The 57,671-nt window shown below is 42.4% G+C and carries 37 protein-coding genes, 4 tRNA genes and 3 rRNA genes (2 of these 44 only partly in view); 15 read left to right on the top strand and 29 right to left on the bottom strand.

The window, feature by feature from the left end:
* Positions 1 to 2,342, top strand: the 3' portion of a protein-coding gene (gene glnE, locus FEE42_RS12255; protein WP_164028750.1) for a bifunctional [glutamate--ammonia ligase]-adenylyl-L-tyrosine phosphorylase/[glutamate--ammonia-ligase] adenylyltransferase. It extends 601 nt beyond the left edge of the window; 2,342 of the gene's 2,943 nt are visible here — the last part of the coding sequence; its start codon lies off the left edge, out of view; it ends in the stop codon at positions 2,340 to 2,342.
* A 259-nt stretch (positions 2,343 to 2,601) separates the two neighbouring features.
* On the opposite strand, the gene rrf is transcribed toward glnE, so the two are convergent.
* The 8 genes from rrf to wecA all read right to left on the bottom strand — a co-directional run bounded on the left by rrf (position 2,602) and on the right by wecA (position 9,457).
* Positions 2,602 to 2,717: ribosomal RNA gene (gene rrf, locus FEE42_RS12250) — 5S ribosomal RNA — on the bottom strand.
* Positions 2,718 to 2,926: 209 nt separating this feature from the next.
* A 23S ribosomal RNA gene (locus FEE42_RS12245) occupies positions 2,927 to 5,824 on the bottom strand.
* Between the two features lie 215 nt (positions 5,825 to 6,039).
* Positions 6,040 to 6,115, bottom strand: a tRNA-Glu gene (locus FEE42_RS12240).
* Between the two features lie 141 nt (positions 6,116 to 6,256).
* Positions 6,257 to 7,792 (bottom strand): 16S ribosomal RNA (locus tag FEE42_RS12235).
* The 16S, 23S and 5S rRNA genes sit together here with 4 tRNA genes alongside, the layout of an rRNA operon.
* A 170-nt stretch (positions 7,793 to 7,962) precedes the next feature.
* Positions 7,963 to 8,039, bottom strand: a tRNA-Pro gene (locus tag FEE42_RS12230).
* Between the two features lie 19 nt (positions 8,040 to 8,058).
* Positions 8,059 to 8,134 (bottom strand) — tRNA-His (locus FEE42_RS12225).
* 21 nt (positions 8,135 to 8,155) lie between these two features.
* Positions 8,156 to 8,232 (bottom strand) — tRNA-Arg (locus tag FEE42_RS12220).
* Between the two features lie 160 nt (positions 8,233 to 8,392).
* Positions 8,393 to 9,457 carry a UDP-N-acetylglucosamine--undecaprenyl-phosphate N-acetylglucosaminephosphotransferase gene (gene wecA, locus FEE42_RS12215; protein WP_059366743.1) on the bottom strand — a complete coding sequence of 355 codons (1,065 nt, stop codon included), beginning with the start codon at positions 9,455 to 9,457 and terminating at the stop codon, positions 8,393 to 8,395.
* A 122-nt stretch (positions 9,458 to 9,579) separates the two neighbouring features.
* On the opposite strand from wecA, the gene hemL reads away from it, so the two are divergent.
* Entirely contained in the window at positions 9,580 to 10,863 is a 1,284-nt protein-coding gene (hemL, locus tag FEE42_RS12210) for a glutamate-1-semialdehyde 2,1-aminomutase (protein WP_059366745.1), read from the top strand.
* A gap of 40 nt (positions 10,864 to 10,903) precedes the next feature.
* On the opposite strand, the gene glnD is transcribed toward hemL, so the two are convergent.
* Both glnD and map read right to left on the bottom strand, forming a co-directional pair.
* A complete protein-coding gene (gene glnD, locus FEE42_RS12205; RefSeq protein WP_164028749.1) occupies positions 10,904 to 13,495 on the bottom strand; it encodes a bifunctional uridylyltransferase/uridylyl-removing protein GlnD in 2,592 nt (863 codons plus the stop codon).
* Between the two features lie 73 nt (positions 13,496 to 13,568).
* Entirely contained in the window at positions 13,569 to 14,375 is an 807-nt protein-coding gene (gene map, locus FEE42_RS12200) for a type I methionyl aminopeptidase (protein WP_059366751.1), read from the bottom strand.
* Between the two features lie 122 nt (positions 14,376 to 14,497).
* On the opposite strand from map, the gene erpA reads away from it, so the two are divergent.
* Genes erpA through mrcB form a run of 3 tightly spaced genes read left to right on the top strand, consistent with a single transcriptional unit; the run spans position 14,498 to position 17,555 of the window.
* Positions 14,498 to 14,842, top strand: a complete 345-nt coding sequence (gene erpA, locus FEE42_RS12195; protein ID WP_059366753.1) for an iron-sulfur cluster insertion protein ErpA — start codon at positions 14,498 to 14,500, stop codon at positions 14,840 to 14,842.
* A 1-nt stretch (position 14,843) separates the two neighbouring features.
* On the top strand, positions 14,844 to 15,197 hold the full coding sequence (locus FEE42_RS12190; RefSeq protein WP_164028748.1) for a YacL family protein: 354 nt from the start codon (positions 14,844 to 14,846) through the stop codon (positions 15,195 to 15,197).
* 6 nt (positions 15,198 to 15,203) lie between these two features.
* Positions 15,204 to 17,555, top strand: a complete 2,352-nt coding sequence (gene mrcB / locus FEE42_RS12185; RefSeq protein ID WP_164028747.1) for a penicillin-binding protein 1B — start codon at positions 15,204 to 15,206, stop codon at positions 17,553 to 17,555.
* Positions 17,556 to 17,849: 294 nt separating this feature from the next.
* On the opposite strand, the gene rpsO is transcribed toward mrcB, so the two are convergent.
* Positions 17,850 to 18,119 carry a 30S ribosomal protein S15 gene (rpsO, locus tag FEE42_RS12180; RefSeq protein ID WP_005628925.1) on the bottom strand — a complete coding sequence of 90 codons (270 nt, stop codon included), beginning with the start codon at positions 18,117 to 18,119 and terminating at the stop codon, positions 17,850 to 17,852.
* A 189-nt stretch (positions 18,120 to 18,308) separates the two neighbouring features.
* Between rpsO and FEE42_RS12175 the strand changes: the two genes are divergently transcribed.
* From FEE42_RS12175 to FEE42_RS12165, 3 genes are all read left to right on the top strand, one after another.
* Complete coding sequence (locus tag FEE42_RS12175) at positions 18,309 to 18,620, top strand: MarR family winged helix-turn-helix transcriptional regulator (protein ID WP_237184435.1); 312 nt, start codon at positions 18,309 to 18,311, stop codon at positions 18,618 to 18,620.
* 127 nt (positions 18,621 to 18,747) lie between these two features.
* Positions 18,748 to 19,206, top strand: coding sequence for a GNAT family N-acetyltransferase (locus FEE42_RS12170; protein ID WP_059366761.1), 459 nt, complete (start codon positions 18,748 to 18,750; stop codon positions 19,204 to 19,206).
* Positions 19,191 to 19,715 (top strand): GNAT family N-acetyltransferase, encoded by a 525-nt coding sequence (locus FEE42_RS12165; protein WP_059366763.1) that lies wholly within the window; start codon positions 19,191 to 19,193, stop codon positions 19,713 to 19,715. The genes FEE42_RS12170 and FEE42_RS12165 overlap by 16 nt, the downstream gene beginning before the upstream one ends.
* A 30-nt stretch (positions 19,716 to 19,745) precedes the next feature.
* On the opposite strand, the gene hldE is transcribed toward FEE42_RS12165, so the two are convergent.
* Positions 19,746 to 21,176, bottom strand: a complete 1,431-nt coding sequence (gene hldE / locus FEE42_RS12160) for a bifunctional D-glycero-beta-D-manno-heptose-7-phosphate kinase/D-glycero-beta-D-manno-heptose 1-phosphate adenylyltransferase HldE (RefSeq protein ID WP_164028746.1) — start codon at positions 21,174 to 21,176, stop codon at positions 19,746 to 19,748.
* A gap of 86 nt (positions 21,177 to 21,262) precedes the next feature.
* Between hldE and FEE42_RS12155 the strand changes: the two genes are divergently transcribed.
* The 5 genes from FEE42_RS12155 (at position 21,263) to gltS (ending at position 28,991) form a co-directional block, all read left to right on the top strand.
* Positions 21,263 to 22,198, top strand: coding sequence for a Kdo(2)-lipid IV(A) acyltransferase (locus FEE42_RS12155; protein WP_059366767.1), 936 nt, complete (start codon positions 21,263 to 21,265; stop codon positions 22,196 to 22,198).
* A gap of 76 nt (positions 22,199 to 22,274) precedes the next feature.
* Entirely contained in the window at positions 22,275 to 24,173 is a 1,899-nt protein-coding gene (gene parE, locus FEE42_RS12150) for a DNA topoisomerase IV subunit B (protein WP_164028745.1), read from the top strand.
* A gap of 23 nt (positions 24,174 to 24,196) precedes the next feature.
* Positions 24,197 to 25,378, top strand: a complete 1,182-nt coding sequence (nirK, locus tag FEE42_RS12145) for a copper-containing nitrite reductase (RefSeq protein WP_164028744.1) — start codon at positions 24,197 to 24,199, stop codon at positions 25,376 to 25,378.
* Positions 25,379 to 25,485: 107 nt separating this feature from the next.
* Entirely contained in the window at positions 25,486 to 27,741 is a 2,256-nt protein-coding gene (gene parC, locus FEE42_RS12140) for a DNA topoisomerase IV subunit A (RefSeq protein ID WP_164028743.1), read from the top strand.
* Between the two features lie 32 nt (positions 27,742 to 27,773).
* Positions 27,774 to 28,991, top strand: coding sequence for a sodium/glutamate symporter (gene gltS, locus FEE42_RS12135; protein WP_059366775.1), 1,218 nt, complete (start codon positions 27,774 to 27,776; stop codon positions 28,989 to 28,991).
* A 40-nt stretch (positions 28,992 to 29,031) separates the two neighbouring features.
* Here gltS and FEE42_RS12130 read toward each other — a convergent pair whose 3' ends face one another.
* The 3 genes from FEE42_RS12130 to metC all read right to left on the bottom strand — a co-directional run bounded on the left by FEE42_RS12130 (position 29,032) and on the right by metC (position 32,274).
* Positions 29,032 to 29,538, bottom strand: coding sequence for a DUF2301 domain-containing membrane protein (locus FEE42_RS12130; RefSeq protein ID WP_059366777.1), 507 nt, complete (start codon positions 29,536 to 29,538; stop codon positions 29,032 to 29,034).
* 83 nt (positions 29,539 to 29,621) lie between these two features.
* A complete protein-coding gene (mpl, locus tag FEE42_RS12125) occupies positions 29,622 to 30,977 on the bottom strand; it encodes a UDP-N-acetylmuramate:L-alanyl-gamma-D-glutamyl-meso-diaminopimelate ligase (RefSeq protein ID WP_164028742.1) in 1,356 nt (451 codons plus the stop codon).
* 106 nt (positions 30,978 to 31,083) lie between these two features.
* Positions 31,084 to 32,274, bottom strand: a complete 1,191-nt coding sequence (gene metC, locus FEE42_RS12120; protein ID WP_059366780.1) for a cystathionine beta-lyase — start codon at positions 32,272 to 32,274, stop codon at positions 31,084 to 31,086.
* A 136-nt stretch (positions 32,275 to 32,410) separates the two neighbouring features.
* Between metC and FEE42_RS12115 the strand changes: the two genes are divergently transcribed.
* Together FEE42_RS12115 and pgsA are read left to right on the top strand one after the other, a co-directional pair.
* Positions 32,411 to 33,013, top strand: a complete 603-nt coding sequence (locus FEE42_RS12115) for a peroxiredoxin C (RefSeq protein WP_059366782.1) — start codon at positions 32,411 to 32,413, stop codon at positions 33,011 to 33,013.
* Positions 33,014 to 33,116: 103 nt separating this feature from the next.
* Positions 33,117 to 33,677: a CDP-diacylglycerol--glycerol-3-phosphate 3-phosphatidyltransferase gene (gene pgsA / locus FEE42_RS12110; protein ID WP_059366784.1), complete on the top strand. Its 561-nt coding sequence runs from the start codon at positions 33,117 to 33,119 to the stop codon at positions 33,675 to 33,677.
* A 201-nt stretch (positions 33,678 to 33,878) separates the two neighbouring features.
* On the opposite strand, the gene FEE42_RS12105 is transcribed toward pgsA, so the two are convergent.
* From FEE42_RS12105 to FEE42_RS12040, 14 genes are all read right to left on the bottom strand, one after another.
* Entirely contained in the window at positions 33,879 to 34,289 is a 411-nt protein-coding gene (locus tag FEE42_RS12105; protein WP_164028741.1) for a hypothetical protein, read from the bottom strand.
* Between the two features lie 367 nt (positions 34,290 to 34,656).
* On the bottom strand, positions 34,657 to 38,100 hold the full coding sequence (locus FEE42_RS12100) for a hemagglutinin repeat-containing protein (RefSeq protein ID WP_237184434.1): 3,444 nt from the start codon (positions 38,098 to 38,100) through the stop codon (positions 34,657 to 34,659).
* 33 nt (positions 38,101 to 38,133) lie between these two features.
* Entirely contained in the window at positions 38,134 to 38,622 is a 489-nt protein-coding gene (locus FEE42_RS12095; RefSeq protein WP_237184500.1) for a polymorphic toxin-type HINT domain-containing protein, read from the bottom strand.
* Positions 38,623 to 38,735: 113 nt separating this feature from the next.
* The gene (locus tag FEE42_RS13050) at positions 38,736 to 38,972 is read right to left on the bottom strand and encodes a CPCC family cysteine-rich protein (protein WP_262239326.1); all 237 of its coding nucleotides are present in this window, start codon (positions 38,970 to 38,972) and stop codon (positions 38,736 to 38,738) included.
* Between the two features lie 44 nt (positions 38,973 to 39,016).
* Positions 39,017 to 39,208 (bottom strand): hypothetical protein, encoded by a 192-nt coding sequence (locus FEE42_RS12085; RefSeq protein ID WP_077583448.1) that lies wholly within the window; start codon positions 39,206 to 39,208, stop codon positions 39,017 to 39,019.
* 8 nt (positions 39,209 to 39,216) lie between these two features.
* The gene (locus FEE42_RS12080; RefSeq protein ID WP_164028740.1) at positions 39,217 to 39,642 is read right to left on the bottom strand and encodes an mAFB alternative; all 426 of its coding nucleotides are present in this window, start codon (positions 39,640 to 39,642) and stop codon (positions 39,217 to 39,219) included.
* 142 nt (positions 39,643 to 39,784) lie between these two features.
* Complete coding sequence (locus FEE42_RS12075; protein ID WP_135969611.1) at positions 39,785 to 40,090, bottom strand: MafI2 family immunity protein; 306 nt, start codon at positions 40,088 to 40,090, stop codon at positions 39,785 to 39,787.
* Complete coding sequence (locus tag FEE42_RS12070; RefSeq protein WP_164028739.1) at positions 40,087 to 40,686, bottom strand: polymorphic toxin type 50 domain-containing protein; 600 nt, start codon at positions 40,684 to 40,686, stop codon at positions 40,087 to 40,089. The genes FEE42_RS12075 and FEE42_RS12070 overlap by 4 nt, the downstream gene beginning before the upstream one ends.
* A 271-nt stretch (positions 40,687 to 40,957) precedes the next feature.
* Positions 40,958 to 43,435: a hemagglutinin repeat-containing protein gene (locus tag FEE42_RS12065; protein ID WP_164028738.1), complete on the bottom strand. Its 2,478-nt coding sequence runs from the start codon at positions 43,433 to 43,435 to the stop codon at positions 40,958 to 40,960.
* 436 nt (positions 43,436 to 43,871) lie between these two features.
* On the bottom strand, positions 43,872 to 44,009 hold the full coding sequence (locus FEE42_RS12920; RefSeq protein WP_237184433.1) for a hypothetical protein: 138 nt from the start codon (positions 44,007 to 44,009) through the stop codon (positions 43,872 to 43,874).
* Between the two features lie 438 nt (positions 44,010 to 44,447).
* Positions 44,448 to 44,597, bottom strand: a complete 150-nt coding sequence (locus FEE42_RS12055; protein ID WP_164028737.1) for a hypothetical protein — start codon at positions 44,595 to 44,597, stop codon at positions 44,448 to 44,450.
* Positions 44,598 to 44,770: 173 nt separating this feature from the next.
* The gene (locus tag FEE42_RS12050; RefSeq protein ID WP_164028736.1) at positions 44,771 to 44,977 is read right to left on the bottom strand and encodes a hypothetical protein; all 207 of its coding nucleotides are present in this window, start codon (positions 44,975 to 44,977) and stop codon (positions 44,771 to 44,773) included.
* Positions 44,977 to 56,016 carry a two-partner secretion domain-containing protein gene (locus tag FEE42_RS12045; RefSeq protein WP_164028735.1) on the bottom strand — a complete coding sequence of 3,680 codons (11,040 nt, stop codon included), beginning with the start codon at positions 56,014 to 56,016 and terminating at the stop codon, positions 44,977 to 44,979. Before FEE42_RS12045 ends, FEE42_RS12050 begins: the two co-directional genes overlap by 1 nt.
* 35 nt (positions 56,017 to 56,051) lie before the next feature.
* Positions 56,052 to 57,671, bottom strand: partial view of a ShlB/FhaC/HecB family hemolysin secretion/activation protein gene (locus FEE42_RS12040; RefSeq protein WP_164028734.1) — the 3' portion only. 135 nt of this gene lie beyond the right edge of the window; 1,620 of the gene's 1,755 nt are visible here — the last part of the coding sequence; its start codon lies off the right edge, out of view — the gene reads right to left on this strand; the stop codon is at positions 56,052 to 56,054.

The following is a 57,671-nucleotide window of genomic DNA, read 5'->3' as shown; positions in this document are numbered from 1 at the left end:
GAGAAACCCGTATTGAGGGAAGCAATGCAAGAAAATCAGTAGATAATGCAAAATTTTTTACCCGCCTCGGACAACGTTTAATCAGTGCATTGGATGATTTTACCGCTGATGGATTTGTTTACCGCACGGATATGCGTCTGCGCCCCTTTGGTGAAAGCGGTGCGCTGGCATTAAGTTTTGCCGCGATGGAGCAATATTATCAGGATCAGGGACGGGATTGGGAACGCTATGCGATGATTAAAGGGCGTATTCTCGGCGAAAAATCGGATGACCCGAATAGCCTGTATTTACAAAAAATGCTGCGTCCCTTTGTTTATCGCCGTTATATTGATTTCAGCGTCATTCAGTCACTGCGTGAAATGAAAGGAAAAATTGAACGGGAAGTACGCCGCCGCGGGTTAAAAGATAATATCAAACTCGGTGCCGGCGGTATTCGCGAAGTGGAATTTATCGCACAGGTCTTCCAACTGATTCGTGGTGGAAGGGAAATTGCTTTACAGCAACATAGCTTGCTTAAGATCTTACCTGAAATAACAAAACTTGGTCTTATTAGTCAAACACAACATCACGCTTTACATGAAAGCTATCTTTTTTTGCGAAGAGTAGAAAATATTTTACAAGCAATTAATGATCAACAAACCCAAACCCTACCGACTAATGAAATCGATCAACAACGTTTAATCACAGCCTGTCGAAACTTTACAAGTTTCAACGAGCAAAATATTGCGATTCAGCGCACCTATCCAATGGAAAACTGGCAAGATTTCTACTGCACTTTACAGCAAATGCAAGAAAAAGTGCGGTCGGTTTTCGATCATCTTATTGGTGAGGAAAACGATGAAAATAACGATAAAGAAAATCAATGGCAGGATTTTCTTGAAGCGGACTTTGATGAAATCACACAAATGTTGGAAGAAAGTAGCATTCAATCCGATTACATTAGTGAAATTTTAGATAAACTAGGACAATTTAAAGAAAGCCTAAAGCGACGTATTATTGGAAACCGTGGACAGGATGTACTGGCACAATTAATGCCCAAGATATTTTCTCTCATTTTTAAACAAGAAAGTGACCGCACTTTACTATCTCGGATGCTGCACATTATTGAGAAAATTTCCAGTCGAACGACTTATTTAGAATTACTTCTCGAGAATCCGCAAGCTTTGCAGCAAGTGGTAAATCTTTGTGCAAAATCTCAGTTAATTGCCGACCAATTAGCGCGCCACCCAATTTTGTTAGATGAACTACTTAACACTGAAAGTTTACGTAACCCAATACCTTTCACACAATATCCTAATGAACTTCAACAATATTTGCTCCGACTTCCGGAAGAGGATGAGGAACAATTTATTGATGCACTGCGTCAATTTAAACAGGCTATATTATTACGTGTGGCAGCGGCTGATATTTTGGGCGTGTTACCTGTAATGAAAGTCAGCGATCACCTTACTTATCTAGCAGAAGCAATCATCGCCTCCGTAATCAACTTAGCTTGGAAACAGGTTTCAACCCGCTTTGGTGTGCCTCAACATTTGCAAGATGGTGAAAAAGGGTTTTTAGTTATTGGTTATGGCAAACTTGGAGGGATTGAACTAGGTTATAAATCCGATCTCGATCTTGTTTTTCTTTATAAAGCTGTTGAAAGCCAAACCATAGGCGGAAAAAAAATTATTGATAGCAATCAGTTTTACTTACGCTTAGCGCAAAAAATTGTGAGTATTTTTAGTCTTAATACCAGTGCCGGAGTATTGTATGACGTCGATATGCGCTTACGCCCATCCGGAGATGCCGGTTTACTGGGCTGTTCTTTAGAAGCCTTTGAAAATTATCAATTAAATGAAGCTTGGACTTGGGAAAAGCAAGCCTTAGTCAGAAGTCGGGCGGTATTTGGTGATGAACCGTTACGCCAAAAATTTGAGCAAATTAGACAAAAAGTTCTCGCTACACCAAGAGATGTAATCCAACTCAAAATGGATATTCAAGAAATGCGAGAAAAAATGTATCAAACCCTTTCTAAACCTAAAGAAGGTGAATTTAATATAAAAACGGATCGTGGTGGGATTACCGATATTGAGTTTATTGCACAATATTTAATGCTGGCTCATGCACCCCAAAACCCACGTCTAACAAAATGGTCGGATAATGTGAGAATTTTTGACGATATGGCAAGTGTTCAAGTGATTTCCGTCTCTGATTGTGAAAAATTAAAGCAATGCTATGTAGATTTACGTAATAAAATCCATCATCTTAATTTAATCGGACAACCACCGATTGTGTCAGATTCGGAGTTTTGTAAGGAAAGGGAATTTATACAAAGCTTCTGGCAAAACTTATTTGGGTGACATCTTAAGCAAAATTATATTCCAGAAAAATATCTAATTATTGAACATATCTTTTATTAATAAAAGATGAGTAGGAGAGTTGCATAAAAACAGTAAAAATAATCTTCTATCTCGAATCCGTACGTTTTACGTATGGATTTTTTTGTTAATTTTAACGTTATTTGTGAAAATGAAAATTTAATATTTTTCTTCAATATCTTGAATACGATAAAACGCAACCCCCCCTGAACCTCTCGATTCAGGGGATGATATAATTAAAACCCGGCAGTGCCCTACTCTCACATGGGGATACCCCACACTACCATCGGCATTACAGCATTTCACTTCTGAGTTCGGGATGGATTCAGGTGGAACCACTGCACTCTCGCCGCCGGGATAATTCTTCGATAACTTCTTCTCTTCAAGTTTTATCTTGTTCTATCTTTTTATCTCGTTCTATCTTTTTATCTCGTTCTATCTTTTTATCTCGTTTTATCTCTTTTATCTTTTTCATCTGTTCTATCGGATACAAGCTGATGACTGATGACTGTATACTTTAATTCGTTGTATTTCACATTAACCGCCCAAAAACACTTGAGCGTTGTATAGTTAAGCCCCTCGGGCAATTAGTATGGGTTAGCTCAATGTATCACTACACTTACACACCCCACCTATCTACGTCGTCGTCTCCAACAACCCTTACAGACTCTAAGTCTGGGAGAACTCATCTTGAGGCAAGTTTCGTGCTTAGATGCTTTCAGCACTTATCTCTTCCGCACTTAGCTACTCGGCAATGCGTCTGGCGACACAACCGAAACACCAGTGGTGCGTCCACTCCGGTCCTCTCGTACTAGGAGCAGCCCCCCTCAATTCTCCTACGCCCACGGCAGATAGGGACCGAACTGTCTCACGACGTTCTAAACCCAGCTCGCGTACCACTTTAAATGGCGAACAGCCATACCCTTGGGACCTACTTCAGCCCCAGGATGTGATGAGCCGACATCGAGGTGCCAAACACCGCCGTCGATATGAACTCTTGGGCGGTATCAGCCTGTTATCCCCGGAGTACCTTTTATCCGTTGAGCGATGGCCCTTCCATTCAGAACCACCGGATCACTATGACCTACTTTCGTACCTGCTCGACTTGTCCGTCTCGCAGTTAAGCTTGCTTATACCATTGCACTAACCTGACGATGTCCGACCGTCATTAGCAAACCTTCGTGCTCCTCCGTTACTCTTTGGGAGGAGACCGCCCCAGTCAAACTACCCACCAGACACTGTCCGAGACCGCGTTCCGCAATCTTCGTTAGAACACCAAACGTTAAAGGGTGGTATTTCAAGGACGCCTCCACAATCACTGGCGTGACCGCTTCAAAGGCTCCCACCTATCCTACACATCAAAATTCAATGTTCAGTGTCAAGCTATAGTAAAGGTTCACGGGGTCTTTCCGTCTAGCCGCGGGTACACCGCATCTTCACGGCGATTTCAATTTCACTGAGTCTCGGGTGGAGACAGCCTGGCCATCATTATGCCATTCGTGCAGGTCGGAACTTACCCGACAAGGAATTTCGCTACCTTAGGACCGTTATAGTTACGGCCGCCGTTTACTGGGGCTTCGATCAGGAGCTTCTCTTTCGATTACACCATCAATTAACCTTCCAGCACCGGGCAGGCATCACACCCTATACGTCCACTTTCGTGTTTGCAGAGTGCTGTGTTTTTAATAAACAGTTGCAGCCAGCTGGTATCTTCGACCGGTTCACCCTTCACCCGCTAGGGGCTACAAGCTACGCCGGCGCACCTTCTCCCGAAGTTACGGTGCTATTTTGCCTAGTTCCTTCACCCGAGTTCTCTCAAGCGCCTGAGTATTCTCTACCTGACCACCTGTGTCGGTTTTCAGTACGGTTTAATAAAGCCTGAAGCTTAGTGGCTTTTCCTGGAAGTGTGGTATCAGTTACTTCAGCCCCTTGAGGCCTCGTCATCATTTCTCGGTGTTAATAAGCGCCCGGATTTGCCTAAGCACCCCACCTACCAACTTAAACGTGCATATCCAACAGCACGCTAACCTAACCTGCTCCGTCCCCACATCGCAGCTTTACCAAGTACGGGAATATTAACCCGTTTCCCATCGACTACGCTTTTCAGCCTCGCCTTAGGGGCCGACTCACCCTGCCCCGATTAACGTTGGACAGGAAACCTTGGTCTTCCGGCGAACGGGTTTTTCACCCGTTTTATCGTTACTTATGTCAGCATTCGCACTTGTGATACGTCCAGCATACCTCCCGATACACCTTCATCCGCTTACACAACGCTCCCCTACCCAACAGGATTAATCCTGATGCCGCAGCTTCGGTGCTATGTTTGAGCCCCGTTACATCTTCCGCGCAGGCCGACTCGACTAGTGAGCTATTACGCTTTCTTTAAATGGTGGCTGCTTCTAAGCCAACATCCTAGCTGTCTAAGCCTTCCCACTTCGTTTCCCACTTAACATACACTTTGGGACCTTAGCTGGCGGTCTGGGTTGTTTCCCTCTCCACGACGGACGTTAGCACCCGCCGTGTGTCTCCTGAGTATCACTCTTCGGTATTCGCAGTTTGCATCGGGTTGGTAAGCCGGGATGGCCCCCTAGCCGAAACAGTGCTCTACCCCCGAAGGTGTCCGCTCAAGGCTCTACCTAAATAGATTTCGGGGAGAACCAGCTATCTCCCGGTTTGATTGGCCTTTCACCCCCAGCCACAAGTCATCCGCTAATTTTTCAACATTAGTCGGTTCGGTCCTCCAGTTAGTGTTACCCAACCTTCAACCTGCCCATGGCTAGATCACCGGGTTTCGGGTCTATACCTTGCAACTAATCGCCCAGTTAAGACTCGGTTTCCCTTCGGCTTCCCTATTCGGTTAACCTTGCTACAAAATATAAGTCGCTGACCCATTATACAAAAGGTACGCAGTCACCCTTTCAGGCTCCCACTGCTTGTACGTACAAGGTTTCAGGTTCTATTTCACTCCCCTCGCCGGGGTTCTTTTCGCCTTTCCTTCACAGTACTGGTTCACTATCGGTCAATCAGGAGTATTTAGCCTTGGAGGATGGTCCCCCCCTCTTCAGACAGGATATCACGTGTCCCGCCCTACTTATCGTAAGCTTAGTACCATCAACGTGTTTTAAGATACGGGACTATCACCCCCTACGGTTGAGCTTCCCAACTCATTCTCCTAACACGCTCACTATCACTTACCGGCTCTTCCGCCTTCGCTCGCCGCTACTCACGGAATCTCGGTTGATTTCTTTTCCTCGGGGTACTTAGATGTTTCAGTTCTCCCGGTTTGCTTTTCATTACTATGAATTCATAATGAAATGATGGATTCTTCATCCATCGGGTTTCCCCATTCGGATATCTTGGATTAAACGCTTCTTATCAACTCATCCAAGCTTTTCGCAGATTAGCACGTCCTTCATCGCCTCTGATTGCCAAGGCATCCACCTTGTACGCTTAGTCACTTAACTATACAACCTCAAATGTTTTCAGCCTGCCTACTCAGTCAGGCCTACATCTTGAAGCGAATCTTTAATTCAACTAAACACTTGACTGCCTTTCTCCAGTCAAGATTTTTCTACTCAGACTTCCTCTATTCCTTTTGGAACTTAAAAGTCTCTTCAGTTTTCAGCTTGTTTCCAATTTTTTAAAGAACAGAAGATAATTCGTTAAAGTTATCTTTCATTGGCGTCCCCACGGGGATTCGAACCCCGGTTACCGCCGTGAAAGGGCGATGTCCTAGGCCTCTAGACGATGGGGACAACAATAAAAGATACCCTTTTAATTATCTTTACGCAGACTATTTGAGTCAATTAGATGTTGCTCTTAAGTCACGGACTCTTCACTACGTTGTTTACAACATATCAGCCAATCTGTGTGGACACTTACTATAGCTCGTTCGGTAAGGAGGTGATCCAACCGCAGGTTCCCCTACGGTTACCTTGTTACGACTTCACCCCAGTCATGAATCATACCGTGGTAAACGCCCCCCTTACGGTTAAGCTATCTACTTCTGGTACAACCCACTCCCATGGTGTGACGGGCGGTGTGTACAAGGCCCGGGAACGTATTCACCGCGACATTCTGATTCGCGATTACTAGCGATTCCGACTTCATGGAGTCGAGTTGCAGACTCCAATCCGGACTTAGACGTACTTTGTGAGATTCGCTCCACATCGCTGCTTCGCTTCCCTCTGTATACGCCATTGTAGCACGTGTGTAGCCCTACTCGTAAGGGCCATGATGACTTGACGTCATCCCCACCTTCCTCCGGTTTATCACCGGCAGTCTCCTTTGAGTTCCCGACCGTATCGCTGGCAACAAAGGATAAGGGTTGCGCTCGTTGCGGGACTTAACCCAACATTTCACAACACGAGCTGACGACAGCCATGCAGCACCTGTCTCAAAGCTCCCTAAGGCACTCCCGTATCTCTACAGGATTCTCTGGATGTCAAGAGTAGGTAAGGTTCTTCGCGTTGCATCGAATTAAACCACATGCTCCACCGCTTGTGCGGGCCCCCGTCAATTCATTTGAGTTTTAACCTTGCGGCCGTACTCCCCAGGCGGTCGATTTATCACGTTAGCTACGGGCGCCAGAGTTAAACCCCAACCCCCAAATCGACAGCGTTTACAGCGTGGACTACCAGGGTATCTAATCCTGTTTGCTCCCCACGCTTTCGCACATGAGCGTCAGTACATTCCCAAGGGGCTGCCTTCGCCTTCGGTATTCCTCCACATCTCTACGCATTTCACCGCTACACGTGGAATTCTACCCCTCCCTAAAGTACTCTAGATTCCCAGTCTGAAATGCAATTCCCAGGTTAAGCCCGGGGCTTTCACACCTCACTTAAAAATCCGCCTGCGTGCCCTTTACGCCCAGTTATTCCGATTAACGCTCGCACCCTCCGTATTACCGCGGCTGCTGGCACGGAGTTAGCCGGTGCTTCTTCTGTGACTAACGTCAATCAGCTTGGCTATTAACCAAACTGCCTTCCTCATCACCGAAAGAACTTTACAACCCGAAGGCCTTCTTCATTCACGCGGCATGGCTGCGTCAGGGTTCCCCCCATTGCGCAATATTCCCCACTGCTGCCTCCCGTAGGAGTCCGGGCCGTGTCTCAGTCCCGGTGTGGCTGGTCATCCTCTCAGACCAGCTAGAGATCGACGGCTTGGTGAGCCATTACCCCACCAACTACCTAATCCCACTTGGGCTCATCTTATGGCAAGAGCAAACGCCCCCTTTAGTCCAAAGACTTTACGCGGTATTAGCTGCAGTTTCCCGCAGTTATCCCCCTCCATAAGCCAGATTCCCAAGCATTACTCACCCGTCCGCCACTCGTCAGCAAAGAAAGCAAGCTTCCTTCCTGCTACCGTTCGACTTGCATGTGTTAAGCCTGCCGCCAGCGTTCAATCTGAGCCATGATCAAACTCTTCAATTCAAAGTTCAATCGCTCAATAAACTGCTTAGCTATTAATATACACTACTATAAAAAGTAATAATGAATTTCTAGTTTAAGCACCTATTAAGACTTCAAAATTAAAAATATTTTAACAAGTCTATTAACAAGTGCCCACACAGATTGTCTGATTCGTTGTTAAAGAGCAAAAATGGTCGGCGAGATAGGATTTGAACCTACGACCCACTGGTCCCAAACCAGTTGCGCTACCAAGCTGCGCTACTCGCCGATAAAATCTTATAAAAAGATGGGGTGGCTAATGGGATTCGAACCCACGACAACTGGAATCACAATCCAGGGCTCTACCAACTGAGCTATAGCCACCATTGAAGATTGCATTGACTCTGGCGCGCTCGACAAGATTCGAACTTGCGACCTTTGGCTCCGGAGGCCAACGCTCTATCCAACTGAGCTACGAACGCGTTGCTGCGTCGTTGCGGGGCGTATATTAATGATTTCAGAATACCTTGTCTAGCACTTTTTTGTAATTTTTTTTTGAAAGATAATTTTTTGTGCAATTTGCATAGATTTTATAAATTTTCTGTTTATATTTTAGTTTTAAATAAACGAAAAAGAATAAATTTATCCTTTATTTCTTCTCGCTCTACGCTTTGTTCTTCTTATCCAGCGGGTTATTTTCCATGCTTTTGTAATCGAATAAGCATAAAGAAAAAATAAAATAATAAAGCCAATAAACATTATCCATTCATTTACGTAATACACTTCTCCTAAAATTCCAATTGCAGCACAAACCGCAGCAAAAAATGTAATCAACAAAAATGCCTGACGGGAATTCAAACCTGCTCGTACCATCAGATGATGAACATGTAATCGGTCGGGACGAAAAGGGCTTTTCCCTTTGCGTAAACGGCGATAGATGATGGATACCATATCAATGAGTGGAATCGCAATAATCCAAAGTGCGGTCACCGGATTCATCGGATGACCTTTACCTTGCGTACTTAGAAGCAAAATCCAAATAATCGTAAAGCCAATTAATGTACTCCCCGCATCCCCCATAAACACCTTATATTTTGTCCCCAACGGAATCCCTAGGTTTAACATGAGGTAAGGTAGCATTGCAGCAATTAAAGCAAAACTCCAATGCGCCATATCCATTTGCCCATCACGAAACATTAAAATACCAATTGCGGCAAAAGAGACACAGGACAAACCACCAAGCAAACCATCAATACCGTCAATCATATTAAAAGCATTAATAATTGCAATGGTTGCAAACACAGTAATAACCAACCCGATAGAGCCAAGCGTTAATTGGAAAGGTCCTAAAATTTGTCCAAAATGATCAAGATAGACATTCCCTAAATCAATCATCAAAATAGCCAATAAAGATTGAATTCCTGCCCGTAGAAATGGGCTAATATCAAAGCGATCGTCTAAAATACCAATCGCAAGCAATACAAAAATACTAAATAAGTACAAATAAGGAAGACGAAGTTGATCCCACTCCATTAAGTAATAACAGAGGTTTCCCATAAAAAGAGATACACCGCCAATTAATGGAATTGCGCCTTGGTGACGTTTGCGGTAATTCGGTTTATCGACCAAACCGATTTTATTCGCAATAGGGCGCATTACCATTAAGGTCAGAAATGCGCCAAGAAAAGTAACAATAAGACTTAACATAGATTGACCTTTATAATTTTTGTAAAGGATAACATAAGGAAAATTTAGCAAGAAAGATATTTTTAACAATGCCTGTATTTTTCAGTACAATAGCAGCACTTTTTTATACTCAAGGAAAAACAATGACAAATTCAACCGCACTTTTTTCTCGTGCACAACAAATTATTCCCGGTGGCGTCAATTCTCCTGTACGTGCCTTTAAAGGAGTAGGAGGAACACCAATATTTATTCAGAAAGCACAAGGTGCTTATATTTATGATACGGATAATAAACCATATATTGATTATGTTGGCTCTTGGGGGCCTATGATTCTGGGGCATAACCATCCCACTATTTTAAATGCCGTATTGAAAGCGGCTGAAAACGGATTGAGTTTCGGTGCGCCAACTCCTTCCGAAATTGATCTTGCCGAACTGGTTTGCCAACTAATGCCCTCTATTGAAATGGTCAGAATGGTGAGTTCAGGCACTGAAGCCACGATGACCGCCATTCGCCTTGCCCGCGGCTACACCGGACGTGATAAAATTTTAAAATTTGAAGGTTGTTACCACGGTCATTCCGACTCACTTTTAGTCAAAGCCGGTTCCGGTGCATTAACACTGGGACAACCAAGTTCTCCCGGGGTTCCGGAAGATTTTGCTAAACATACGCTCACGGCGGAATACAACAATTTAGATTCTGTAAAGCAATTATTTGAACAATTTCCTGATAGCATTGCTTGCGTCATTATCGAACCCGTTGCAGGCAATATGAATTGTATTCCGCCAAAAGCCGGTTTCTTGCAAGGATTACGTGAACTTTGCGACAACTATGGCGCACTTTTCATTATTGATGAAGTCATGACCGGTTTTCGCGTAGCGCTTGCCGGTGCTCAATCTTACTACGGCGTAACACCGGATCTGACCACACTAGGCAAAGTCATTGGCGGAGGTATGCCGGTGGGTGCCGTAGGTGGCAAAAAAGCAGTAATGGAATACCTCGCACCAACCGGTCCGGTTTACCAAGCCGGTACGCTTTCCGGCAATCCTATTGCTATGGCGGCAGGCTTAGCTTGTTTAAATGAATTAAAAAAAGCAGGAAATGAACAAAAGCTCACCGAGAAAACCGAAAAACTTTGTGTCGGTTTAAAAGCTTTGGCAGAAAAGTATAATGTGCCGTTCGTAGTAAATTATGTAGGCGGTATGTTCGGTATTTTCTTTACTGATCAAAAAGAAGTAACCTCTTATGCTGAAGTCATGAAATGTGATACGGAAAAATTCAAAATTTTCTTCCATAAGATGCTGGATTTAGGTGTATATCTTGCCCCTTCGGCATTTGAAGCCGGCTTTATGTCTTTAGCACATACTGATGAAGATATTGCCAAAACATTGGAAGCTGCCGATATTGCCTTCCGCTCCCTCGCTTAATTCATAAAAAAGTGCGGTTAAAATTGACCGCACTTTTTCCTTAGATTCTCCGCTCAATTACTTCACGTAAATGCGTTCTTTCCTCTAAAGTTAAGGCTTTATTCATACGATTTCTCAAAATAAAGAAATCCTCCACTTTTTCACCTACGGTCGTAATTTTTGCATTAAATAAAGTTAAATGAAGAGCATTAAATATTTGACTGATTTCCGCCAATAAGCCCGGTTTATCTAACGCAACCAGTTCCATTTCGGTATGTTCCGTTTTACTTTCGTGTAAAAAACGCACTTCTGTTCTAACCGTAAAATGCTGTAATTGGCGATTCGGAAAAATTCTAGATTGTTGATACTTATCACTATGTAATACTTGAATCAACGCATTTTCTAATTCCCGACGACGATCAAATTTTACTAACTCCCCATTAAGCTCCGTAATAATAAAGCTATCAAACACATAACCATCTTGTGCGGTGATAATTTGCGCATCGTGAATACTGAATTTTTTCACCCCAATTGTACTGACGACTTTATTGAATAACTGTGCTTGATCTCGGCAATAAATGAAAACCTCCGTTCCCCCAAAAGAAAAGCGATTCGTTACCTTAACCAATAACTCACCGGAAAAATCTACCAATAATGCGGAATGCCCGGCGATTTGTTTTGCGCTATTGCGTAGAAAATATTCATCAGGGCAACGTGCCCACAATTGATGAATTTTTTCTTCCGACATAGTTGGAAAATCAGCTTGCAAAATAGCCATAGCTAAACGGCGATTCTCTTCCAATTTTTCCGAGTAATCCAATAACGCTACCATGCCTTGGCTAAATTGTTGTTTAGTCGAATCATACAAAGAAGAAAAAAGTGAGCGTTTCCAGCTATTCCAGAGTGAACCATTGGTTGCACAAATATCCGCCACCGTGAGACAAGTTAAGTAATCAAGTCTAACCTGATTTTGTACCGTTTCGGCAAAATTCATCACCACTTCGGGATCATAAATATCACGCCGCTGAGCGGTAATCGACATCAATAAATGTGCTTCCACCAACCAACTTAATGTATTGATTTCCCGTCGGTCAAATCCATGCAATCGAGCAAATTCAGCTACATCCGCCGCACCTAATACTGCATGATCCCCGCCCCGCCCTTTGGCGATATCATGAAATAAGGCGGCAACATACAATAAAGTGCGGTCAGAAAGTCGGCTAACTATTTGATAACAAATCGGATGTTCCGATTCGGTTTCTTTATGGGAAAAACTTTCCAGCTTTAACATAACCCGCAAAGTATGTTCATCCACGGTATAAATATGAAATAAATCAAATTGCATTAACCCTTCAATTGCCTGCCATTGCGGAAGATAAGCGGTGATCACGCCGTACTGATGCATTGGAATGAAAGCACGGGAAATGGCATTTTTCTGATTAAACAAACGCAAAAACTTTTCGCGTGCAGCGGGAATCTCACACAATTTGTTCGGCAATTGTTCAAGTGCAAGTTGTAATTTTCGTAGAGTTTCAGAATGAATCGTTGCCTGTTCAAATTGGGTTAAATAAAAAAACAGATCGAGAATACGCTCAGGCTGATGAAAAAATAAATCCGGTTTACGCAAACACAAGCGTTCATTTATCAAGTCAAAATCATCATCCAATTGATGAATAAAAACATCATAAAGCGGAGATAAAAAATGCTCACGATAATGTTGAATTAATATATTACTAATCAGCGAAATGCGGTGTAACGCTTGAAAAAACCGTTTCATCATTTTTTCTACACCTTGATTCCCCTCGCCCTGAAAACCAAGTAATTCACTGACTTTAATTTGTCGATCAAACAACAAACGGTTGTCATAGCGTTTTAAAATCAAATGCAAGGCAAAGCGCACTTTAAAAAGAAAAGCCTGACTTTCTTGTAACTGTAGGTATTCTTGCGGATAAATAAAACCGCTTTGTAAAATCGCCTCCAGAGTTAGCGCCCCTGTATGGCGCAGTGCCACCCAATATAGTAAATGCAGATCCCGTAAACCTCCGGGACTATATTTAATATCGGGTTCAAGATTATAAGCAGTGTTATGATAACGTTGATAACGCTCGCTCTGCTCCTGCACTTTCGCATTAAAAAAGGCTTCTTTTGCCCAAAACTCATCACGTTTTACCAGTTCACAAAGCGCTTCAAAGTGCGGTAAATTTCCAACAAGAAATCTTGCTTCAAGCAAATTTGTCGCAATCGTAATATCCTGTTTACCGTCACTGTCACACTGCGCCAGTGTGCGCACACTATGCCCGACTTCAAAACCGCAATCCCATAAAAACTGAACAAATTTTGCGATCTTTTCTTTTTCATTAGGATTGAGTTCCCGTTCCGTCAAGATTAAAAAATCCAAATCGGAAAGCGGAAAAGTTTCTTGCCGACCATAACCGCCCACAGCAATAAGCGAGAGCTGCGGTTGTCCGCTCAACCCCATTTCATCCCATAACTTTCGCAATAAGGCATCATAAAAATCACAGCGATTTTTAATCAGTTCAAAAATGGAGTACTGAGAAAAATGTTCTCGTTCAAATTCTTTGAGATTTTCTCGTTGAATTTTGACCGCACTTGGAGTGAAAAGCGAATGGGGTTCAAAAGGAAAAAGTGTCATTATTTTAGTTGCCTTGCTATCTTTGGCTTGCACTATAAAAATAAAGCCCACAACAGTAGGCTTTATCATCAAATTAAATATTCACCATAATGCGTTGGATTCGCCCTTCCGCAATTTCTTCATCACGAATGGTCATTACTTCACAGCCGTTTTCCGTTACCACAATCTGGTGTTCATACTGTGCCGAGTGACTTCGATCTTTGGTTTTAACCGTCCAACCGTCTGCCATTACCCGCACTTCCTTCTTACCGGCGTTAATCATCGGCTCAATAGTAAATACCATACCCGGTTTTAAAATCACGCCGCCATCATCAGCATAATAGTGTAACACTTGCGGCTCACAATGAAACTCCGTGCCAATCCCATGACCGCAATATTCACGCACTACGCTAAAACCTTGACTTTCCGTATATTTTTGTACCGATTTGCCAATTTCATTTAAACGAATACCCGGTTTAACCGTACGTAATCCCACATAGAGCGCTTCTTGTGCTGCCTCCACCAGTTTTTTACTGCGTATATTGGTTTCACCGCCAACAATATACATTTTGGAGTTATCGCCAAAATAACCGTCTTTAATCACTGTGACATCAATGTTTACAATATCGCCGTTTTTCAAAATCTTATCCGAACTGGGAATACCATGGCAAACCACCTCATTAATAGAAATACAGGTCGCTTTTGGAAAGCCATGATAATTTAAGCAGGCAGGAATGACTTTTTGTTCGTTTACCATATATTCGTGACAAATGCGATCTAATTCTCCTGTTGTCACGCCGGCTTTCACATAAGGTTCAATCATCACCAATACGTCAGAAGCCAATTTGCAAGCTTCACGCAGTTTTATCACTTCTTTTTCGGTTCTTAATGGAATAGTCATTTTATTCCCTCACTTAATACAACGGGGTGCGGATTATAGCACGATTTCCGTGAAAAATCTTGAATGCATTAGTCGGTTATTGGATAATAGCCCAATTCAAATTTAGGAAAGTGGGAAATATTATGACAGATAATATTGCTGTGCCGCTAACATTTACCGATGCGGCAGCGAATAAAGTAAAAAGTTTAATTAGCGAGGAAGAAAATAGTGCCCTCAAACTTCGTGTGTACATCACCGGCGGTGGTTGCAGCGGTTTCCAATATGGTTTTACCTTTGATGAAAAAGTAAACGAGGGGGACTTAACCATTGAAAAATCCGGTGTTCAGCTTGTGATTGATCCAATGAGTTTACAATACTTAATCGGTGGTACGGTGGATTATATCGAAGGATTGGAAGGCTCCCGTTTCGTCGTAGATAATCCGAACGCCACCAGCACTTGCGGCTGTGGCTCGTCTTTTAGCATTTAACATGGATTTTCAATTTACCTCTCACCAAGGCAATATTTCAGCGAAATGCTCAATGGAACATATAGCTCTTGCAAACTGGTTTAATACTGAAGTGCGGTCAAATCCAACAGCGATTTTGACCGCACTTTCTACTGCACGGCAATTAACCGAAAACCAAGAAAAACGCTTAATCGGTGCGGAATACTCACTCTTTCTCAATGCTGACGAAGTAATGGTGCGTGCCAATAATCTTGTTATAGAATCCGAGACAATATTAGAAGATAATTTCCATTATTATGATGAAGAAAGTATCGCTTTTTGCGGTACACAAGATTTTATTCATTTTCTTGAAGCCTATATTGATTTTATCAAATAACCCGCTATGACCACAGAAAATCACGAACAAGAAGAAAATCAACAGACGAATCCAAGAAAACGTCGCGCTTTTAAGATGTTTCTACTCAAAGCCGGTTTCACAGCAACCGTCCTTGCAATATTTTATGGCGGCTATTTGGATTGGCAAATTCGTTCAAAAATGGATGGGCAAATTTGGCATTTACCGGCCGAAGTATATAGCCGTATTGAACGTGTCAAAATCGCCGATAATCTTGCGTTTGATGAAGTCGTTCGAATTTTGCTTGATAACGAATACCGTCAAACAACGATGGTTGCAGCACCCGGCGATTTTAAATTAGAAGATGACACTATCGTGGTTCTACGCCGTGCTTTCCCTTTCCCTGACAAACCTGAACCGCAACGGGTATTACGCCTGCGTTTTAGCGACAATAAATTAAGCCGAATTGAAGATCTTGTCGCAGTACAAGCTATTGATGAATTTCGCCTTGCTCCTAAACTTATCGCGATGTTGGAATCAGACAACGAAGATCGTCTTGCGATTCCCCTACAAAATTACCCGCGTTTATTGATTGACGCGCTAATTTTAACTGAGGATCGCCGTTTTTACGAACATAGCGGGATCAATCCTATTGGGATCATACGCGCATTAATTGCCAATGTTCGTGCCGGACAAACCGTACAAGGCGGCAGCACATTAACCCAACAATTAGTCAAAAACCTTTTTTTATCAAGCGAACGTACTATTACACGCAAAGCCAATGAAGCGTTAATGTCCCTCATTTTAGACTGGCGTTATAACAAAAACCGTATCCTTGAAACCTACCTCAATGAAATTTACCTCGGGCAAAATGGTGATACTCAAATCCATGGTTTTGAACTTGCCAGTCAATTTTATTTCGGGCGTTCCATTCGTGAAATTAGCCTTGATCAAATTGCCTTATTAGTGGGCATGGTAAAAGGCCCTTCCCTATATAATCCTTGGCGTAACCCGCAAAATGCCCTTGAACGCCGTAATGTAGTACTAAAGTTAATGCTGGATCATCAAATGATCGGTGGCGAGCTTTATGAATTACTCAGTAAACGCCCGCTCGGCGTGCAAGCCAAAGGACAAATTTCACGTAAATATCCGGCATTTATTCAAACCTTACAAAGTGATTTACGCCGCCAACTTGGCGATCTCAAAATATCCGGTTTACTCGGTGCACGCATTTTCACCACAATGGATTTAAAACAACAAGAACAATCGGAAAATGCCGTGGTAAATACGGTTTCTAAATTGCAAGTACAAACGAAAAATCCTCATTTAGAAGGGGCGATGATTGTGGCTGATTATCACACCGGCGAAATTCGTTCGGTCGTAGGCGGATTACAAACACAGTATGCCGGTTTCAACCGTGCATTAATGGCAAAACGCCAAATTGGCTCACTGGTAAAACCGTCCATTTATTTGGCCGCACTTTCCAACCCCGAACAATTCCGTTTGAACACGCCGATTAATAACCAACCGATCACAATTAATATAAAAGGGAGCCCGCCTTGGCAACCGCGTAACTATGATCGTAAATATAGCGGTTCGGTAATGCTGATGGATGCGCTCGCCCGTTCGTTAAATATCCCAACGGTGAATATTGGTATGAAAGTGGGTTTGAAAAATGTTATCGACACACAAAAAGCGATGGGCTGGGATAATGTAGAAATCCCTAAAGTGCCTGCGATGTTGCTTGGCGCTTATACGATTTCACCTTATGACGTAACAAAACTTTATCAGACTATTGCAAACCAAGGCGGTAGGATTGAATTAACCACGATAGACAGTATCACCGATCGTCAAGGCAATCTGATTTATCAGCATGATAAAAGCGCTAAGCAAGTGGTGCCACAAGAGGCGGCATTCCAAACTTTATTCGCTATGCAAAAGACTGTCGAACGCGGCACGGCACGCAGCCTACAAAATGATTATGCCGGACTTCAACTTGCCGGTAAAACCGGAACGACAAATGATGCGCGAGATACTTGGTTTGTTGGAATTGACGGGCGAAATGTCAGCACCATCTGGCTGGGACGCGATGATAACGGAGAAACTAAACTCACCGGAGCCTCCGGCGCATTACAAATTTATAAAGACTATCTCAACCGTGTTTATATTGAAAAATTAAAACTGCAAAAGCCCGCCGCAATAAAATGGGTTGGCATTAGCCAATATGGCAGTTGGGATTGCGGCAGCAGCCGAATTATTCCTGTCTGGGCGAATAAAGGACAAAGTTTTTGCTCGTCTTCAGCGACAGATTCTCTTTCCCCAACTAATCAATCAACCCCTAGTGGTAGCTTATGGGAGGTGTTAGATAACATCCCCATTGAAGAAGCAAAACCCGAATAGTAAAAGTGCGGTTAATTTCGACCGCACTTTTTATTTTTTCCGGCATTATGTGGCAAATGCACAATTTAAGGAACGCCACGCCGGCGTTCGCCGTACAATTTTTTGAAATCATTTGATTTTTACGGATGCCAGCGTGGCGTCCCTACCAATGAGATAAAATCTAAGTTTATGCAGCTGCTACGTAATACCGATTTTTTCACGGTACGATGTGACAAAAACAACTATTTCAATATACTGTAGATACAAAAAGCCCTCAAAAATTGAGGGCTAAATTGTTTTTTATCGTAATAAAAATTAGCGACGTAAACCTAAACGTGCGATGGTGCTTTGATATAAAGCAAGATCCGTACGTTTTAAGTAGTCTAAAAGTTTACGACGACGAGAAACCATACGTAATAAACCACGACGACCATGGTGGTCTTTTTTATGCTCTGCAAAGTGAGCTTGTAAGTGGTTGATTTGTGCAGTTAATAATGCGATTTGAACTTCGGAAGAACCGGTATCTTTCGCATCGCGACCAAATTCAGCAACGATTGCCGCTTTTTTTTCAGTACTTAGAGACATTTTTTACTCCTAAAAGGTAGTGTTGTTGATACATCATTCGCCGATCTCTAACCCAGCGATGACAAGGAATTGGCATTCTATCTATTGTGTATGGTAAAAGCAAGTAATACCTACCATATCCCCCATCACGCTCTTTATTTAATCTTATTTCGTACTAAAATACCAAAAAACACCGAAATAGGACTAATAATGCTAACACAATTCGATAAACTTTCTGATCTTTCAGCAAAACTATCCTCTCTCTATGCAAATTGGGCGAAACAGCGAGGCATCACCTTAAACGAACTCCATTTTCTCTACCATATTGGACGCAATGGGACATCTTCCCCAACAGCCATTGGGGAACGTTGGAGTTTACCAAAACAAACCGTTACATCAATCTGTAAACAACTTGATAGCAAAGGCTATCTTCAATTTATCACCGATGAAAAAGATAAACGCAGCAAACAAATTGGATTGACCGAACAAGGCAAAATGTTTATTGAGCCAATCATCTCATAGATTACTCAAATTGAATGGCAAACCGAACAGCAATATTCTCCCGAAAAATTGACCGCACTTTTAACAGAGGTTGAGCAGTTACTCAATATTTTTTCACACCAACTTAACCAAAAACGAGGAGATGACAATGAATATTCTAATTAGAAAAGCTCAACGGCAAGATTGCAACAAAATGTGGCGTTTAATGAAAGAACTCGCCATTTTTGAACACTATATTGATAGCTTTGCAATTACACCTGAAATTGTAGAAGAATGTGGTTTTAATAAAAATCCGCCGGATTTTTATTGTCTCGTTGCCGCTGATAAGGAAAATATTGTTGGCATTGCCGTTTATTATTTTCTGCCTTATACCGCTCAAAACCGCCCTGCTATTTATCTCAAAGAACTCTATATTGACGAACATTACCGTGGACAACAAATCGGTGAAAAATTAATGCAAGCCCTAAAAGTAGAAGCTCAAAATCACGGTTGCCTGCAAATAAAATGGACGGTTGCTCCTTGGAATGAAGCCGGAAAGCATTTTTACGAGAAGTTAGGAGCACAACAAAATAACGAATGGTTAAATTACGAATGGAAAATCAATTAAATATTAGGAAACTCACCTTAAACGATCTTGAATCGCTCCAAACGCTAGGCAAACAAACTTTTTTTGAGACTTTCGTCGGCACTTGTAGCGATGAAGATATGCAACATTATTTAGAAAATAGCTTTAATCTCACCCAACTTGAGAGCGAATTAAAAAATGAAGAAATGCATTTTTATGTCGCAGAGCAACAAGGAGAAATGCTCGGCTATCTCAAAGTCAATTTCGGCGCAGCGCAAACGGAATTACAAGATCCAAGTGCGGTAGAAATTCAGCGTATTTATGTATTAAATCAATATCACGGCAAAGGCGTGGGGCAAGTCTTGTATCGCAAAGCCTTAAAACTTGCCGAGCAACATCAGGCGGATTATATCTGGCTTGGCGTATGGGAGCATAATTACAAAGCACAAAATTTCTATCGAAAAAACGGCTTCGTCAAATTTGATAAGCATACTTTTATGATGGGAACCGATCCGCAAACAGATATTATGATGAAAAAAACATTAAAGTAAAAAGGTTGGAATTTTCCAACCTTTCCTCTATTAATCTTTTAGCAATTTAATTTTCTCAATCACATTTGTGGTGGAACAACCGTTTTCAAAATTTAGCACTTTCACCTCCCCGCCATTTGCCCAAACTTCTTGGCTACCGGCAATCTCTTCCGGTTTATAATCACCGCCTTTCACTAATAAATCCGGTAATACATCACCAATCAAGCGTTGCGGCGTATCTTCCGTAAAAGGAACAAGCCAATCTACCGACGATAATCCTGCCAATACAGCCATACGGGTATCAAGATTGTTGATAGGGCGACTTTCGCCTTTTAATCGTTTTACAGATTCATCACTGTTTACCGCAACGATTAAACGATCCCCCAATTTACGGGCATTTTCAAGATAAGACACGTGTCCCGGGTGCAAAATATCAAAACAGCCATTTGTCATCACAATTTTTTCACCACGGGCTTTCGCTTGTGCGACAACCTCTTTGAGCTGTGTTTCAGTCATGATACCGAAACCGCTTTCCGGACGGGCGTGAATCGCATTTTCAAGTTCCACATTAGACACTGTTGAAGTACCCAATTTACCTACTACAATACCCGCGGCGACATTCGCCAAATAACAGGCTTCTTCAAAAGAACGGGCATCTGCCAGAGCTGTCGCCAACACACTAATTACCGTATCGCCTGCGCCAGTTACATCAAAGACTTCTTTCGCCACCGTTGGCAAATGATAAGGCTCTTGATTTGGACGAAGTAAGGTCATCCCTTTTTCGGAACGGGTGATCAAAAGTGCGGTCAATTCGATGTCTGAAATCAATTTCAAGCCTTTTTCAATGATTTCTTCTTCCGTATTGCACTTGCCCACTACGGCTTCAAATTCCGTCATATTTGGTGTGAGTAAGGTCGCCCCACGGTAACGCTCAAAATCCGTGCCTTTCGGATCAATTAACACTGGCACATTAGCTTTACGTGCAATCCGAATCATTTTTTGCACTTCTTTTAACGTACCTTTGCCATAATCGGAAAGCACTAAAGCACCGTAATTTTTGACCGCACTTTCCAGTTTAGCAAGTAAATCCTGACAATCTACATTATTAAAATCTTCTTCAAAATCAAGGCGTAAAAGCTGCTGATGACGGGATAAAATACGCAATTTGGTAATCGTCGGATGGCTGCTTAATGCCACAAAATTACAATCAATATGTTGATCGTTCAGCAAATCAGATAACGCCGCGCTGGTCTCATCCTGCCCAATTAATCCCATCAACTGAACCGGTACATTCAGTGAAGCGATATTCATCGCGACATTCGCCGCCCCACCGGCACGTTCCTCATTTTCTTGCACACGTACCACCGGCACCGGTGCCTCCGGTGAAATTCGGTTGGTTGCGCCAAACCAATAACGATCAAGCATTACATCGCCTAATACAAGGACTTTTGCCTGTTTAAATTCTGCTAAATACTGAGCCATGCTATTCTCTCTTGTAAAAAATTGGCGTGATTTTACCACAAGTCATTTTTGCGTTAAACTACCGCGCAATTTCACGGAGAATGATAATGAAAAATAACAAACTCCCTACATTTCAACGTGCTTTTCTTGCGCCTAAATATTGGGGATTCTGGTTTGGCGTTGCCCTTTGGCGTGCAATTTTACTCCTACCCTACCCGATTTTACGCCACATTGGTAACGGCTTGGGGTGGCTTTTTTCCCACTTAAAAATCGGCAAACGCCGTGTCGCGATTACACGCCGCAATCTTGAGCTTTGCTTTCCCGATATGCCGGAAAATGAACGGGAAATCCTATTACAAGAAAATTTGCGTGCCGTCGGCATGGCAATTATTGAAACCGGTATGGCATGGTTTTGGTCTGATGCGCGCATAAAGAAGTGGTCGAAAATTGAGGGGCTACATCATCTAAAAGATCATCAACAGGACGGCATTATTTTTGTGGGGGTACATTTTCTCACCTTAGAGCTCGGTGCCCGTATTGTGGGGTTACATCACCCCGGATTAGGGGTATATCGCCCGAATGACAACCCGCTTTTGGACTGGTTACAAACACAAGGACGCTTGCGTTCTAACAAGGATATGTTGGATCGTAAAGATCTTCGCGGCATGATTAAAGCGTTACGCCATGGGGAAACCATTTGGTATGCGCCAGATCACGATTATGGCCGAAAAAATGCCGTATTTGTGCCGTTTTTTGCCGTACCCGACGCTTGTACCACCACCGGCAGCTACTATTTATTAAAATCCTCTCCGAAAAGCAAAATCATCCCCTTTGCGCCACTTCGCAATCGAGACGGTTCCGGCTATACGGTAAGCATTTCGCCACCGGTAGATTTCACGGATTTAGAGGAGGAAACGAGCATTAGCACACGAATGAACCGCCTGGTAGAAAAAGAAATTCTGAAAGGCATAGAGCAATATATGTGGCTACATCGTCGTTTTAAAACACGCCCGAATGAAAGTGATCCAAGTTTATATAACTAAAAAGTGCGGTCGAAAATAACCGCACTTTTTGATACACTCTCTCGCAATTTTTCTATATCTAATGAATAACCTAAAAATGACAACTCAGTATTCAGCTCAAGAAATTACGGTTTTAAAAGATCTCGAACCGGTGCAAATTCGCCCTGGTATGTACACCGACACCACCCGTCCAAACCACCTCGCACAAGAGGTCATTGATAATAGCGTGGACGAAGCCCTTGCCGGTTTTGCAACAAAAATTGAAGTGATTTTACACGCCGATCAATCTCTCGAAGTTATTGATAACGGTCGGGGAATGCCGGTGGATATTCATCCCACAGAAGGCGTTTCCGGTGTAGAGGTGATCTTAACCAAACTCCATGCGGGCGGTAAATTTTCCAGTAAGAACTATGAATTTGCCGGTGGCTTACACGGTGTGGGGATTTCTGTGGTGAACGCCCTTTCCGAACGGGTTGATATTCAAGTAAAACGCAATGGCGAAGTGTATAAAATCGCCTTTGAAAACGGCGTAAAAGTGGAAGAACTTGAGGTGATCGGCACTTGCGGCAGACGCACTACCGGAACTACCGTTCATTTCAAACCCAATCCGAAATATTTCGACAGTGCAAAATTTTCCGTCAGCCGCCTGCGCCATTTATTGCGTGCCAAGGCGGTTCTCTGCTCCGGACTTGAAATCAAATTTATTGATAACGTCAATAATACTCAAGATGTGTGGTTGTATGAAGACGGCTTATCCGACTATCTCATTGAAGCCGTTAATGGTGAAGAAACCTTGCCTGAAAAACCCTTTGTCGGTGAATTTAAAGGTACAAACGAAGCCGTAAGCTGGGCATTATTGTGGCTACCACAAGGAGGGGAACTCATTGGCGAAAGCTATGTAAATTTAATTCCCACCATTCAAGGCGGTACACATGTCAATGGTTTGCGTCAAGGCTTACTGGATGCGATACGGGAATTTTGCGAATTCCGCAATTTACTCCCTCGCAGCGTAAAACTCACCGCCGATGATATTTGGGATCGCTGTGCTTATATCCTTTCGCTAAAAATGCAAGATGCCCAATTTGCCGGTCAAACTAAAGAGCGCCTGTCATCACGCCAAAGTGCGGTCTTTGTCAGCGGTGTGTTAAAAGATTCCTTTAGCCTATGGCTAAACCAAAATGTACAAGATGCGGAAAAACTTGCTGAAATGGCGATCAGCTCTGCTCAACGCCGTTTGCGTGCCGCCAAAAAAGTGGTACGGAAAAAACTCGTTAGCGGTCCGGCATTACCGGGTAAATTAGCGGATTGCGGCTCTCAAGATCTGGAAAAAACCGAGCTTTTTTTAGTAGAAGGCGATTCTGCGGGCGGTTCGGCAAAGCAAGCCCGAGATCGTGAATATCAGGCAATTTTGCCGTTGCGGGGAAAAATTTTAAATACGTGGGAAGTTTCACCGGAACAGGTGCTCGGCTCCACTGAAATTCACGACATTGCCGTTGCCTTAGGAATCGATCCGGATAGTGATGATCTATCCCAATTACGCTACGGCAAAGTCTGTATCCTCGCCGATGCGGACTCAGACGGTTTACACATTGCCACCCTGCTCTGCGCGTTGTTCTTACGTCATTTCCCAAAATTAGTGCAAAACGGACATGTTTATGTGGCAATGCCGCCACTTTACCGCATTGATTTAAATAAAGAAGTATTCTATGCCTTGGATGAAAGCGAAAAAGAGGCAATTTTAGATCGCCTAAAAAACAAAAAAGGTAAGCCAAACGTGCAACGTTTTAAAGGGTTAGGCGAAATGAATCCTTCTCAATTACGGGAAACCACCATGGATCCGAATACCCGTCGTTTGGTGCAATTAACCTATCATTTCGATGAAGAACAAGGGGCGGAAACCCTAGAATTAATGGATATGCTTTTAGCGAAAAAACGTTCCGAAGATCGAAAAAATTGGCTACAAACCAAAGGCGATCAAGTGGATTTAGCGGTGTAATTGACAACAAAGCAGGTAAAAAAATGAATGAACAACGCCGTGATTTCCTTAAAAACAGTACATTAAGTATCGCTACGCTCACACTGGGTGCCGGCTTAATACAAATGCCGCCTGCGCAAGCAACAGAAGACAACAATTCCCCAATATCGCCGGAACAACCCCTACCGGAAATAGAGGCGGAAATCACTTTGGCACCGGAAGTACCCAAACCGATCGAGCGTAATTATCCGGCAAAAGTGGTAATAAAACTGACCGCACTTGAAAAAATTATGGAATTAATGGACGGCGTCCAATATAAATTTTGGACGTTTAATGGCAATGTGCCGGCGCCGTTTATTCGGGTACGGGAAGGGGATATAGTGGAAGTACAGCTTTCCAATTCTGCCAGTTCAATGATGTCGCATAGTATTGATTTTCATGCGGCAGCCGTACCCATAGGGGGCGCTATCGCCAGTGAAACCGCACCAACCAGAACCGGTACGTTTCAATTTAAAGCATTGCGTTCGGGCATTTATTTATACCATTGCGGTAGTCAGCCGGTTGCTGTTCATCTTGCTAAGGGAATGTACGGCTTAATTTTAGTTGAACCGAAGGAAGGCTTACCAGAAGTCGATCGTGAATTCTATATTATGCAAAGTGAATTTTATACGAAAGGACGATTTGGTGAGTCCGGTCTGCAACCCTTTAGCATGAGTAAAGCCATTGATGAACGCCCCGATTATGTGCTGTTCAATGGAAAAGTCGGCGCAATGATGGAAGAAAATGCACTCAAAGCCAAAACCGGTGAAAAAATTCGTTTATTTATCGGCAATGCCGGCCCTAATTTGATTTCATCATTCCATTTAATCGGTGCGGTGTTTGATAACGTATATGTGGAAGGTGGTACATTAATCAACCACAATGTTCAAACCACACTCATTCCATCGGGCGGTGCGACCATTGTTGAAACCCAAATTGATGTGCCCGGCACTTATGTCTTTATGGATCATTCTATGTTTCGTGCTGCTAACAAAGGAACAATGGGGCAAATTATCGTGACGGGAGAAAAAAATCCGTCAATTTATTCCGGTAAATTAAAAGATGAACCAATTAGAAATGATCCTAATCCCCAAAAACCACAACCCGTTCCTTATGAAATCGATAGCCACAAAGGGATGACACAGCACTACCACGCAGATATGGAAAGTGGCGCGACCAAGAAATAATAGAAAAGAATCAATAAAGTGCGGTCAAATTTTTAATAATTTTTTTGGGGATAGCATTTAACCCCGATTAATCACGAAGAAGAATTTTATAAACCGAAAAAAATTATATGAACACAAATATCAACTACGAAGGCATCGAACAAATGCCGCTCCGCACTTTTACCGAAAGTGCCTATCTTAATTATTCCATGTACGTCATTATGGATCGTGCGTTACCTTTTATCGGTGACGGATTAAAACCCGTTCAACGCCGTATTGTCTATGCGATGTCGGAGCTTGGCTTGAATGCCACCGCAAAATACAAAAAGTCCGCCCGTACTGTGGGTGATGTATTGGGTAAATTCCATCCGCACGGCGATTCCGCTTGCTATGAAGCGATGGTATTGATGGCCCAGCCCTTTTCTTATCGTTATCCGTTGGTGGACGGTCAAGGTAACTGGGGCGCGCCTGATGATCCTAAATCTTTTGCGGCAATGCGTTATACAGAATCACGCCTTTCCAAAATTTCTGAAATTTTACTTTCCGAACTCGGCCAAGGCACAGTAGATTATCAACCGAACTTTGACGGTACATTAGAAGAACCGCAATATTTGCCTGCACGTTTACCGCATATCTTGCTTAACGGCACAACAGGGATTGCGGTGGGAATGGCAACGGATATTCCACCTCATAATATTAATGAAATTGCCGATGCTGCCGTTTTATTACTTGATAATCCTAAAGCCAATCTTGATGATCTATTAGACATTGTACAAGGACCTGATTTTCCAACGGAAGCGGAAATTATTTCGCCAAAAACGGAAATTCGTAAAATTTACGAACAAGGCCGCGGCTCGATCAAAATGCGCGCGACATGGAAAAAAGAAGACGGAGAAATCATTATTTCTGCCCTGCCACATCAGGCTTCTCCCTCTAAAATCATTGCGCAAATTGCCGATCAAATGACGGCAAAAAAATTGCCGATGGTGGAAGATATTCGTGATGAAGCCGATCACGAAAACCCGATTCGTATTGTCATCGTGCCCCGTTCCAATCGAGTGGATACCGACGCCCTCATGGCACATTTATTCGCCACCACCGATCTTGAAAAAAGCTATCGGGTGAATATGAATATGATTGGGCTTGATCATAAACCGGCAGTAAAAGGGTTATTGCAAATTCTCAATGAGTGGCTGCATTTCCGCCGTACTACCGTCACACGCCGTTTACAATATCGCTTGGATAAAGTGCTTTCCCGTCTGCATATTTTAGAAGGCTTAATGATCGCATTTTTGAACATCGATGAAGTCATTGAAATTATTCGTCACGAAGACGAACCGAAAGCAGAACTTATGGCGCGTTTCAATTTAAGCGATGAACAAGCCGATGCGATTTTAAACTTACGCTTGCGTCACTTAGCAAAATTAGAGGAACACCAACTCCGTGCCGAACAAAATGAGTTGGAAAAAGAGCGGTCAAATTTAGAAACGATTTTAGGATCGGAACGTCGCCTAAATACGCTCATCAAAAAAGAAATCCAAGAAGATGCTAAAAAATACGCCAGTCCGCGGATGTCGCAATTAGTCGAGCGCGAAGAAGCAAAAGCCATTTCAGAAAGCGAGATGACACCGGCAGAACCGGTTACCGTCATTTTATCGAAAATGGGCTGGGTACGCTGTGCGAAAGGGCACGATATTGATCCGAAAGCATTAAGTTATAAAGCCGGTGATCAGTATCGCGCGCATACTTATGGTAAAAGCAATCAAGCTGCCGTATTTATTGACAGCACCGGACGCAGCTATGCCGTTGATCCGCTTACCCTGCCTTCAGCCCGTTCACAGGGCGAACCTCTCACTGGTAGATTAACCCTGCCTGTCGGTGCCACTATTGAGCATGTCATCATGGAACCGGAACAGCAGGAATTATTAATGTCATCTGATGCGGGCTATGGCTTCATTTGTAAATTTGAAGATCTAATTGCACGTAACAAAGCAGGAAAAGCCTTGATTTCTTTACCGGAAAATGCCAAAGTGTTGGCGCCAAAAATTCTGTCGGATTCAAGCGCACTTCTCGTTGCCTTGACTTCAGCCGGCAGAATGTTAATTTTCCCGGTACAAGATTTACCGGTATTATCAAAAGGTAAAGGCAATAAAATCGTGAGTATTTCCGCGACGCATGCAAAAGATCGTAGCGAATTATTAGTGAAATTATTGCTCATTTCAGATCAAGCCGCTCTTGAGTTCCACTCCGGCAAAAGAAAAATCACATTAAAGCCGGAGGAACTGCAAAAATTCCGAGCGGAACGCGGCAGAAAAGGATCACCACTACCCCGTGGCTTACATAGTAATGTGGATATTGTGGTCGTCGAACCTGCACATAATTAAATTATTCGAAACCAGTTACAGGAGGATATTTCGTGAATATTGTATTTGATACTTATCAAACACTTGCACTCGCCAGCCTTGTTTTATTATTAGGCTATTTTTTAGTAAAACGCATTAGCGTACTTAAAAACTTTAACATTCCCGAACCGGTTGTCGGCGGTTTTATTATCGCTATCGCACTGTCAATTTGGTACCAAGTGGATGGTACTTCATTTACCTTTGAAAAAAGTTTACAAACTACAATGATGTTAGTTTTTTTCTCATCAATCGGTTTAAGTGCGAACTTTGCCCGTTTAATTAAGGGCGGTAAACCACTCATTATTTTCCTATTTATTGCAGCGGCATTAATTTTCTTCCAAAACGTGATCGGCATTGTCGGTGCTCAAATTTTAGGGATTGATCCCGCCTATGGTTTATTAGCCGGATCCGTCACTTTAACCGGTGGTCATGGTACCGGTGTGGCTTGGGCTGAAACCTTCATCAAAAAATTTAACTTACCGGCGGCGACAGAAATCGCAATGGCCTGTGCAACATTCGGCTTAGTTTTTGGGGGAATTATTGGCGGCCCGGTGGCACGTTTCTTATTAAATCGTCAAAAACAAGGGGAAAACCCGGAAAATGATGAAGTTGATGATGTACAGGAAGCCTTTGAGCATCCAACCTACCAACGTAAAGTCAATGCACGTTCCATCATTGAAACCATTGCAATGATGTCTTTCTGTTTGTTAATCGGTCAATATCTAGATAGCATAACAAAAGGCACGGCATTACAATTGCCAACTTTCGTTTGGTGTTTGTTTACTGGCGTTATTATTCGTAATGTATTGGCACATATTTTCAAATTCCGTGTGGCAGATTCCGCTATTGATGTCTTAGGTAGCGTAGGTTTATCCATTTTCTTAGCCATTGCCTTGATGTCATTAAAACTTTGGGAATTAGCCGGTCTTGCCACGGATGTATTAGTTATCCTAGCAATTCAAGTTGCTTTCATGGCATTCTTCGCTATTTATGTCACATATCGTGCAATGGGTAAAGATTATGATGCGATTGTACTCAGCGCGGGGCACTGTGGTTTTGGTTTAGGTGCAACACCTACTGCGGTTGCAAATATGCAAGCAATCACCAGCCGTTTCGGTGCGTCTCATAAAGCCTTTTTAATCGTACCAATGGTGGGGGCATTCTTTATTGATTTAATCAACGCCTCACTATTAAAAGTTTTCTTAGTTGTGGTGACCTATCTACACGCATAAGATACAAAAAGAGCGGTAAAATTGACCGCTCTTTTTTATTTTAAACCTGATACTTTGTTTTATCCCCAATATCAAAATGCAGTGGCATTCGGCATTTTTGTATCGCGAGAAGTAACATCAGCATGCCAACAATAATCGACAAAATTCGAGTTATTATTCCGCCTTCAAATACCCAAGCAAACCATAGTATTGCTACAAAAATAGGCTGTAAATTTAATAACGGCACACGGAAACAAAAATATTCTTTAAAACAAAGCCCACCTAGTGTGACTAATGCACCGCCTAATGCCAGTTCGTGCCAACCTAAAATATAGCAAACTAAGCCTAACCAAGTAGCAAATTGAAAAGTTAAACGAAAATGCTTGAGATAAATATGTAAAGACGAAGCACAGCAAATCGCAGCAATTAAAACGGTGATTTCTGCCAAACTTGGCAACCAAGTCAGTAGCAAAATACTAAACGCGGCGATAATAAACCCTAGTCGATAAATAATCACGGTGATTTTATCCCAAATATCCATAGGGGATTGAATATGCGGATCAGCCATTTTTTTCTCCTTTCTAATCAAGTAATAAAACGAAAGTGCGGTCAGAAAAAATTTCATTTTCTAACCGCACTTTAATCAAAAAATTATTTTAATTTATCTAAAATCTTTTGGTGAATGCCGCCAAAACTTCCATTTGACATGACTAAAATATGATCCGTAGGTTGTGCTTCTGCAACGATCATATCAACTAACTTATCAAGATTTGCCGTCCAATATGCAGGTTGTACGCACTGTGCGGCAATTTCAGCCACTTCCCAAGGAATATTATCCGGCTGTAACATAAAGACGACATCCGCTCTGCCTAATGCCGGTGCAATTTCATCTTTATGCACGCCCATTTTCATGGTATTCGAACGAGGTTCCAATACGGCAAGAATCCGAACGCCTCCCCCGACTTTGTCACGTAAAGCGGTCAATGTTGCAAGAATGGCTTCCGGATGGTGGGCGAAATCATCATAAACCGTAACCCCATTAACTTCGCCTTTTACTTCCAAACGGCGTTTTGCATTAACAAAAGAGCCTAAGGCCTCACAAGCTTTTTCTACAGGAACACCTATATGATAGGCTGCGGCAATTGCCATTAATGCATTATGCATATTATGTACACCGACCACATTCCATTTCACTTCAGCCACTTTTTCACCATCATGGAATACCGCAAAATGGGAGGCATCCGTTGTAATACGTTCTGCGAACCATTCTTTATCTTCCCCGATAAATTGTTGTTCAGACCAACAACCCATGGCTAACGTCTCTTTTACGCTTTGTTCATTGACAAAAGAAAGGATACGCCCGCTTGCCGGAATAGTACGAATCATATGATGGAACTGGCGTTGAATCGCTTTTAGATCATCAAAAATATCCGCATGATCAAAACTGATGTTATTAATAATTAAGGTTTTAGGGTTGTAATGAACAAACTTAGAACGCTTATCAAAAAACGCCGTATCATATTCATCAGCTTCAATAACGAAGAAATTGCTTTCCCCTAAACGGGCGGAAGTACCAAAATTACCGGCAATTCCACCAATTAAAAAGCCGGGTTTCAAATCATTTTGTTCCAAGATCCATGTCAGCATACCGGTTGTGGTGGTTTTTCCATGCGTACCGGAAACCGCTAAAACCCAACGATTTCTCAATAAATTATCATGCAACCATTGCGGGCCGGAAGTGTAAGGCAAGCTATTTTCCAACACATACTCCACGCAAGGATTACCGCGTTTTAGTGCATTTCCAATAATCACTATATCCGGTGCCGGTTGGAGTTGGTCAACGTCATAATTCGGAATAATGTCAATATTTTGCTCTTGTAAAAAGGTGCTCATCGGTGGATAAACATTTGTATCCGAACCGGTAACTTTATACCCCATTTGCTTGGCGATCATTGCCACACCACCCATAAATGTGCCGCAAATGCCTAAGATATGAATATGCTTCATTGTGCTCTCTTTTGTATTAAAAAACAGAAAGTATGATAGATCAACTCAAAGAATGAGTAAACAAGGGCTTATTCTATTAAGCCCTTTGAATAAATAAGAAAAGAAATCAAGCAATTCGTTCAAATCCGGCTTTTAAATCGGCGATAAGTTCATCAACATTCTCAAAACCGATATGTACACGAATTAATGATCCGGTTAGTTTTCGTTTAATATTTGGACGAATTCTGGCAATTTCCTCCGGTTGATTACACAAAATTAACGATTCAAACCCGCCCCATGAATAGGCCATCGTAAACAGTTTGAAATGATCGATAAATGTTGAGACTTGTGTATCGGTTAGACGTTGGTTTAATTCAAAAGAAAACAATCCGCTTGCACCGCTAAAATCACGTTGGAAAAACTCATGTCCGGGACAACTTGGTAACGCAGGATGATACACCGCCTTCACTTGCGGTTGCTCACTCAACCATTTTGCCACTTTAACACTGCTTTTATGATGTTGTGCTAAACGCACCGCTAAGGTACGAATGCCCCGAGACGTAGTATAAGCCGAATCCGCATCCGCCATCTGTCCCATCAAATAGGAATGTTCACGCAATTGATCCCAAGTGCGGTCATTTGCGACCGCAGTGCCAATCATCACATCCGAGTGTCCCACCAAATATTTCGTCCCCGCTTGAATAGAAATATCAATCCCATGCTCTAATGCTTTAAATAACACGCCTGCTGCCCAAGTATTATCAATCATTATCACCATTTCAGGATTTATCGCACGGGCAGCTTTTACGATAGTAGGAATATCCGGTACTTCCATCGTAATAGAACTCGGTGATTCTAAAAAAAGAACTTTAGTATTCGGTTGAATTAATTGAGCAATACCCTCACCGATTAAAGGATCATAATAAGTCGTATCAACCTGCATTTTTTTCAAAACAACATTGCAGAAATCTTGTGTCGGTTCATAAGCCGCACCACTCATCAAAATATGATCACCGCTTTTCACAAAAGACAAAATCGCATTCGTCACTGCAGCTGCACCGCAAGGATAAAGATAACAACCGGCTCCGCCCTCTATTTCACACATTAGATCTTGTAAGGCAAAGTGAGTTAAGGTGCCGCGACGCCCATAAAATAATTCACCTTTATAGCGATTTTTCGTGCAGTGTTTTTTATCCGCTATCGTTTCAAAAACCAAAGATGACGCACGTTGAATAACGGGGTTTACCGCTCCCTGAGAGAATCGTTTATTGCGCCCGCCATGGACAAATGTTGTAGATAATGAATCATTTTTTGACATAGATTTCACCTTTACTTAGACAATACGAACAATGTGATGGAAAAACCGCTGTAAAAGTGCGGTCAAATTTTATAGAATACCGACTACATTTTTCTATCAGAAAATTTTTATTCACTCTAATATAGGAATTATGACTATGGTATTAGTAACTCGTCAAGCACCGGATTTTACTTCATCCGCCGTTTTAGGCAACGGTGAAATCGTTGATAACTTTAATTTTAAAAAACATATCGAAGGCAAAGCTGCCGTTATTTTTTTCTACCCGTTAGACTTCACTTTCGTGTGCCCGTCTGAATTAATTGCATTCGATCACCGTTATGAAGAATTTAAAAAACGTGGTGTTGAAGTCGTTGGCGTATCAATTGACTCTCAATTTACCCACAATGCGTGGCGTAACACCCCGACTGAAAATGGCGGTATCGGGCCGGTTCAATATGCATTGGCTGCTGACGTTAAACATGAAATAGCTCAAGCATACGGCATTGAACATCCTACCGAAGGTGTGGCATTGCGTGCTTCGTTCTTAATTGATAAAAACGGCGTAGTCCGCCACCAAATTGTCAATGATCTTCCGTTAGGTCGTAATATTGATGAAATGTTACGTATGGTTGATGCGCTACAATTCCACGAAGAGCACGGTGATGTTTGTCCTGCGCAATGGGAAAAAGGTAAAGAAGGAATGAAAGACAACCCTGAAGGTGTTGCTAAATATTTAAAACAAAATGCCGACAAATTATAATCTTTACTAAACCTTTATAATAAAGCCACATGATGTGGCTTTTTTTATATTTAGAGATCCTTTAGAATAGCGCTATCTGTAACCAAAGTGCGGTTAATTTTCTATGAAATTTAATATTCCTATTTTCCTTACAATTTTTCGTGTCATTTTGATCCCTTTCTTTGTGATCACGTTTTATTTGCCTATTGAATCAGCCCCATTTGTTACCACCCTTATTTTCTTCATAGCCGGAGTAACGGATTGGCTTGATGGCTATCTTGCACGTAAATGGAAACAAACCACCCGCTTTGGGGCATTTTTAGACCCCGTGGCGGATAAAGTCATGGTCGTTGCCGCACTAGTCCTCATTGTGGAAAGCCAACATACATTTTGGATCACAATTCCTGCAATTATTATGATTTCCCGCGAAATTATTATTTCTGCATTACGTGAATGGATGGCAGAATTAGGCGAGCGCAATAAAGTGGCCGTTTCTTGGTTAGGCAAAGTCAAAACCACCTCTCAAATGCTTGCACTAGGCGGTTTATTATGGCGCTACAATATTTATATGGAGATTTTGGCAATCATCTTACTTTATGTAGCGGTTATTCTAACGGTTTGGTCAATGATTCAATATTTAAGTGCAGCAAAAGAAAATGTATTGGATGAATTAGGAGATAAATGACTTTCTGTCAATGATCATTCAAAAATAACCCTGTCAGACGCAGGAGGGTCATAGAAAATTGATCCGCTGCGTCGTTTGATAAACGCCTTGTTATTTAAACAGGGGATAATCTTGTATGCTTTGTATGGAAACAATTTAAAAAATCCGCTACCTTTACCATAAAGACGCTCTCTCAGCGACAAATCGCTAAACAACTTCGCCTCAAGTCGTTGTACTGTCAAAAAATATCTCAACACAATTTCGGCTGTCCGCTTGCCATTTGCCCTCACTATCTCGGCTGGTAAAATCCGTTTGCTTCGCCCGTATATCCCCTTCTCTCGCCGTAATGCGGATATCCTTAGCATTCACACTATTACCTAAACTGAATTCACTCATTGCGTCCGTGTTCTCCCGTTTATGCGAGAAACCCGAACCGCTTTCCACCCGAATTAAGGCACCACCAGCCGCTACGTCCGTGTAAGCCGTATATCCCTTCGCCGCCAAACCTAACGCCTGTGCCGCTTTTACTCTATCGGAAGCGTCCTTATTTTTGACCGCACTTTCCACTGTCTGATGATAATCGCCTCTGCTCAAGTATCTACTTCCCAACGTTTCGCGTTGATTTTGCCGCATCAAACGTTAAGCCGCCTGCTTCACTGTTTGTGATAAGTTTATATTGATAAAAAGTAGAGCTCGTAAACCAACAGCTCACACACTAAAATTCATGGAATAGCGCGCGTAAAACAATGCTTCACACACGCTACGCTTGCTAATAATCCTTATAACGGAGATATATTATTATAAAATACATAAGAGATATGAAAATTAAAAAAATAAACTCCCTAATAGTCATATCTTTAAAAAAAGAAAAAAAAATCAACATGATAAAAACAAATACCATTATTAATGTTATAAAAAATATTTGCAGATAAAAACATTACAAACATAAATATAACCCCAAAAACAGCAGAAAAAAGAAGAATGTAAATAATCTTTTTCATTATTTACCTCTTTCTTGCTTTGAGTTGTAACTTTGAAAAGCTCTATTACCAAACTCTCCGGACATTGAGCCCAAAACGTTAGGAACAATATTTTTCTTATAGCCATAAACATAAGGAATCTTATCATTCAAAGGCTGAGGATTATATTTAGACCATGTTAAATCAGGATATTTTTTACTTAATGGAACCTCTATTACTTTCCCCATTCCATAACCAATCCCTGCACCAACACCACTACCGATAGCACCTTGAACCATTGATTGATCTGTAACATAACTATTAAATGCCCCAGATGCCGCATTACCTCCAACCGTAGTAATAAATCCTCGCCCTTTAAGTGCATATGCTGTCACTACATCAATAGCCAATGTTCTTGAATCAACTTCACCATTAGCGAGCAACTGACCTCCAACACTTCCTACTCCGGCAATTCCTAAAGTAAATTTAGTTGAATTTGACATAACATTATTTATAGCTTGAGCACCTTTTAAAACACCTAAACCTCCATAAACTATAGACACGGCTTCCAATCCCTCTTTTGTTGATTGTGCCACACGACCATCAAAAGAATTATTTATTATATTAGGGTGGGTAATGTATTTATATTTCAAATCAGAATAGCGCTCTTCATTCTCTGATTTATCCACGCCCAACCAAGACCAACGACTCGGTAAATCAGAACGATATTTATCATCTAACGCATAAGCATAGCCATAACCTTTTATGTAATTTCCCGAAACTATCTCTTTTACACTTCGCTTAATTTCATCCGGTGTTTCCCGATTACGTAAACTTTCTGATACATAACGTTTAATGGAGCTACCTAATCTACTCCATTCATCATCCGTCATCTCTTCAGGGTGATTTCGCACTTTATCCGCAAGATAATCACTGGTGTGGTCATCTTGTTCATAAGAAATAAACTCCATTATCTCTTTTTGTGAAGCGTTGCCTTCTTTTATTTTCTTCTCAAGAACATCTCGTCTATCTTGTGAAAGTGTACTCAAGAAATTATGCTCCACCGCCCGTTTCGCCGTCTCTGCTCCTGCCGTAGCAGTGAGGAATGAACCGCCCTGTTGTTTCGTTGAGCCATTGACTTTCGCGGTGAGAGCACCCGCTAATCCCCCCGCCAGTTGGCTTAAGGTGCTGATGTTTTCCTTCTCACTTGCCGTCAGTTCCTTCGGCGATTTTTCGTAAAGCTTTTGAGCAATAATCTCTGCCGTCACTTCACCCGTTACCCCCTCAACCGCTCCCGTCAGCGGGTCTTTGCCTGTGACTTGGAACTCTATCGCCGAAAGTAAGGCGTGGGCTATCAGGTTGGTTGCCTTATCTTTTGCTGTATCGCCCTTCGTCATTTCGTGGATTTGTTGGTTGAGATAAGGCGAGGCAAGTGCCACTATCGTGCCATTAGTGTCGTTTTGTGCGGCGGCTTGAAGCGCTGCCGTCACCGCCCGAATTGCCATTCCATTCGGGCTGCCTATGCCGTAAGTGCGGTCGATATTCTCTTGGATTTGGTTGATTCGCGCATCATAACCTGCAAGGATTTGTTTCCCCTCATCGGTATGACGTTTATCACCCAATTTCTCTGCTGCCTGAAATTTCTCAAGCTCAAGCCGGTTTATTTTCTCCCGTTCATTATAGGTGGCGAGACTGATAGCATTATTGGAAATTTCCCCTATCACTTGCGCCATTTCTTGCCGTTCCTGAATCTTGCTCAAGTCTTGTTGATTGACTTGCTGATTCGCCTGCTTCGTATCTCTCGAAAGTGCGGTCAGATTTTCCGGTGTTTTGGTGTCAATCTGGATGTTTTCGCTGATGGCCGATTTCGTCAGGCTTCGTTCACTTTCATGGCTGTTGCCCAAAAGACTCAACGCACTACTTATCGCTTGCATTGGGTTTATTCCGCCACTGCCCGCACTGATACCCACACTTTCCGTTTTAATTTCACTTCTGTTTTCTAGGTCTGTATGACCGAGTGAACCTGTCTTAAAGCGGTTTTTCTCTTGGGCTGCCTCACTTTCAATGATGGCTCCGTTGAGTTGGGTATGCTTGTGGATGACAGCGTTCATTCCCTCTTCACCCACTTGAATGCCCGTTTGTTCTTTCACTTGGCGGTAATCCACCTTTGCGTTGTTATACGCCGCATTCACCGACGCCCCTCCGCCCGAACCATAGGCTATCGAACCGCTCGCTCCCACACTCACTTGTTTCGATTCATATTTTTCCGTATCTTGACGGCTGGTGAGATTGAGGTTTTGAAGGTCTGCTTCCCAACGTTTCGCGTTAACATTGGCAGCGTCAAGGCTTAAGCCCCCTTCTTCACTATTCGTGATAAGTTTATCCGCTTGAAGACGGCTGTTTTGCCAACGCTCGCTATCCGAGTTCGATTTGCCTTTCGACGCCTTCACCGTCCCTTCCAATCCAAAGCCGTAGCTGTTGCCGTTCATCCCCACAAAGACACCGACACTGCCGCCCACCGATTGGTTGTTCGTGCGTTGGTGCACTTCATCTTTTACGCCTTTAACATCTATCCCTTGTTTGCCTGACAGTGCCATCTCTTTGGCATTCGCATTCACCCCTTCAAAGGTCAGTTTTTCATCTCGTGCCTTCACATTTAATGTGCCTGTGCTCAACGTCGATTTTTGATGGCTTATGCTTTGGCTTTCACTGCTTTGCGTTTGTTTTTGGTTGCCATAGCTGACACTGATTTTCACACTCGGATTAGATGTCGTGCCTGTGCCTTGCATTTCCCCTGACCGTAACGCTTCCAAGGTTTCCGCCACTTTACCCACGTTTTGTGCCGCCATCGCCACTTCTTCCGCCGCCTTCATTCCATAAAGTGCTTTCAGCTTCGGATTGGCTGCCTGCTCACTGCGTTTTACACTCTGATAAGCCGCTTGTGCCATATCCGTCACCAGTGTGCTGACCGCAAGCGTTAAACCCGATTGTTGATACTCATGCCGTTCATTTGTGTTGATGATGTCTTTCCCCGCTTCCACCTTCACTCCTGCACCTTCTATATCAATGCGATTCGTACGTGGCGTGATAAGGTCTGTTCCCATCACGTTAGCCTGTTTGCCCGCTTGGATTTGAATATTCCCTTTCATTGAGCCCAAGGTGCTGCTGGCATCCGATTGCGTCCAACCTTCACTTTCTAAATGATGTTTTTCCGATTTAGAACCAAAGGTGATACCTCCACCACCGGTGAACACGCCCGAGGTTTTCTTGGTTTCTTTGTGAATGTTGCGGAAATGATTCGTATCTGCCGCTATATCCACATTTCCGCCGGCTTGGATAAGCAAGTCATTTTCCGCTATCGCTTGTAACCCTTTACCTTTCACCTCATGACCTGCCGCAAGGACTATCTCCTTGCCGCTCACTTGACTGCCGCGTTGTGTCTCCGATTGTTGTTTGTCAAAGCTCGTTTTGGTGACTTTTGCCAAACTGCCACTTTTCGATATCAATTGGGCTTTTCACTACCTGACGAGAAACTTTATTTCTATAATCCCCATTCGGTAGTTTTTCATAATTTGCAAAGACTTTCTGCATTGTCTCCGAACGTAAATAAGAGCGATTATAAAGCCCGTCAACCGCATTCCCCGTTGAGAGATAGCGCCCGGTTTCAGCATCAATTTGTGGGATAAGCGGTTAAAATGCGGTTCCACACCGACTCGATGATTTGGCGTTTCAAAACGATTTAAATCCTTTTTCAACACCGTCACCGTCTGCCCGCTACTATCTTTAAATTGATAGGCAGGATAACCGTCAATATCTTTCACTTGTTTTGCCCCTTTCGGTAAGGCTTGCCAGCAATCATTATGCACCCACACACCGTCAGTATCTTCACCTGCACCTTTAATGAAGTAAGTGTGATCCGTTTCGACCATTAAGTTATACGCACTCAGTTTTTCACGTTTGATGCTCACCCCTTTTACGGTTTGCCATTGATTATTTTCCGATAACAGTTTGTAACCGGCTTTGAGGTTTTGTGCATCTACCCATTGCGTATTTTGAATACTATCGTTTTACACATATGCTCCTACATTTTTTCATAATATCGCCCAAATAGATTACAAAATTACGCTTTGATCTTTTTGCAATTTATATTCGTATACTCTTCGAAACACTTTCGTGCATCATTTAAACTCATTTGATTAGCTCCTCCAAAAAAATCAGGAGCCTCAAATTGAACTGGATCATCTTCCCATCCACAAATACTACAAACTTCATATTCTCTTTCTGTTGATAACGAATAATTCATACAACAAGGGCAGAGATATTCCTCTTTTTTATCACTTTTTCTTCTCCTAAGAATTTATTCCAGTATCAGATTTAAAAATTGTTTTAATAGAAAAAATTTCATCTATCATCAATAACATTAAATTCATAAAATAAATTTTCAAAATCATTTAGATTATAACCTGTCCTAGTCTCACAATCCTCTATATCTAAAATATTGGAAATTTCTCCAAGTGCACTAGTAATTAACTGAACTTCTTTCTGGGACAAAACAATAAAAACATTATCCTGTTTTTTCTCTATTAATTTCATTTAATATCCTATTTTAATTTTTCATCAAAATATTTACGACCATCTTTTGGTTGAAATGCAGTTCCACCATCCTTTGCTTTAGGGTTTCGAATAACAACTTTACCTGTTTTCTCATGCCAGTACGCACTTCTACCATTTGACAATCTTTTAAATGAAGTATAGTTATTTACTACATCTTCAATATGCTTTTCAAATTGCTCTCTAGTGGTAATATTTACATTTTTAAACTCTCCTTGTTTAATTACATGTTTAGAAAATGCGTGACCATCAGATATTTCTTTTCCTACTAAACTGGATTTTAACTTGGAATATAAAGTTGCATTTTCTGCACCACTAGATACATTTAAATTAACAGTTTGATTTTCATAACCTTTCGTTTTTCCAACAATAGGCAACTTAGAATTAGAGTTTGCCCATTTTGGCACATGTTTCATTACGTCATCAACTTGCTCTTGATAGCCGTAAACAGGGAAACTGTAATTTCTTGCTGCGTCCCAATTACCATTAACGATAAGCCTGAGTCAATAACACCCACCTGTTTCTCATTCTTGCGCTTTATGACTTTGTCAACACTTGCTAAACAGTAAGTGTTTCATAACGCCTATACACACATATATAATCGTTAAAAGATAAGCATATAGGATAGTCAACCCTAACTAAATTTTCATCAACAATATAACTTTCATCAAAATTAGAAATAACATCTGTACCAATCTCATATATTTCTTCATTCCAATAATCAGAAATCTCACCGTCAATGACCACATAAATACTTATGCAATTTTTATTTACTTTTATATAAACTGCTCTAACCTCTTTTGTTATTTTTCCTATTAAAGCATTCTGGATAATAATCCTTAATCTTATAATCTCATCATTCATTTAATACTATCCTTTGGTTTAGCTGGAACTATATGATATCCATTTTTACTATAATGAATAATTCCCATTGTTGTTGGAGTTCTATCTCCAGTGATAGGATCAATATAAATTCCTATACTTTTATTAAAGTCCACTCGCTCCTTAGAGCCAGGAAGTCCAACATCAATTTTACCAACCTGTTGTCCAGTTCCAGTATAACCTTTTAGGGAATCTAAACTCACAGTGATAATACTTCTGTGTTGTCCATTAGCAAGAGAAACCTTATATTCATTTGTATGCTCTAAATGCTTATTCTGTTTAGATACTTCAATTTGCAAATTATTTAAAGTAGCTCTTGTTGTCTCATACCCTTTCGTTTTTCCAACAATAGGCAACTTAGAATTAGCATTTGCCCAATTAGGTAATATCCCTGTCTTTGCAACGCCTTTTTTCACTAACGCCGCTGATTTCTGCAACAACTTCGCCCCGGCAGCACCGACAACCAGTCGGCTAACCGGGGTTGAACCAAAGTTACCCAAAATATAGCCTTGCATTTCGCCAGCTAATGCCGGGTCATGTTTCACCGCATATTCATATTGTTGGTTCCATTCATCCATTGAAACATAAACTTGCCACCACTGGACACATTATTGTTGCAGCAATATTTTTGTAGTTAGTTATTCGTTCTTTTTTATATACCAGAGATAATAAAGAGTTAAGAAAAATGCACCAATAGCATTACCTATAAATATTCCAACAGGAATCTCCTCAAATAACTTTCCATTAAAGAATACAAATATAAATAAATCTAATGTAAATGATAGAATTACAATGGTAAGACTTAATGAAACAAAAAAAATTATAAAAACATATACAAATTTGTATAAACTATTTTTCATTATTACCGTCCTTAGATATGTTTTGATCTATCTTTTGTTTTAAGTACCAAGATGTTGAATTATCAATAAAATTCCCCATAACACTAGGAATAATGCTCGGTTTATAACTTTCAGAAATCTCATAAGGTAAATGTCCTTTCTTCTCCAAATAGTTAATTTTCCAAGCCGGGTTCAATTTATGATTTAAAGGCGTTTCAATTGTTTTACCAACCGCTCCTCCTACAGTAGTTGTGATAAATGACATTGCAGCTTCTTTCCAAGGCTCTTTTCCTGTCCTCAACGCATCTCCGGCTTCTACTGCCGAATTGGTCGCAGCGGTTGATAAGATACCCATATTTCGAGTTACGATCCCTGTTACTCCTGAAATTGCGACTTTCGTTTTATCTACCTTGGCAATATCTCCTTTATGTTCAATTAATTGACCAATTAATTCCGAACCGCTACCAAAACCGCCGGCAATAACCATACTTTCTGTTGTTACAAGAGGACTGATAATTGCTGCTGCCGTAATCACTGAACCTTTTAGCTGGGCATTTGCGTTATTTAATTGGAGTTTATCGATTTTTTCTTTACATTGGGTGTCACAATTTTCATCATTTCTCGCAAGCACATAAGATAAATGTGAAGCTCCAACCATCCCCATTGCATTATGCTCCACCGCATTTTCCGCAATGGTTATCCCTGTGCTAATTGTTGCCAGATTCTCCGCGCTATTGCCGGTTGCCGTTAAACCACTCGCTACCCCCGCCGCCACTTTGCTTAAGGTTAAGATATTCTGCTTCTCTTCCTCTGTGAGTTCCTTTGGCGATTTGCCATATATCCCATTTGAAAATATCTCTGCGCTCGCTTCACCTACACCCGCTGCAATCGCCCCTGTTGCCGCTTTGCCTCCCGCAAGCTCCGCTTCAATCGCTCCCCACAGGATATGCGCCGGAATATTCAGTCCGGGCATGGTTTCGGTGGCTTTTTTGATTTGTTCGTTGATATAAGGTGAAGCCGCACCTGTGGCGATAGCTTCGGTAGATTTTCCGGCTAAAGCAAGGCTAATCGCATTAGTTAGCGCCTCGACCTTGCGTTTATGCTCGCCGCCGGTCTGCCATTTTTTTGCTTCCTCTTGTTTGTTTTTTGCCGTTTGACTATCACCTTGTTGTGCCGCGTCTGCCGCTTCTTGTTCTAGTCGTTGGGCTTGTTGTTCGCTATACCGGCTTGTCGCCTCGGCAATATTGCCTATAGCTTGGCTGAGTTCTTGCTGCTCTTTCAACACCTTTTGAATGTCTTTCGGGGCACTGACTTGACGGTTGGCGTCTGTGAGGTCGGTATTAATGCCCAGTTCTGCTGCGGTCGTCTCCCTTGGGGCGCTATCTTTGTTTAAGGTGATACGCCCTTCCGTTAAGGTCGCCTTGGTAATACTTCTGTCTTGCTCGCTGTCATACATCGGAACCGTCGGCGAAAGATGATTGCTTTGTGATGTGCCGGTCAGTTTGGCAAACTCCGACTGTTTTTGGGCTTGTGCGTTGGTTGTCGGTGCATTGCCCACCGCCTTGGTTAAATTCGCACTGCCGCTAATGCCGCCGCTTATCGCGCGGCTTTGACTTTCATTTTGAATATCTTCAAAAGTCAGCTTATTGGTCTTCAATTCGCTGTTTTTTGGGTTGGTTGAGGCAATCGCTGCGCCTTTCAGATGAACATTATCGGCATTAATATGATAACCGCCCTCCTCGGCAAATAAGCCTGATTGTTCCATCACTTGGTTGCTGTTCGCCTTGCCGCTTGAGGCATTCGCATAACCGCTTGCGCCCCACGCCGTGCCTATGCCGCCCTGTACCCGTAAGCCGCCGCCCGAGCTGCTGCTTTTTGAGAGATGTTCATCTTGGCGGCTTTCTATCCGGAGATTACCCTTGATGTCTGCATCAATCCGGTTCGCTTTTGCTACCGCACCGGATAAGGTGGTGTCTCCGCCGCTTGTCAGGCTTAACTGGGCTGTATCAAGATGGCTGTTATGTTGGGTAATATGACGCTCTTCTTGCTTACCTTGCGTGAATCCCGCTTGAGCGTAAATATATACCCCCGTCTGTGCACCAACCGCAAAACCCACACCCGATTCAAACCCTGCACTTTGTTGTTTACCTTTAAATTTCTCAGCACTTTGTCCCGATTCCAATATCAGGTCTTTATAAGCATTCAATTGAATACGGCTGTCCGCTTGGCGTTTGCCCTCGCTGTCTCGGCTAGTAAAATCCGTTTGCTTCGCCCGTATATCCCCTTCTGTCGCCGTAATGCGGATATCCTTAGCATTCACACTATTACCTAAACTGAATTCACGCATTGAGTCCATGTAAGCCGTATAGCCTTTCTCCGCTAAACCTAACGCTTGTGCCGCTTTCACTCTATCGGATGCATCTTTATTTTTGACCGCACTTTCCACTGTCTGATGATAATCGCCTCCGCTCAAGTATCTACTTCCCAACGTTTCGCGTTGATGTTTGCCGCATCAAGTGTTAAGCCGCCTGCTTCACTGTTTCTGATAAGTCTATCCTATGGGCATATTTAATGAGTGTAAGATTTAGTTAATTCAATACTTAACCTACGGGACATAGTATGTATGAAATATCATCTCATATACGAAAATATCAATATGTGTGTGAATGATAAATCATCCACACACGTTATACTTGCTATTCTTCAATTTCTCTATTATTCAGAACTAAATCTAAATCATAAAGAAAATCTTGTTTTTCTTCTTCCAAACCAGAAATCAACTCATCAAGGTTATAATTTAATAAAATATCCTGTACTTCATTAAAGACTATCTGATAGCTTAAATATGCCTTGCTCCATTAGTTATAATGAAAATAACATTTAGCATTAATCTTTCTATTGGTAAATCAAAATGATCTTCAAAACTATCTAAAGCCCCCCCATTCATTAAATTCTTTATGCCAATTTTTTATTTTTCCATCTTCAAATTTTCTTTGACACCAAATATAAGCATCATCAAAAAACCATTGCTTTAATGTTTTATAATCGACCTGTTTTTTCATTATTTTTCTCCACTGGATTTGACTTGTTTTTCATTGTTATCAAAAACATTAACTTCTAGGATTCCAATAATGATCTTCATTATATTTCTATTAGTTTTTATTAGAATTAACCTTCCTAAACACAAAAAAATGAATTGGTAAAACAATGAAATAAAATTTAAGAGACATCATCATCGCCTTATCTAGAAGTAATCTATAGTGTAGATCATCACTTCCTAAGCTTATCTCAAACGCGATGAGAGACAAGAAAAAAATTAATGTAATGATCAAAAAATATTTGAATAGAACTAGTATAATTTTCATTATTTATCCTTATTTTTCTGATTTTTTATGTTTTCTTCATAAGTTTTTTAAGCTCATCTCCAACTATACTACCACCTACAACATTCCAAAATATCTTAGAAGTGCCCTTCATAGATATATATTCAGATGACCAACCTACTCCATTACCAGCCATAGAACCAATAATCTCTTTTTTACTTGTACATCTGTAGCCTCCGGTTTATTCACCTCATATACAAAATCAAACGCCGCACTATTTAATGCCTGTGCACCCGGTTTTAATTTAGATAAAAGCGGTACTTTCATTACATCCTAGTTTTTTCCTTGCACTTACTAGGTATCATTAAATAACCCCAAAAGACTGTTACTGTAAAGATAAATAACGAAGGTTTAAATGATTCTTTAAAAACTATCAGGTAAGGAACCATAGTATTATGAACTAATAAATATACAAACCAAATAAAAAAATAAAAACCTTCTCATTTACCACCTTTCCTTTTTGAAACAAGGAATATAATAGGAAGAATAATTATATGAAACTTCAAACTTATTAAAATAGACTCCTCAATAAGTCTTAAATAATTAACAACTCTTACCCCCTCATCAATTTCAACATAATAAATAGCAAAAAAATAAAGCAAGGAGAAGATAATAATATTAAGAATAATCCCAAAAATAAATTTCATTATTCTTCCTCCTTGTTTATATGTTGGTATATACCTTTTGCTTTATCACTAACAACGGCTCCACCTACTGCATTTAAGAATACTTTCGGAAGAGGATGTAAATTCAAATATCGACTTGATACAGTTTCAGATGCGACCCCATATCCGCTACCAACTAGAGAACCTATTGTTTCAGTCTTAATCTGTTTCTCCGTAGCTCCCGGCTTATTAACCTCATATACAAAATCAAACGCCACACTATTTAATGCCTGTGCACCCGGTTTTAATTTAGATAAAAGCGGTACTTTCATTACATCCTTAGTGGCATCATAGACAGCACCTTGAAGCTCACCCTCTTTTTTATATTGCCCATCATAAGCCTTATAAGAGATTTCTCCTGCTTTATAGCCACCCGTCACTAACATTTCTGCCGTAACCGGATTTTTAGCTGAAAATGCAGCAATATCTTTTGCATATTTCGTAGCAGTAGGAAGTGCTCTAGTCACACCAACTATCCCCATACCACCCGCTGTGGTTAATACTCCTGTTACAAAAGATTCCGCTTGCTTTCCTTCATAGCTATTCCAAAATCTAATATCGTTACCTATATATTTTGTTAATGCCGAATCATCCCTTTTAATCATGTTTGAAAAATCCCAACTATATAAATCCTCAATTGGTACACCCCATGAATGAGCAATTTTACTTAATTCCACATGAAGGTATGTTTTTTGGGATTCTGTTAGTCTACTTGGATCTTTCTGATTCAAATCAATTAAGAAATTGATATAGGAATCTTTGGTTAATAATTCACCCGATCTATTTTTCTCTTTTGGTTTTAATTCCCCATTTTTATTGAATTTTTCTGAAAGATTAAATAACTCTTCATCTTCATCTCTTGCCAAAAGATTATTCTCCACAGCCCGCTTAGCCGTCACAGCCCCCTCCAAGCTCGTTGCCGTACTGTTGCCCGATATTCCCCCGACAACTGCTCCGGCTAGTTGAGAAGCCGTTTTTAATAGATTCCGTTCGGACGTAGTCAGTTGTTCCGCCGGTTTGTTAAATACTTTTTCAGACAACACCATTGCCACGCCTTCACCTGCGACACCCGCCAATGCGCCTGCCGCAGGATCTAAGCCCGCTGCATAAAACTCCGTAGCAGAAAGTACCGCATGTGAAAACAGATTCGCCGCTTTATTATCTTGTGTTAAGTCGTGGATTTTCGCATTCAGCTCAGGAGAAACTCCCGCAACCGCTGTTTGTGCCGCCGTCTTACCCGATAAAATGGCACCCACCACAGCAACTGCCGCATCCACTTTGCGACGACTTGAACCACCGTCTTGCCAGCGTTGGTTTTCCGCTTTCGCTTCATCATACGCCGCTATCTTAGCCTCAAGACTGGCGGTGTCATTGCGTTTAATTGCCGTCTCTAATTCCTCTGCTGCCTTATCTTCCGCCTCCTTCGCCGCTTTTGCCCGATTATCGCTAAAAGCGGTGGCTGCCGCTATCATATGCCCCACATTTTGGCTTATGATTTGCTGCTCTTTCAACACCTTTTGAATGTCTTTCGGGGCACTGACTTGACGGTTGGCTGCTGTGAGGTCGGTATTGATGCCCAGTTCGGCTGCCGTGCTTTCTCTTGGGGCGCTATCTTTGTTTAAGGTGATATGCCCTTCCGTTAACGTCGCTTTGGTAATACTGCTGTCTTGCTCGCTGTCATACATCGGAACCGTCGGCGAAAGATGATTGCTTTGTGATGTGCCGGTCAGTTTGGCAAACTCCGACTGTTGTTTGGCTTGTGCACCGGTTATCGGGGCATTGCCCACAATGTTGGTTAAATTCGCACTGCCGCTAATGCCGCCGCTTATCGCGCGGCTTTGACTTTCATTTTGAATATCTTCAAAAGTCAGCTTATTGGTCTTCAATTCGCTGTTTTTTGGGTTGGTTGAGGCAATCGCTGCGCCTTTCAGATGAACATTATCGGCGTTAATATGATAACCGCCCTCCTCGGCAAATAATCCCGATTGTTCAATCACTTGTTTACCCTGTGCCTTGCCGCTTGACGCATTCGCATAACCGCTTGCACCCCACGCCGTGCCTATGCCGCCCTGTACCCGTACGCCGCCGCCCGAGCTGCTGCTTTTTGACAGATGTTCATCTTGGCGGCTTTCTATCCGGAGATTACCCTTGATGTCTGCATCAATCCGGTTCGCTTTTGCTACCGCACCGGATAAGGTGGTGTCTCCGCCGCTTGTCAGGCTTAACTGGGCTGTATCAAGATGGCTGTTATGTTGGGTAATATGACGCTCTTCTTGCTTACCTTGCGTGAATCCCGCTTGAGCGTAAATATATACCCCCGTCTGTGCACCAACCGCAAAACCCACACCCGATTCAAACCCTGCACTTTGTTGTTTACCTTTAAATTTCTCAGCACTTTGTCCCGATTCCAATATCAGGTCTTTATAAGCATTCAATTGAATACGGCTGTCCGCTTGGCGTTTGCCCTCGCTGTCTCGGCTAGTAAAATCCGTTTGCTTCGCCCGTATATCCCCTTCTCTCGCCGTAATGCGGATATCCTTAGCATTGACGCTGTTACCTAAACTGAATTCACTCATTGCGTCCGTCGTCTCCCGTTTATGTGAGAAACCCGAACCGCTTTCCACCCGAATTAATGCACCACCAGCCGCTACGTCCGTGTAAGCCGTATATCCCTTCGCCGCCAAACCTAACGCCTGTGCCGCTTTTACTCTATCGGAAGCGTCCTTATTTTTGACCGCACTTTCCACTGTTTGAATCAAATCTATCAACGGTGAACTAACCCGCGCAAACTGACCGATTTTTAAATCGCTCTGATGACTGTCCGACTGCTGGCGGTTCAGTGCCGTGTCAAAGGTGATATTGGCAGCTTGAAGGTTGAGCTGTTGTTTCGACAGTAATTGCCCCGCCGTTTGATGATAATCGCCCCCGGCATTGATATTAAGATTCTTATTTAGGCTCGCTATCATTGCCCCTTGATGACTCACCGAATCAGCGTTTTGGCTATTGAGTTTACGGTTATAACCCGCAAAACGCTCCGTCTCCGATATCACCGCCTCGCCGATACCTTGGAAACGGTTAGCTTCGCTTTGTCCAAGACGGGATTGGGCGGTGGTTAAATGAATGTCTTTCCCCGCCGTAAGAGTGCTGTCTCCCTCACTCACAAATTGTGTGCCGGCTAAACGAATATCGCCTTGTTGTGCCGTTACACTACCGTTTCCGCCAAAGGAAAGCGTACTCGACTGTTCTTGATAACGTTCCCCTTCGCCTAAACCTTCTCCGCTATAAGAGGTCGTCATGGATGTTGCCGATTTCGATAAATCCAGTCCAACACCCCAATTTCGCTTACGGCTGGCTTGGCTTTCCTGATTGACCGCCACATTTAAGTCAATGTTCTCTTTTGCCCATAACGCCCCGTCTCCTTTTGCCGATAACAAGGCGCCCTGTGTGGTAATGTTGCCTGCTCCAGCCGTAATCGTTAAGTTGCCGCCTGCACTCAATTCACTCACCACCGCTTGTTGGCTTGCTTGATGACTGTTAGATTTTTCCTGTTGGTGTTTTATATAAGGACTAAACGGGCTAGTTAATTGGTGCCCGGTTTTACCTATCGCTTCTGCTGTCGTGAGGATTTTGCCGACAATTCCACCAGCCGAGCCCTGTCCCGCCTGCTCGCCATAATTGGCTTTCGCCACTTTAACCGGATTATACACAACGCTCACGCCTATACCGCTTGTCTTACGTGACGATTGATGTTGGCTGTATAAGCGGTTATACGCAGCCTCTAACGCTACATTACCGCCTTGCACTAAAATATCTTTTCCGGCATCCGCCAATACGCCTTCGCCTTTTAAGGTCTGTTTGGCATACAGTTCGATATTGCCCGATTGCGAAACTAACGCAGTGCTATTTACCGTCGAGCTATCATATTGTCCTTGACGATTTTCTTTGCTGCGTTGATAGCCCAATGCCGCCACACCGCCAGAGAAACTCGCACCAAAGCCGGATTTTTTACGTTTCTCCCACTGGGTCGCAGAATGGCTGTTCTCCGACACGCCTAATGTCAAATTATTTTCCGCCGATAACACCATATCCGATTGAGCTTGCAACATTGCCCCTTGGGCGAGTATATCTTGACCGGCTACTAATGTGATGCTTTCGCCTTTAAGTTCACTGCCTTGTTGCTGTTCGCCTTTTGCCGCCGCAAAACTGGTTTTGCTGGATTTTGAAATGCCCGAACCGCTCTTTATATGATGATATTCCTCAAGCTCATAGGCTTTTGCCACACTGTCTAACACTAAGTCATTCTGCGCCAATGCCGTCAGCCTTTGCGCCGCTTCAAGCAGGGCTCCTTGCGAATAAATATTTTTTGCTGCTAAGCGGACATTACCGCCCCCTTTAATCCGGCTGATTTCTACATCGTCTTTGCGTTCGTTACGATAATGGTCGCCTCCACCCATCTTTTCATCAAAACCGACTGAAAGTGCGGTCAGATTGAGGTCGGTTTTGGCACTTACTTGTGTCTCGCCTTTACCCTCATTGATTACCGCCGCTCCTAACAGGTTAATTCGATTGGCACTCACGGCAAGCGTGCCGTTTTCGCCTTTAACGTGTAACAACGCTTGACGGTCAAGATTGGTTTGACTGCGTCGATAGCCGTCAAGATTGACTTCGGTGGTTTTGCTCGTGCTTTGATGCGCTAAATCACCTTTTACGTTTAATAATAACGCGTCATCAGCTTCAAACACACCGCCGATATTTTTCATATCGCCCGACACTTGTGCTGCAACCGTACTACCCGAGACTTCGCCGCTATTATGAACCGATTGACTGTCTAACATCACTAACTGCCGTCCGGCAATTGTGCCTTGATTGACCAATTCTTGGGTTTTGACTTGAACATTATGAGCGGAGAATAAGGTGCCGTTGCCGGCTACATCCCATTTTTTGACGACGGCATACACTTTCGGCACCACTACCTCCGTCTGACTGCCGTCATCCAGTGTGATCCGCTCTTTTTCCAGCCACACAATATCGGTGGTTAATGCCGCCACTTGGGCGGCGGATAATTTCACGCCCGGTGTAAGATGAAACGATTTCGCAAAGGTAATACCAGCATCCATTAAACCTTTATATTGGCTTTCAAAATCTTGATAGCCGCCTAAATATTGTCTGCCTGTCAGTAAGTTGATTTGCTCTCGAACCAAACGTTGCTCATAGTAACCGTCGCCTAAGCGTTTATGGACATTTTCGTGGTCGTGACGCAGCGCTTTATACATATAATCCGAACTCAGCCATTTTTTATATTGGGCAAAATCCGGGTCGGTTTCGATAAGAACGTGGCTGTTCGCATTCGGGTTTATACGGTATAAGCTTTGTGTCGGCAGGCGGGTGTCAACCGGAATACTACGAACTTCAATCCCTTTATCCTTATCAATAGTAGGAATCCGTTCCACTGCTAATTCAGTGACCGACAGTTTGGTGTGGTTCGTGTTATTGTCAAAGTTGACCTTATTTTGATCACGATCAACATTGGTCAATGACGAGACATTCAGTTTACCAATATCCGTACTATTGACCCCATTTTGCACCTTAGCAATCTCATTACGGGATTTACCGCTTTGATAGTGTTGATAAGCCGCCGGTTGTGTGTTTTCAAGCTGAACAAAAATGCCCATATCTTTGTGTTGTTCATCAACCCGTTTCAATGCACCGCCTTGAGTATGTTTGCGCTGATGATAACGACGAAAACCGCCGCGCCATCTGGTATAAGTGTAATCTCGCCATCCTTCTTCAATATTGCGTGTAATGGCGTCTTCATCATCTAAATTTTTTAAAGTACCGCTGCCCGCATTGCGAATATCCCGTCCGCTAATGACCCAGCTTTTATCGTTGAGAAAACGGTCGCTTTGGTAGGTAATATTTTCTCCGGCTAAAATCTGCGCCGGTAATGAGGCGGTAGTAATGTTTTCTTCCACACGTTCACGATTGACAAAAAGCTCCCAAAAACGGTAAAACTCTTCGCCCAATAACGGACTGTTGTGTTTATCTATCGCATCGCTGAGTGCTTTTAAATTATCGCCGTATTTCGCCGTCCAACTAATTAACGGCAATAGGGTTTCATAATCCGCTTTATCTTGCACAGCTTTGTTATAAGCGGTTAACTCTCGTTTATATTTGTTTTTTGCCTGTCTATATGCGAAGAAACCTGGATAATTCTCTCTTTTCGGCTCAACCGGTTTTGCAGGCACAATCGGCGCATAATCCATTTGGGCATCTTGCTGCTCGTCTAACGCATTGATTTCTTCTTCGCTTAAATTCGACGGCGTCAATCTACTCACGCCCTCTTGTTTCTGACGACTTATCGCTTCCGCCATTGCCGGCGTAATTGTCGGCATCTCTTCCGCCGGTGCAGTTAAATTAAAATATTGCCAAATCGGATTATCCTTGCCGTAAACGCTTTCCGGCATAATCCGACATTCGCCCTTGTCGCAATCCGCCGTATTCGGTATAGCAAGCAGTTGATCTTTCGTTAATTGGCTACTGTCGGTAATGACCTGTAAACGGCTTGGATCGTAGCTTCGCACATATTTCCACGCCCGGCTGTAGTTAACGCGTCTTAAACCTTTGGTATCAATATAAGGCAATTTACCGTTATTGTAAGGTGTGCTGCCTGTTGCTAAATAATCCGGCAAAATATAGGATTTGGATACCGAAACATTTGAGGTTTCTTGAATAGCGGATTGATAATGGATATTCGTGTTAGCCACATCTTTAATATTTAATCCAATCCCTTTTCCTGCCTCAATAATGCTACTGAAGTTTTTCAAACTCAAGGCTTGACCGACGGCATAGTTATTCTCGTCTAAGCGATTACCAAAGAAGATACCGCCCTCACTATAAATGAGCGCGCCGCTTTTTCTGTTAGCATCATAATTTTCGGTTAAGTTGGTAATATGTTGCGCCCCTATATCTAATTGCTTCCTCGCCGCAATCGTTGCTGCATAAACCTTACCGTCGTTACCCCGTTGATCTTTGTTTAATACGCTATCGGCTTGTAACGCAACATAATCACCGTAAATCCGCCCTGTGCCGACATTGTCGATTTGTTTGGCTCGAATCAGCGTGGTGGCATTTTCCGTTTCGTTAAAGCTATTAATCAAGCCCTCGTTATGTAACATTGAAGCAGAAACCACTTGGGTTTGTCCCGCACTGATTCTTCCGCTTTGATGATTGGTTATTTTACCCGCTTGAAGTTGAAGACGATCATTCGCCGATAAACGGTGCTGATTTACCAACTGCCTGGCAGTCGTTAATTTCAAGCTGTGATAGGCATTAATATCTCGTTTGGTATGTACATCCGATTGAACATTAATATCAATATGTCCGGCTTCAATATGTCCGTCTTCGCTAAAAGCACGAGCGGTTAAATTCAATTTATTATTTGCCTGTAAAATGCCTTGCGTATTATTGACATCCAAACTATTCGGCGAGCCGTTAATATGCAAATCGCCCCAGCTCAATATTTCGCCTTGATGATTGTTTAATTGCGAATCAAGACGAAAATCCGCCCGGCTTAGGCTATAAATGCCGCCCTCTTGGTTATTGAGCTGACGACTGTTTACCGTCAACTCTCGGGCAATAATCCCCTGTGTCGGATTATCTTGTTTCGCTTTCGTGGCTTGATTGTCGATATTAGATACATTGAAGCGCAAATGTTGATGAGAAATGACCGCCGAACCCAATGCACCGACACGAGAGTTGTTCAAATCGGTTGCCGTAATATCCGCATCGCCCGTTGCCTGAATAAATCCGGCTCGGTTATCAATAGCTCCGGCGGATAATGCAAGCAAACCGCCACTAAGCAATTTGCCGTTACGGTTATCAAATGCCTCTCCTCGTGTGTTAAGTTGAATCTCACCTTGCTCCGTCGTGACTCGACCTTGAGTATTATTCACACCAAGTGCGGTCAAATTGAGAGAGTTTTTTGTATTGATCGTACCATTAAGGTTTTGTAATGCTTGCGTAATCTTAAGCGTTGCAGCCCCTTGTGTCGCCGCAATCGTGCCGTCTTGGTTATCAAGACGGTCGGCAAGTAGCGTAACGGCACGACTCGCTTTTATATCGCCTTGCCGATTATCAACACCTTGCGTCGTTGTTAAATGAAGCTGATCAGCAACCAAAATTTGTCCTTTACGATTGATCATTTCCATCGCATTCAGCCGACTATCGCCGCTACTTAGCCGACCTTGACTATTATCAATGATTGTTGCCGCTTGAATTTGCTGGGTGGCTTTAGCGGTTACTATGCCTTCTCGATTATCCAACCCACGAACATTCAGACTCTGATTTTCACCTGCCGCAATGTATCCCAAGTGGTTATCTAATTGTTCAGTCCGAACGGACAAATTACCCAAGCTAATGATGCCGAGCGGTGTACCGGATGCCGGACGGGTTTGACGATTATCAAGATTGCCTTGTAGAGTTAGATGAATCGCCCCTTGGCTTTGAACCAATCCTTTCGTATTAATAAAGTCTTGAGCGGAAACAGTGGTATTACCCCCTACACTGATTTTTCCCTGTACGTTACGAATTCCGCCACGGTGCATTTTCATCATCAAATCTCCGCGACTGACGATTTGCCCTTGTTGGTTATCCATATCAGCAGCAGTTACATTGATTAGCCTGTTAGCCACTACATCGCTTTGTCCGTTATTGATAAACGAACCGCCTATCGTTAAATCAACCTCACCGCCCTCAATTAAACTGTTCTCTTGGCTGATTAAATCCTTTGCGGTCGATACTGTCAGAGCGTTATCAGCTTTGATTACGCCTTCGCTTTGAGTTAGCGAAGCGGCTTGAATGGTTGCCTGTTGTGCACGAATGATGCCTTGATGATTGGTCAGATTACCGCTGTTCAGCGTTAACGCCGTACCGCTTGATACGATGCCTTTATCATTATCGAGCTGACTTCCAGCAGTTTCAATATTGAGCTGTCCGTCTGCTTGAATATTCCCCTGTGCATTAGATAATGCGGCACTGTTAAGGATTAAATCACCATGTGTGAATAATTTGCCTGCTTGGTTGTTGAATGAATGATTGTGTGTTTCAATGCGGACACTTTGCTCACCTTGAATTCTACCTTGTCGGTTATCTAATTGACCGGTATAAAGAGAAAGGGTTTGATTGGCAAATAATAATCCCGACGAAGAAAGAAATTGCCCCTGATGAGTATCGACCTCCAGTTTTCCGGCAGCAATTAATTTACCTTTTGTATTATCCACCCGTTGCGTATCAATAAAGAAATGTCCTTGTGTTGAAAATGTTCCGCCCGAATTATTAATGGATTGAGCAGACAGTCGAAAATCCTCAGTACCGGTTTGCACCCAAACGCCATTGGTATTACTAAGTGCGGTCTGTTTTGTCCGAATTTTATTTGCCGTCAAATGACTATTCGACGTAGAAAGCGTTGTCGGTGTATCTAAAACAAGATTTTGTTGTGCCGTCAACCACGCTTCATTTGCCTGAATATCGCCCTGCCGTGCTTGAACGTGAATGTCATAGGCTTGATTGCGGCTGTGGTCTAAATTGACTTCTGTGGCATTAATATTTAATTGCCCAGACGCGAAGTGCTTACCTTGTAAGGTCGCATTACCGCTAGCTTGAATTTGAATAGTTTTACCTTGTGCCGATGAAGTTTCAAGGCTTCGGGTTTCATTCTCTTCCTGCGTGTGGGTTTGCATACCGGCGGCAATCAGGGCGGATTGCGCCGTATTTACCGTCGCCGCCTCATAGCGAATTGTCCCTTTCGCTACCGTTTCGCCTTGTTGCCGAATGGCGTGTTTTGCCTGTTTTTGTACGTTTCCGCTACGTGCGATAACTGTGCCGTCCTGTTTAATGTCGGCGCTGCTTGCAAGGCGAATATCATGTTGGCGGTTTTCAATCTTGCCTGTGTTTTCAATACCGTTTGTGCTGAGCTGAACGTCTTTATTCGCATTTAACGTACCGCTATTTATAATTCGACCTTGGCTATCAATCTTGAGCGTTTCGGCATTCGCACCGATATGCCCTGCATTGTGTACACCAACACCTTGTTCAGTACCAATTAAATGGATCTTTCCTGCATACATTCCCCCTAACTGCCCCACATCAATAGCAACTTGCGGCTTAGCTTCTTGAGCTGTCGCTTGGGTTGTATGAGTAATTTGCAAATCTTCAGGTTTAGCCGTACGCTTCACCGTATTTTTACCGGTGACAACCTTCATTTCTTTTTTCGACCAAACGCCCGCATTGATTTGGGTTTCTCGGGCAATAATCTCCGTATAATCTACACGACTGTTATCTAAGCCTTTACCGGATACACTGACTTTGCCTTTTTCCACAACAAAGTTTTCAAGATTACCATGTTGAATTTGAGGTTTACCTGTCGTGAACGTAGTACGATCTGAATTAATAACCCCACAGCCTTCACAATGAATACCTGACGGATTCGCAATAATTACATCAGCTTTTTTACCTGCTACTTCAACATAACCTTTAAGCACAGAGGGATCGGATGAATTCACTTCATTTAAAATGACTTTCGCCTCGCCTCGGGCAAGATAAGGATTACCTTGTACCCACCCGCCCTGTTGCGTTTGTACATTGGTTCGGCTGTTGTTTAATATTGCCCCTTTGGTATCCACATCAAACTTACTGTATTTATTGTGGGATAACCCTTGCTCATTTGGAGTCTGAATATTGACCTGCGGCAAACCGTTTGCCGTTTGTAGTACGATGGGTTGCTGGGTTTTAGGGGCTGATTTGTCTGCTTGGATAATTAAATTAGCAGATACCGTGCTGGAAAATGAAACAAATCCCAGCGCACAAAAAAGACTAAAAGTCAGTGGTTGAATCTTGGCAAATAATTGAGGGAGACGAGATGAAGCCCGCTCCGTTGATTTTCCTTCTGTTTTTGCTAATTCCGATGTAACAACCAAACATTGTAACGTTTTACTGAAAATGACACGGAAACAATTTTTATTCATTTTAACTATCCTTTAATTTTTAATAATACGTTTAATTAGAAGCTATAACCCACATTAAAACCGGCTACGGTATTTGATGTTTTAAAACCGGTTGGCTTACTTATTGGTTTTCCGACAAAAACATCATAATAAAAACCTCGCCATCCCCCTTTCAGCCCAATCGCACTGCCAATAAGATGATGACCTAATTGAGATTGGGTTGACCATCCCATAACTCGTCCTCCGTCAAAAGCAAAATAAAGTTGTTGCCCTTTACCATTCACATTCCAAGCAAATTCATTACGCCATAACCAACCTCGTTCACCGGCAAGCGTAAGTTCACCATCAAAACCTCTGACAGTATAACGCCCGCCAATACTAAAACGATCTTGGGCAATTAAAGGGGGTTTATTCCATTGTGCACTCCAAGCGGTTTGATATTGCCAGGATTGTTTACCCAACATAAACGGTTGAGTAAAATTAATGGAGGCAAAAATAATTTCCGGGCGAGAAGTTCCTTCTCCCCAAAGTTCTTCCGGCGCTGATAATGCCCCTCTTGCACCAGTTCCCCGTTTATAGCTAGCGGATAATTCAAGAACAGCATCACCCATATATTCTTTATGAGAAAGTCCGGCCTCCCAGCCCGCCATACGACGTTTTTGTACCTGAATCTCCGAACCATCCACATAGTTACTGGACTGACGAGACCAAAAACTACCAAAAGCGGATGTTTTACGTTTACTATCTCGATAAACTAAATAAGATAGCGTCGCCTTTGTGGTATTGCTTTTTCCCGAATAGAGATAGTTATTATCGAAAGCACCAAAAACTTCTTGACGATAACGGTTATAGGTTTGTGATGCCGATAATGTCCAATAACCGAAAGGGATAGAATAATAAAAGGTTAAATTTTTACTGGCACGGTTACCTTTTTCATCATTGTGAGTCTTTAAACTATGTGTAAAAGAAGTATAAAAAAGGTCATTAGCAGAAAACATATTATCAAGAGATAATGTTCCACTTGCTTGATATTGCCCCGTTGATTTCGAACCAGAATCATCCAAGCTTAAATTCACTCGGAAAGGCAAGGCTTGTTGATAACTAATTTTAATGTCACTCACACCGATATCGCTCTTACTTGGTAATAACTCAATGTTCGCTTCTACTGTTGGCACCCGTTTAAGATTTTCAAGCGACTGTTCCATATCTCTTACACTCAAAAGATCACCTTTTGAAAAGGTGAATCCTGTTAAAGCATGTAAACGGCTAAAACGTGGAACATTGCCACTGTCCTCAACGATGGTATTCCCTACTTTACCGGGAATAATCGTTAACACTAAAGAACCACTGTTCAGATCTTGCTCTTGCGTTACAACACGTGTGGTAACGTATCCTTTTTCAATAATTCGATTTTGAATTTGTTTCATCAAAATACCTATTCCCTCTCCGCCAAAACAATGCGGGAGGGTAAGTTTTAAATCGTTGTAAGCTTGATTTAGTGCCCATTGGAATTGGCTTTCAGAAGAGGAGTGTTTAGCTGAATAATCAACCAACGTGATATGATGAATCAGGTAACAAGGCGTTTCTTTATCAGATAAGGTCAATCCTTTGTAATTTGTCGTCTCTAAACGAACATCAGCCTGAGATTGCAAGATTTTCTCTTGTGCTTGCTGATT

Source organism: Rodentibacter caecimuris, from assembly GCF_010587025.1.
GTDB classification, from domain to species: Bacteria; Pseudomonadota; Gammaproteobacteria; order Enterobacterales; family Pasteurellaceae; genus Rodentibacter; species Rodentibacter caecimuris.
Note: the sequence above shows the minus strand (reverse complement) of the source record. Positions and strands in the feature narration are given on the sequence as shown.

Coding starts and splice junctions, on each gene's coding strand:
- wecA (WP_059366743.1), bottom strand. CDS start 9,457: ATGTTAAGTCTTATTGTTACTTTTCTTGGCGCATTTCTGACCTTAATG.
- hemL (WP_059366745.1), top strand. CDS start 9,580: ATGACAAATTCAACCGCACTTTTTTCTCGTGCACAACAAATTATTCCC.
- glnD (WP_164028749.1), bottom strand. CDS start 13,495: ATGACACTTTTTCCTTTTGAACCCCATTCGCTTTTCACTCCAAGTGCG.
- map (WP_059366751.1), bottom strand. CDS start 14,375: ATGACTATTCCATTAAGAACCGAAAAAGAAGTGATAAAACTGCGTGAA.
- erpA (WP_059366753.1), top strand. CDS start 14,498: ATGACAGATAATATTGCTGTGCCGCTAACATTTACCGATGCGGCAGCG.
- FEE42_RS12190 (WP_164028748.1), top strand. CDS start 14,844: ATGGATTTTCAATTTACCTCTCACCAAGGCAATATTTCAGCGAAATGC.
- mrcB (WP_164028747.1), top strand. CDS start 15,204: ATGACCACAGAAAATCACGAACAAGAAGAAAATCAACAGACGAATCCA.
- rpsO (WP_005628925.1), bottom strand. CDS start 18,119: ATGTCTCTAAGTACTGAAAAAAAAGCGGCAATCGTTGCTGAATTTGGT.
- FEE42_RS12175 (WP_237184435.1), top strand. CDS start 18,309: ATGCTAACACAATTCGATAAACTTTCTGATCTTTCAGCAAAACTATCC.
- FEE42_RS12170 (WP_059366761.1), top strand. CDS start 18,748: ATGAATATTCTAATTAGAAAAGCTCAACGGCAAGATTGCAACAAAATG.
- FEE42_RS12165 (WP_059366763.1), top strand. CDS start 19,191: ATGGAAAATCAATTAAATATTAGGAAACTCACCTTAAACGATCTTGAA.
- hldE (WP_164028746.1), bottom strand. CDS start 21,176: ATGGCTCAGTATTTAGCAGAATTTAAACAGGCAAAAGTCCTTGTATTA.
- FEE42_RS12155 (WP_059366767.1), top strand. CDS start 21,263: ATGAAAAATAACAAACTCCCTACATTTCAACGTGCTTTTCTTGCGCCT.
- parE (WP_164028745.1), top strand. CDS start 22,275: ATGACAACTCAGTATTCAGCTCAAGAAATTACGGTTTTAAAAGATCTC.
- nirK (WP_164028744.1), top strand. CDS start 24,197: ATGAATGAACAACGCCGTGATTTCCTTAAAAACAGTACATTAAGTATC.
- parC (WP_164028743.1), top strand. CDS start 25,486: ATGAACACAAATATCAACTACGAAGGCATCGAACAAATGCCGCTCCGC.
- FEE42_RS12130 (WP_059366777.1), bottom strand. CDS start 29,538: ATGGCTGATCCGCATATTCAATCCCCTATGGATATTTGGGATAAAATC.
- mpl (WP_164028742.1), bottom strand. CDS start 30,977: ATGAAGCATATTCATATCTTAGGCATTTGCGGCACATTTATGGGTGGT.
- metC (WP_059366780.1), bottom strand. CDS start 32,274: ATGTCAAAAAATGATTCATTATCTACAACATTTGTCCATGGCGGGCGC.
- FEE42_RS12115 (WP_059366782.1), top strand. CDS start 32,411: ATGGTATTAGTAACTCGTCAAGCACCGGATTTTACTTCATCCGCCGTT.
- pgsA (WP_059366784.1), top strand. CDS start 33,117: ATGAAATTTAATATTCCTATTTTCCTTACAATTTTTCGTGTCATTTTG.
- FEE42_RS12105 (WP_164028741.1), bottom strand. CDS start 34,289: ATGCGGCAAAATCAACGCGAAACGTTGGGAAGTAGATACTTGAGCAGA.
- FEE42_RS12085 (WP_077583448.1), bottom strand. CDS start 39,208: ATGAAATTAATAGAGAAAAAACAGGATAATGTTTTTATTGTTTTGTCC.
- FEE42_RS12080 (WP_164028740.1), bottom strand. CDS start 39,642: ATGAAACATGTGCCAAAATGGGCAAACTCTAATTCTAAGTTGCCTATT.
- FEE42_RS12075 (WP_135969611.1), bottom strand. CDS start 40,090: ATGAATGATGAGATTATAAGATTAAGGATTATTATCCAGAATGCTTTA.
- FEE42_RS12070 (WP_164028739.1), bottom strand. CDS start 40,686: ATGGATGAATGGAACCAACAATATGAATATGCGGTGAAACATGACCCG.
- FEE42_RS12920 (WP_237184433.1), bottom strand. CDS start 44,009: ATGAAAAAACAGGTCGATTATAAAACATTAAAGCAATGGTTTTTTGAT.
- FEE42_RS12055 (WP_164028737.1), bottom strand. CDS start 44,597: ATGAAAGTACCGCTTTTATCTAAATTAAAACCGGGTGCACAGGCATTA.
- FEE42_RS12050 (WP_164028736.1), bottom strand. CDS start 44,977: ATGAAATTTATTTTTGGGATTATTCTTAATATTATTATCTTCTCCTTG.
- FEE42_RS12045 (WP_164028735.1), bottom strand. CDS start 56,016: ATGAATAAAAATTGTTTCCGTGTCATTTTCAGTAAAACGTTACAATGT.